49 protein-coding genes (2 of these 49 running past the window's edge) are annotated in these 57,671 nt (G+C 64.3%); 26 read left to right on the top strand and 23 right to left on the bottom strand.

Annotated elements, in window-relative coordinates:
- On the top strand, positions 1 to 19 hold the 3' end of the coding sequence (locus tag IVA91_RS07675) for a DEAD/DEAH box helicase (protein WP_247277213.1). It extends 1,511 nt beyond the left edge of the window; the window shows 19 of its 1,530 coding nt (coding positions 1,512-1,530); the start codon falls outside the window, past its left edge; its stop codon occupies positions 17 to 19.
- 168 nt (positions 20 to 187) lie between these two features.
- Positions 188 to 1,255, top strand: a complete 1,068-nt coding sequence (locus tag IVA91_RS07670) for a GGDEF domain-containing protein (RefSeq protein WP_247458516.1) — start codon at positions 188 to 190, stop codon at positions 1,253 to 1,255.
- Between the two features lie 53 nt (positions 1,256 to 1,308).
- On the opposite strand, the gene IVA91_RS07665 is transcribed toward IVA91_RS07670, so the two are convergent.
- The 8 genes from IVA91_RS07665 to IVA91_RS07630 form a co-directional block, all read right to left on the bottom strand.
- Positions 1,309 to 1,758, bottom strand: coding sequence for a TfoX/Sxy family protein (locus tag IVA91_RS07665; RefSeq protein ID WP_247277215.1), 450 nt, complete (start codon positions 1,756 to 1,758; stop codon positions 1,309 to 1,311).
- 200 nt (positions 1,759 to 1,958) lie between these two features.
- A complete protein-coding gene (locus IVA91_RS07660; protein ID WP_247417614.1) occupies positions 1,959 to 2,369 on the bottom strand; it encodes an iron-sulfur cluster assembly accessory protein in 411 nt (136 codons plus the stop codon).
- 49 nt (positions 2,370 to 2,418) lie between these two features.
- The gene (locus IVA91_RS07655) at positions 2,419 to 2,790 is read right to left on the bottom strand and encodes an SUF system Fe-S cluster assembly protein (protein WP_063683732.1); all 372 of its coding nucleotides are present in this window, start codon (positions 2,788 to 2,790) and stop codon (positions 2,419 to 2,421) included.
- A complete protein-coding gene (locus tag IVA91_RS07650) occupies positions 2,787 to 4,034 on the bottom strand; it encodes a cysteine desulfurase (RefSeq protein ID WP_247417616.1) in 1,248 nt (415 codons plus the stop codon). The genes IVA91_RS07655 and IVA91_RS07650 overlap by 4 nt, the downstream gene beginning before the upstream one ends.
- Positions 4,031 to 5,335, bottom strand: coding sequence for a Fe-S cluster assembly protein SufD (gene sufD / locus IVA91_RS07645; protein ID WP_247458515.1), 1,305 nt, complete (start codon positions 5,333 to 5,335; stop codon positions 4,031 to 4,033). Before sufD ends, IVA91_RS07650 begins: the two co-directional genes overlap by 4 nt.
- Before the next feature lie 11 nt (positions 5,336 to 5,346).
- Positions 5,347 to 6,099, bottom strand: a complete 753-nt coding sequence (gene sufC / locus IVA91_RS07640) for a Fe-S cluster assembly ATPase SufC (RefSeq protein WP_247417623.1) — start codon at positions 6,097 to 6,099, stop codon at positions 5,347 to 5,349.
- 62 nt (positions 6,100 to 6,161) lie between these two features.
- Positions 6,162 to 7,658, bottom strand: coding sequence for a Fe-S cluster assembly protein SufB (sufB, locus tag IVA91_RS07635; RefSeq protein ID WP_247277219.1), 1,497 nt, complete (start codon positions 7,656 to 7,658; stop codon positions 6,162 to 6,164).
- Positions 7,659 to 7,780: 122 nt separating this feature from the next.
- Complete coding sequence (locus tag IVA91_RS07630) at positions 7,781 to 8,920, bottom strand: cysteine desulfurase family protein (RefSeq protein WP_247417781.1); 1,140 nt, start codon at positions 8,918 to 8,920, stop codon at positions 7,781 to 7,783.
- A 338-nt stretch (positions 8,921 to 9,258) separates the two neighbouring features.
- Here IVA91_RS07630 and IVA91_RS07625 point away from each other — a divergent pair, with 338 nt between their 5' ends.
- Both IVA91_RS07625 and IVA91_RS07620 read left to right on the top strand, forming a co-directional pair.
- Positions 9,259 to 9,906 carry an alpha/beta hydrolase gene (locus tag IVA91_RS07625; protein ID WP_014495555.1) on the top strand — a complete coding sequence of 216 codons (648 nt, stop codon included), beginning with the start codon at positions 9,259 to 9,261 and terminating at the stop codon, positions 9,904 to 9,906.
- A 64-nt stretch (positions 9,907 to 9,970) separates the two neighbouring features.
- Positions 9,971 to 10,261, top strand: a complete 291-nt coding sequence (locus IVA91_RS07620; RefSeq protein ID WP_247277221.1) for a DUF1330 domain-containing protein — start codon at positions 9,971 to 9,973, stop codon at positions 10,259 to 10,261.
- A gap of 14 nt (positions 10,262 to 10,275) precedes the next feature.
- On the opposite strand, the gene IVA91_RS07615 is transcribed toward IVA91_RS07620, so the two are convergent.
- The 3 genes from IVA91_RS07615 to IVA91_RS07605 all read right to left on the bottom strand — a co-directional run bounded on the left by IVA91_RS07615 (position 10,276) and on the right by IVA91_RS07605 (position 12,488).
- Positions 10,276 to 10,599, bottom strand: a complete 324-nt coding sequence (locus IVA91_RS07615) for a multidrug efflux SMR transporter (RefSeq protein WP_247277222.1) — start codon at positions 10,597 to 10,599, stop codon at positions 10,276 to 10,278.
- 10 nt (positions 10,600 to 10,609) lie between these two features.
- Positions 10,610 to 11,287: a glutathione S-transferase family protein gene (locus IVA91_RS07610; protein WP_247417627.1), complete on the bottom strand. Its 678-nt coding sequence runs from the start codon at positions 11,285 to 11,287 to the stop codon at positions 10,610 to 10,612.
- 97 nt (positions 11,288 to 11,384) lie between these two features.
- Entirely contained in the window at positions 11,385 to 12,488 is a 1,104-nt protein-coding gene (locus tag IVA91_RS07605; RefSeq protein WP_247417630.1) for an anhydro-N-acetylmuramic acid kinase, read from the bottom strand.
- Between the two features lie 164 nt (positions 12,489 to 12,652).
- On the opposite strand from IVA91_RS07605, the gene tyrS reads away from it, so the two are divergent.
- The 4 genes from tyrS (at position 12,653) to IVA91_RS07585 (ending at position 17,915) form a co-directional block, all read left to right on the top strand.
- Positions 12,653 to 13,906, top strand: coding sequence for a tyrosine--tRNA ligase (tyrS, locus tag IVA91_RS07600; protein ID WP_247417633.1), 1,254 nt, complete (start codon positions 12,653 to 12,655; stop codon positions 13,904 to 13,906).
- A gap of 57 nt (positions 13,907 to 13,963) precedes the next feature.
- A complete protein-coding gene (locus IVA91_RS07595) occupies positions 13,964 to 15,220 on the top strand; it encodes an MFS transporter (RefSeq protein ID WP_247417636.1) in 1,257 nt (418 codons plus the stop codon).
- Between the two features lie 218 nt (positions 15,221 to 15,438).
- The gene (locus tag IVA91_RS07590) at positions 15,439 to 15,876 is read left to right on the top strand and encodes a DoxX family protein (RefSeq protein ID WP_247277227.1); all 438 of its coding nucleotides are present in this window, start codon (positions 15,439 to 15,441) and stop codon (positions 15,874 to 15,876) included.
- 344 nt (positions 15,877 to 16,220) lie between these two features.
- A complete protein-coding gene (locus IVA91_RS07585) occupies positions 16,221 to 17,915 on the top strand; it encodes a methyl-accepting chemotaxis protein (RefSeq protein WP_247417638.1) in 1,695 nt (564 codons plus the stop codon).
- 67 nt (positions 17,916 to 17,982) lie between these two features.
- On the opposite strand, the gene IVA91_RS07580 is transcribed toward IVA91_RS07585, so the two are convergent.
- Positions 17,983 to 21,819, bottom strand: coding sequence for a DUF3971 domain-containing protein (locus IVA91_RS07580; protein ID WP_247417640.1), 3,837 nt, complete (start codon positions 21,817 to 21,819; stop codon positions 17,983 to 17,985).
- A gap of 168 nt (positions 21,820 to 21,987) precedes the next feature.
- Here IVA91_RS07580 and IVA91_RS07575 point away from each other — a divergent pair, with 168 nt between their 5' ends.
- Entirely contained in the window at positions 21,988 to 22,668 is a 681-nt protein-coding gene (locus IVA91_RS07575; RefSeq protein WP_247277230.1) for a peroxiredoxin, read from the top strand.
- Between the two features lie 110 nt (positions 22,669 to 22,778).
- A complete protein-coding gene (locus tag IVA91_RS07570; protein WP_247417643.1) occupies positions 22,779 to 24,146 on the top strand; it encodes a M23 family metallopeptidase in 1,368 nt (455 codons plus the stop codon).
- Positions 24,147 to 24,164: 18 nt separating this feature from the next.
- Here IVA91_RS07570 and IVA91_RS07565 read toward each other — a convergent pair whose 3' ends face one another.
- The 6 genes from IVA91_RS07565 to IVA91_RS07540 form a co-directional block, all read right to left on the bottom strand.
- A complete protein-coding gene (locus tag IVA91_RS07565; protein ID WP_247417646.1) occupies positions 24,165 to 25,400 on the bottom strand; it encodes an ABC transporter substrate-binding protein in 1,236 nt (411 codons plus the stop codon).
- 110 nt (positions 25,401 to 25,510) lie between these two features.
- Positions 25,511 to 26,422: a DMT family transporter gene (locus IVA91_RS07560; protein WP_247458513.1), complete on the bottom strand. Its 912-nt coding sequence runs from the start codon at positions 26,420 to 26,422 to the stop codon at positions 25,511 to 25,513.
- A gap of 144 nt (positions 26,423 to 26,566) precedes the next feature.
- Entirely contained in the window at positions 26,567 to 27,448 is an 882-nt protein-coding gene (locus tag IVA91_RS07555) for an NAD(P)-dependent oxidoreductase (RefSeq protein WP_247417651.1), read from the bottom strand.
- Positions 27,449 to 27,450: 2 nt separating this feature from the next.
- Positions 27,451 to 28,582 (bottom strand): peptide chain release factor 2 gene (prfB, locus tag IVA91_RS07550; protein WP_247417653.1). Its coding sequence is split into 2 segments (ribosomal slippage): positions 27,451 to 28,512 and positions 28,514 to 28,582, totalling 1,131 coding nucleotides; the frame shifts between segments, so codons are not numbered across the junction.
- Positions 28,583 to 28,687: 105 nt separating this feature from the next.
- On the bottom strand, positions 28,688 to 31,189 hold the full coding sequence (locus IVA91_RS07545; RefSeq protein ID WP_247277234.1) for a penicillin-binding protein 1A: 2,502 nt from the start codon (positions 31,187 to 31,189) through the stop codon (positions 28,688 to 28,690).
- Positions 31,190 to 31,420: 231 nt separating this feature from the next.
- Positions 31,421 to 32,716: an N-acetylmuramoyl-L-alanine amidase gene (locus tag IVA91_RS07540; protein WP_247417655.1), complete on the bottom strand. Its 1,296-nt coding sequence runs from the start codon at positions 32,714 to 32,716 to the stop codon at positions 31,421 to 31,423.
- 704 nt (positions 32,717 to 33,420) lie between these two features.
- Between IVA91_RS07540 and IVA91_RS07535 the strand changes: the two genes are divergently transcribed.
- From IVA91_RS07535 to IVA91_RS07530, 3 genes are all read left to right on the top strand, one after another.
- Positions 33,421 to 36,519: a ribonuclease E/G gene (locus tag IVA91_RS07535; protein ID WP_247458511.1), complete on the top strand. Its 3,099-nt coding sequence runs from the start codon at positions 33,421 to 33,423 to the stop codon at positions 36,517 to 36,519.
- A 126-nt stretch (positions 36,520 to 36,645) separates the two neighbouring features.
- Positions 36,646 to 36,777, top strand: coding sequence for a hypothetical protein (locus IVA91_RS36760; RefSeq protein WP_256464844.1), 132 nt, complete (start codon positions 36,646 to 36,648; stop codon positions 36,775 to 36,777).
- Positions 36,778 to 36,819: 42 nt separating this feature from the next.
- Entirely contained in the window at positions 36,820 to 38,052 is a 1,233-nt protein-coding gene (locus IVA91_RS07530) for an FAD-binding oxidoreductase (RefSeq protein ID WP_247417659.1), read from the top strand.
- Positions 38,053 to 38,154: 102 nt separating this feature from the next.
- On the opposite strand, the gene IVA91_RS07525 is transcribed toward IVA91_RS07530, so the two are convergent.
- From IVA91_RS07525 to IVA91_RS07515, 3 genes are all read right to left on the bottom strand, one after another.
- Positions 38,155 to 39,489 carry a dicarboxylate/amino acid:cation symporter gene (locus IVA91_RS07525; RefSeq protein ID WP_247277239.1) on the bottom strand — a complete coding sequence of 445 codons (1,335 nt, stop codon included), beginning with the start codon at positions 39,487 to 39,489 and terminating at the stop codon, positions 38,155 to 38,157.
- 84 nt (positions 39,490 to 39,573) lie between these two features.
- A complete protein-coding gene (locus IVA91_RS07520; protein ID WP_247417783.1) occupies positions 39,574 to 40,131 on the bottom strand; it encodes a biotin transporter BioY in 558 nt (185 codons plus the stop codon).
- A 90-nt stretch (positions 40,132 to 40,221) separates the two neighbouring features.
- Complete coding sequence (locus IVA91_RS07515; protein WP_247417662.1) at positions 40,222 to 41,409, bottom strand: aminotransferase class I/II-fold pyridoxal phosphate-dependent enzyme; 1,188 nt, start codon at positions 41,407 to 41,409, stop codon at positions 40,222 to 40,224.
- 193 nt (positions 41,410 to 41,602) lie between these two features.
- On the opposite strand from IVA91_RS07515, the gene IVA91_RS07510 reads away from it, so the two are divergent.
- From IVA91_RS07510 to aat, 10 genes are all read left to right on the top strand, one after another.
- Positions 41,603 to 43,003: a M48 family metalloprotease gene (locus tag IVA91_RS07510; RefSeq protein ID WP_247417785.1), complete on the top strand. Its 1,401-nt coding sequence runs from the start codon at positions 41,603 to 41,605 to the stop codon at positions 43,001 to 43,003.
- 99 nt (positions 43,004 to 43,102) lie between these two features.
- Positions 43,103 to 43,870, top strand: coding sequence for a DsbA family protein (locus tag IVA91_RS07505; RefSeq protein ID WP_247417664.1), 768 nt, complete (start codon positions 43,103 to 43,105; stop codon positions 43,868 to 43,870).
- Positions 43,871 to 44,093: 223 nt separating this feature from the next.
- Entirely contained in the window at positions 44,094 to 45,011 is a 918-nt protein-coding gene (locus IVA91_RS07500; protein ID WP_247277242.1) for a DUF1236 domain-containing protein, read from the top strand.
- A 226-nt stretch (positions 45,012 to 45,237) separates the two neighbouring features.
- Entirely contained in the window at positions 45,238 to 45,705 is a 468-nt protein-coding gene (gene aroQ / locus IVA91_RS07495; RefSeq protein ID WP_247417666.1) for a type II 3-dehydroquinate dehydratase, read from the top strand.
- Positions 45,706 to 45,741: 36 nt separating this feature from the next.
- Positions 45,742 to 46,230, top strand: a complete 489-nt coding sequence (gene accB / locus IVA91_RS07490) for an acetyl-CoA carboxylase biotin carboxyl carrier protein (protein ID WP_247277243.1) — start codon at positions 45,742 to 45,744, stop codon at positions 46,228 to 46,230.
- Positions 46,231 to 46,279: 49 nt separating this feature from the next.
- Positions 46,280 to 47,638: an acetyl-CoA carboxylase biotin carboxylase subunit gene (gene accC / locus IVA91_RS07485; RefSeq protein WP_247417669.1), complete on the top strand. Its 1,359-nt coding sequence runs from the start codon at positions 46,280 to 46,282 to the stop codon at positions 47,636 to 47,638.
- Positions 47,639 to 47,735: 97 nt separating this feature from the next.
- Positions 47,736 to 49,253, top strand: a complete 1,518-nt coding sequence (locus IVA91_RS07480) for an ATP-binding protein (protein ID WP_247417788.1) — start codon at positions 47,736 to 47,738, stop codon at positions 49,251 to 49,253.
- Positions 49,250 to 49,690 (top strand): response regulator, encoded by a 441-nt coding sequence (locus IVA91_RS07475; RefSeq protein WP_247277245.1) that lies wholly within the window; start codon positions 49,250 to 49,252, stop codon positions 49,688 to 49,690. The genes IVA91_RS07480 and IVA91_RS07475 overlap by 4 nt, the downstream gene beginning before the upstream one ends.
- Positions 49,687 to 50,790 (top strand): histidine kinase dimerization/phosphoacceptor domain -containing protein, encoded by a 1,104-nt coding sequence (locus IVA91_RS07470; RefSeq protein WP_247417672.1) that lies wholly within the window; start codon positions 49,687 to 49,689, stop codon positions 50,788 to 50,790. Before IVA91_RS07475 ends, IVA91_RS07470 begins: the two co-directional genes overlap by 4 nt.
- Before the next feature lie 62 nt (positions 50,791 to 50,852).
- Positions 50,853 to 51,533 (top strand): leucyl/phenylalanyl-tRNA--protein transferase, encoded by a 681-nt coding sequence (aat, locus tag IVA91_RS07465; protein ID WP_247417675.1) that lies wholly within the window; start codon positions 50,853 to 50,855, stop codon positions 51,531 to 51,533.
- Between the two features lie 9 nt (positions 51,534 to 51,542).
- On the opposite strand, the gene IVA91_RS07460 is transcribed toward aat, so the two are convergent.
- A complete protein-coding gene (locus tag IVA91_RS07460; protein ID WP_247417676.1) occupies positions 51,543 to 52,565 on the bottom strand; it encodes a DUF2155 domain-containing protein in 1,023 nt (340 codons plus the stop codon).
- Positions 52,566 to 52,772: 207 nt separating this feature from the next.
- On the opposite strand from IVA91_RS07460, the gene IVA91_RS07455 reads away from it, so the two are divergent.
- Both IVA91_RS07455 and IVA91_RS07450 read left to right on the top strand, forming a co-directional pair.
- Positions 52,773 to 53,720 (top strand): alpha/beta hydrolase, encoded by a 948-nt coding sequence (locus tag IVA91_RS07455; protein WP_247417679.1) that lies wholly within the window; start codon positions 52,773 to 52,775, stop codon positions 53,718 to 53,720.
- A gap of 11 nt (positions 53,721 to 53,731) precedes the next feature.
- The gene (locus tag IVA91_RS07450) at positions 53,732 to 54,739 is read left to right on the top strand and encodes a Na+-dependent transporter (RefSeq protein ID WP_247417682.1); all 1,008 of its coding nucleotides are present in this window, start codon (positions 53,732 to 53,734) and stop codon (positions 54,737 to 54,739) included.
- Positions 54,740 to 55,846: 1,107 nt separating this feature from the next.
- Here the strand turns inward: IVA91_RS07450 and IVA91_RS07445 are convergent.
- Positions 55,847 to 56,470 carry an NYN domain-containing protein gene (locus IVA91_RS07445; RefSeq protein WP_247277251.1) on the bottom strand — a complete coding sequence of 208 codons (624 nt, stop codon included), beginning with the start codon at positions 56,468 to 56,470 and terminating at the stop codon, positions 55,847 to 55,849.
- Between the two features lie 502 nt (positions 56,471 to 56,972).
- Between IVA91_RS07445 and IVA91_RS07440 the strand changes: the two genes are divergently transcribed.
- On the top strand, positions 56,973 to 57,671 hold the 5' portion of the coding sequence (locus IVA91_RS07440) for a hypothetical protein (protein ID WP_247417684.1). 39 nt of this gene lie beyond the right edge of the window; the window shows 699 of its 738 coding nt (coding positions 1-699); it begins with the start codon at positions 56,973 to 56,975; the stop codon falls past the right edge of the window.

Below are 57,671 nucleotides of genomic sequence, written 5' to 3'. Positions count from 1 at the left end.
CTCCCCCGCCGGAGCCTGAAGCGCGACACGCGCTTTTGGTTTCGGTTGAGGAAAAACGCCCCACACTTTTTTCGGATGCATTGGCGAACGTATATTTACGGGGCGTTCACGATCGTCCGTTAGCCTAGGAACATAATTTAAGCATTGCTGCGGTCGGGGGCGCACCGACCGCTGCGGGGTATGTTCCGTGGTCAAGGTTCTCGACGAACACGAACGCACGATGGCGTTCGCCGAAGTGGCGCTCGGCCAGATTCGATCGCTCCGGCAGACGGCAATTCCGCGCAATTACGAGATCTGGTACGTCTACGCCACCGGCTACAACGCACCGCTCAACAAGATCATCAACGAGACGCTGGCGCGCAACGGCAAGCTGACCGAAGCCGATCTCGAGCAGATCTACGAGACCTATCTCTCCCATATCAAGACCACCGACCGCATCGATAAGGTGGGCGCGCGCGTCATCGGCGAGATCGACGACGTGATGAAGGTTCTCGGCGATGCGCTCGGGATGAGCGGCGCCTACGACGCCAGCCTGTCGGGTGCGACCGAGAAACTGTCGTCGGCCAAGGGCCGCGACCAGATCAAGGCGATCGTCGAGACGCTGCTGCGTTCGACCAGCGAGATGCGCGAGGCCAACAAGGCGCTGGAAGGCCGCCTGATACTATCGAGGAACGAGATCAGCAATCTCCAGCAGAGCCTGGAGGCGATCCGCGCCGAGAGCCTCACCGATCCGCTCACCGGCCTCGGCAATCGCAAATATTTCGATCGCATGATCGGCATGGCGGTGCAGAGCGCGCTCGCCTCCGGGGAGCCGCTGTCGCTGCTGCTGTTCGATATCGATCATTTCAAGTCATTCAACGATTCCTACGGCCACCTCACCGGCGACCAGGTGCTGCGCCTTGTCGGCTTGTCCCTGAAGCAGACCATCAAGGGCCAGGACATCACCGCGCGTTATGGCGGCGAAGAATTCGCGGTCGTGCTGCCCAACACGGCGCTGCGCCAGGCACTCACGGTGGCCGATCACATCCGCCGCGCGGTGATGGCGAAGGAACTGAAGAAGAAATCGACCGGCGAGATTCTCGGCCGCGTCACCATCTCCGTCGGCGTCTCCATGCTCAGGCAGGGCGACGACACCGACGCCCTGATCGAACGCGCGGATGCCTGCCTCTACGCCGCCAAGCGCAACGGCCGCAACCGCGTGATCTGTGAAGTCGATCCGGAATACGCGATCGAGACGCACAACCGGGTGGCGTAGGCCCGACCCTCGCTGTCATTCCGGAGCGCACCTCTTGGCGCGAGCCCCGAGAGTTACGCCTTTCGCTTTGCACGCTTGCGCACCGCAAACTTGTTGAGCGATCTTTTTGACGAAGTTTTCTGGCTGGGCTTTCCGGCGGGCGCCTTGGCAGCTTTGCTGACCTTCTTCGTCTTCGGCCGCTTCTTGACCTTGGCGCGCTGGGCGGCAGCGAGCGCTGCCCTCGCCCATTGTGCCAGCTCCTCGGAATCGTCGAACAAGCGCGCGGGCAACTGCCAGTAGGAGTTCACTGTGACTGTCTTGGCGCGGGTCGAGTATTGGAACGGCCTTGAGCCTTCCGCCTCGAAATTCGGGATCGTCATCTCGTCGGCGCGGAAGAACAGCCCGGCGCGCAAGGACAGCGCGAAGTTGATGCCCTCGGCGGAGATGCCGTAGCCGGAAAACATTTTGCGGATCGTGACGGGACCGAAATCGGCGAACAGGTCGATCAGGAATTCGCGGTCCATGGGTATCCCGGAGCGAGCAGGCCGGCCACTATACCACTGCCGTCATTGCGAGCCAACGGGTCCGCGCGAAGCGCGGCCCGATGACAGGCTCCGCGAAGCAATCCAGACTGCCGAGGCAGAGACAGTCTGGATTGCTCCGTCGCATCAGCGCAAAATTGCTACGCAATTTTGTCGCGAGCTCCTCGCAAGGGCGGGGAAAACTACCCGTCGACCTTCGCCGGCCGCAGCTCGACCGACTCGCCGCAGCCGCAGGCGGAGACCTGGTTGGGGTTGTTGAAGACGAACTGGGCCTGCATCTTGTCGGCCTTGTAGTCCATCTCGGTGCCGAGCAGGAACAGCACGGCCTTGGGATCGACCAGTATCTTGACGCCCTTGTCCTCGACGACCTCGTCAGTCGGCCGGATCTCGTGGGCGTATTCGACCGTGTAGGACTGGCCGGCGCAGCCGCCGTTCTTCACGCCGACGCGCAGGCCGACGATCTCGGAGTCCGCGCGCTGGGTCAGCTCCGTGATCCGCTGCGCGGCGGCATCCGTCAGCCGCATCACCTGCGGGCGCGGCCGCCGGGGCTTTGGTGTCGAAGCTGGTGTCGAGCCTGACGAGATCTGGGTCATGTTATCTATGTGGTCCGTTGCGAGGCGAATTCAATGCGAGCTGAGACCGTCACCACATATTGAGCACGAGGCGCGCCTCGTCGCTCATGCGCTCGGGCGACCACGGCGGCTCCCAGACGACCTTGACGTCGACCACGCCGACGCCGGGGACGCTGGCGACCGCGTTCTCGACCATGGTCGGCAGCTCGCCCGCAGCCGGGCAGTTCGGTGTCGTCAGCGTCATCTGCACGTCGACCGAACGGTCGTCCTTGATCTCGACCTTGTAGATCAGGCCGAGCTCGTAGATGTCGGCCGGGATTTCCGGATCAAATACGGTCTTGAGGCCCGCGATGATCTCGGTGGTCAGACGCTCGGTCTCCTCCGGCGGCAGCGCCGAATGGGTCTCCATCGGATTGGCTTTGATTTCGGCCGTGTCACTCATGCGAACAAATCCCGCGCCTTCAGAAGCGCTTGTGCCAGATGATCGACTTCTTCCCGCGTATTATACATGCCGAACGACGCCCGGCAGGTGGCGGTGACGTTGAACCGCTCTAAAAGCGGCATCACGCAATGGGTGCCGGCGCGCACTGCGATGCCCTGACGGTCGATCACGGTGGCGACGTCGTGGGCATGCGCGCCCTTGAGCTCGAAGGAGATCACCGGCCCCTTGCCGCGCGCAGTACCGATCAGCCGCAGCGAGTTGATCTCGCGGAGCCGGTCCTGGGCGTAGGTGACGAGATCGCGCTCGTGCGCGGCGATACGCTCCTTGCCGATCGAATTGACGTAATCGATGGCGGCACCGAGGCCGATCGCTTCGACGATGGGCGGGGTGCCAGCTTCGAACTTGTGCGGCGGGTCGCCATAGGTGACCCAGTCCTTCGCAACCTCGCGGATCATCTCGCCGCCACCGTTGAAGGGACGCATCGCGACAAGGTGCTCATGCTTGGCATAGAGCGCGCCGATACCGGTCGGGCCATAAATCTTGTGGCCGGTGAACGCGTAGAAATCGCAGTCGAGATCCTGCACGTCGACGGGCAGATGCACCGCGCCCTGCGCACCGTCGACCAGCACGGGGATGCCGCGATCGTGGGCCAGTCGCACCACCTCCTTTATAGGAACGAAGGTTCCGAGGGCGTTCGACATCTGGGTGATGGCGACAAGCTTGGTCTTCGGCGTCAGCAGCTTCTCGAACTCGTCGATCAGGAAGTTGCCTTCGTCATCGACGGGCGCCCATTTGATCACCGCGCCATGGCGCTCCCTGAGAAAATGCCAGGGCACAATGTTGGAATGGTGCTCCATGATCGAGAGGACGATTTCGTCGCCCTGCTCGATGTTCGGCTCGCCCCAGGACGACGCCACGAGGTTGATCGCTTCGGTGACGTTGCGGGTGAAGATGATCTCTTCTGTGCGGCGAGCATTGACGAATTGCGCGACTTTTGCCCGCGCGCCCTCATAGGCCTCCGTCGCCGCATTTGCGAGGTAATGCAGGCCGCGATGCACGTTAGCGTATTCGCTCGTATAGGCCTGCGTCATGCGGTCGAGCACGACGCCGGGCTTCTGCGCCGAGGCGGCGTTGTCGAGATAGACCAGCGGCTTGCCGTAGATCTGCATGGCGAGCGCGGGAAAATCCTGGCGCACGCGCGCAACGTCGTAGGCGCCGTTCTTGACCGCCGGATGCGTGCTCATGACCGGCGCTCCAGCCAGCGCTCGGCGATGCCGATCACGTGCTCGCGCAAGCCGTCGTCGGCGATTTGCTCGATCGCCTCGCCCACGAAGGCCTGGATCAGCAGCGCCTGGGCCTGCTTCTCCGGCAGGCCGCGCGCCTTCAGATAGAACAAGAGGCTGTCGTCCAGCGCACCGGCAGTGGCGCCGTGGCCGCAGGAGACGTCATCGGCAAAGATTTCCAGCTCGGGCTTGTTGTCGGCTTCCGCCTCGTCCGAGAGCAGCAGCGCGCGAGTCATCATCTTGCCGTCGGTCTTCTGCGCATCGGGGCGAACGATGATGCGCCCCTGGAATACCGAATGAGCGCGATCGTCGATCACGGCGCGAAAAGTCTCGCGGCTGACGCAGTTCGGCACGGCGTGGTCGACGACCAGTGTGGTGTCACCATGCTCGGTCTGCTTCAAAAGGTTGACACCGTTGACGGAGAGCTCGCTGCCCTCGCCCGCCAGTGTGATGAAGCCCTGCAAGCGGCTGACCGCCGCGCCACTGGTCATGTTGAAGAAGTTCAACTTCACATTGGCGCCGACCGTCACGAACTGCGAGGTGACGTTCACCGCGTCAGGCGCATCGTCCATCAGGCGAATGTGTGCAACATCGGCGTCGTCGCCAACCTTCACCAGCACGGCATCGTTGACCTGGTAGGCCTTGCTACCTGCCGCAACGAAGGTTTCGACGATGGTGGCGCGAGCGCCCTTCCCGATCGCAACCTGCGAACGGGTGAAGCTCGAGGCGGAAGCCGCGGTTGCGATGTGGATGATCTGGATCGGCGCGGACAGCTGCGCGCCGTCAGCGATCGACAGCACGACGCCGTCGGTTGCCATGGCGGCGTTCAGCGCGATCACGGCATCGGTGGGCGCCGTGTTGAGGAGACCGGCATCGGTCTCCAGCGTCTCGCGCAGGGTCTTGAGGCTCGTCTCGGAGCCGAGCGCCTTCACGTCGGACAGATCGGCCGCGAACACGCCGTCGACCAGCACCAGCTTGCGGGCGCCCGCGATGGCATGCGCCTTCACCGCGTCCGCGGCGCGCGCCAGCGCGGCCGCGTCGGGGCTGGCCGCCAGCGGCAGGACCTCGCCGACCAGCGCGCGCAGATCCGTGTATTTCCATTCCTCGAGCCGGCGGTGCGGCAGGCCGAGCCGCTCATAATTCTCGAAGGCTTCGCGACGCGCCGCGATCACAGCAGGCGGACCCGGCAAGCGGCCTTCGACGCTGGCGAAGAGATCGCTCACCGCGCGGCCCTTTCCGGTCTTTGCCACAGCAACGTTCATTGCAAAATTCCTTACGCGGCGTCCTCGAACTGGGCATAGCCGGACGCTTCCAGCTCCAGTGCCAGCTCCTTGCCGCCGCTCTTCACGACGCGGCCCTTCGACATCACGTGCACGACGTCGGGCACGATGTAGTTCAGCAGCCGCTGATAGTGGGTGATGACGACCATGGCGCGCTTCGGCGAGCGCAGCGCGTTGACGCCGTCGGCCGCGATGCGCAGCGCGTCGATGTCGAGGCCGGAATCCATCTCGTCGAGGATGCACAGGCTGGGCTCGAACAGCGCCATCTGGAGCACCTCGTTGCGCTTCTTCTCGCCGCCGGAGAAGCCGACATTGACGCCGCGCTTGAGCATGTCCTGCGGGATGTTCAGCGACTTCGAGACCTCGCGGACCTTCTTCAAAAAGTCCGGCACCATCAGTTCGCTCTCGCCGCGAGCCTTGCGCTGGGCATTGAGTGCGGTACGGAGGAAATTCATGGTGGTAACACCGGGAATCTCGACCGGATACTGGAACGCCAGGAACACGCCTTTGGCGGCGCGCTCTTCGGGATCCATCTCCAGGAGATCCTCGCCCCTGAACAGGATCTGGCCGTCGGTGACCTCATAGCCGGGTTTGCCGGCGATGACATGGGAGAGCGTCGACTTGCCGGAGCCGTTCGGTCCCATGATGGCGTGCACCTCGCCCTCATTCACGGTCAGCGTCAGCCCGTGGAGGATCTCACGCTCCTCGACACGAACCTTCAGGTCTTTCACTTCAAGCAAAGGCATTGTTGGTGTCCAGTCTATTCAAATGAGGCATGGAGCGCCTAAGCGCACCGCGAGGGTCGGTGTTAACCGACCGACCCTTCAAGCGAGATCGAGATCAGCTTCTGCGCTTCCACCGCGAACTCCATCGGCAGCTGCTGAAGCACATCCTTGACGAAGCCGTTGACCACGAGGCCAACCGCCTCTTCCTGCGAGAGACCGCGCTGGATGCAGTAGAACAGCACGTCCTCGGAGATCTTCGACGTCGTCGCCTCGTGCTCGAACGTCGCCGAGGAGTTCTTCGCCTCGATGTACGGCACGGTGTGCGCGCCGCATTTGTCGCCGATCAGCAGGGAATCGCAGGCGGTGAAGTTGCGCGCGCCGGTGGCTTTCCGATGCGCGGTGACGAGCCCACGATAGGTGTTCTGCGACTTGCCGGCGGCGATGCCCTTGGAGATGATGCGGCTCGACGTGTTCTTGCCGAGGTGGATCATCTTGGTGCCCGAATCGACCTGCTGGAAGCCGTTCGAGATCGCGATCGAGTAGAACTCGCCCCGCGAATTGTCGCCGCGCAGGATGCAGCTCGGATATTTCCAGGTGATCGCCGAGCCCGTCTCGACCTGGGTCCAGGAGATCTTTGAATTGGCACCGCGACAGTCGCCACGCTTGGTGACGAAATTGTAGATGCCGCCCTTGCCTTCCGAATTGCCCGGATACCAGTTCTGCACCGTCGAGTATTTGATCTCGGCGTCGTCGAGCGCGACGAGCTCGACCACGGCCGCGTGCAGCTGGTTCTCGTCGCGCTGCGGCGCAGTGCAGCCCTCGAGATAGGAGACGTAGGAGCCCTTGTCCGCGATGATCAGCGTGCGCTCGAACTGACCCGTGTTGCGCTCGTTGATGCGGAAATAGGTCGACAGCTCCATCGGGCAGCGCACGCCGGGCGGCACGTAGACGAACGAGCCGTCCGAGAACACCGCCGAGTTCAGCGTCGCGTAGAAATTGTCCGAGGTGGGCACCACGGTGCCGAGATACTTCTGCACCAGCTCGGGATGCTCGCGGATCGCCTCCGAGATCGGCATGAAAATCACGCCGGCCTTCTTCAGCTCCGCCTTGAACGTGGTCGCAACCGACACCGAATCGAAGACCGCGTCGACCGCGATCTTACGGCGGGCCGGATCTTCCTCGCCAACCTTCGGCTCGACGCCTTCGAGCATGGCGACTTCCCGCAGGGGAATGCCGAGCTTTTCGTAGGTCTTCAGGATCTCCGGATCGATCTCATCGAGGGAGCTGACCGTCTTCTTCGGCTTCGGCGCCGCGTAGTAATAGAGGTCCTGGAAGTCGATCTTGGGATAATCGACCCGCGCCCAGGTCGGCTCGGTCATGGTCAGCCAGCGCCGATAGGCTTCCAGCCGCCACTGGAGCATCCAGGCGGGTTCATTCTTTTTTTGCGAGATGAACTCTACGGTCTCTTCCGATAGCCCCTTGGGGGCTTTCTCGGAGTCGATCAGGGTTTCAAACCCATAACGATATTGGTCGACGTCGATGCGCTTCACGCGCTCGACCGTCTCTTGTACGGCTGGCATTCCATCCTCCGCTCGCGGTTTCAAGGACCGCGGTGGATCAAACTCGGACGAGTATTACGTTTATTACGATGTTCTCTGGCGGAAAGCACGCGCCTAGAATCGTTCAAGCTGTGTTTCGTCGCCTAGCTCTTAAGTAGGTTATTACCGAGCTTTCGCCAAGCCTCCAACGCCCTATTGATCTCTTCCAGTTCCGTGGACCAGCCAAGACTGAGGCGCACCGCTCCTTGGGCCACCATGGGATCGTACCCCATGGCGGAGAGCACGTGGGAGGGCTGGACCTTTCCCGATGAGCAGGCCGAACCTGACGACACGGCGACGCCTGCAAGGTCGAAGCCGATCACAGCAGTCTCGGCCTTCAGCCCTGGTGCGGTGAAAAGTACGGTATTTGGCAACCGCTCCACATCGTCGGCGAGGATTGTCGCCCCGGCCGTGGCGCGAAGCCCATTTTCCAAATGATCTCTGAGGGTTGCCATTCGTTTCAGATCCTCCGGCAGAGTCTGAAGCGCCCGTCTGACCGCCGCGCCAAAGCCGGCGATCCCCGCGACATTCTCGGTGCCCGCCCGGCGGTTGAGCTCCTGCCCGCCCCCCCGCAGGACCGGCGCCAGACCGGCGAGCCCTTCTGCCATGACCAGCGCGCCAACTCCCTTGGGGCCACCGATCTTGTGCGCAGAAAAGGTCGCAAGGTCTGCACCCACAGCCTTGATATCGAACCGAATTTTGCCAAGCGCCTGGATCCCATCGACATGCAGGAGACCGCCGGCCTCATGAACGATCCGCGCAGCCTCAGCGACAGGCTGAAGCGCGCCCGTCTCGTTGTTCGCGGCCATGATGGAGACTAGCGCCGGCGGGCCAGCGTTGAGCTGGGCCCGCAGATCGTCGAGATTGACGACACCGGAGCGCGTTACCCGTATCCGTCGGATCTTATCCGCCGGGAACCGGCCGCCCGCCAGCACCGAGGCATGCTCGACCGCGGAGACCAGCAGTCGCTCGACGGGTCCGCCGGACGGCCCCCGCAGGCCGGGCGACAGCGCCAGCGCATTGGCCTCGGTTCCAGAGGATGTGAAGACGACGTTGCGTGGCTGAGCGCCGGCCGCCAGCCCCAGCGCGGCACGCGCCTCCTCGATCAGCCGTCGTGCCTCCCGCCCCTCGGCATGGAGGGAGGATGGATTACCGATCAGGTCGTATGCAGCCAGCATCGCTGCCCGCGCCTCAGCGCGGAGCGGCGTGGTCGCGTTCCAATCGAGATAGACGCGGGTCGGCATTGAGTAATATATTACCTCACATCGCAGACGGCGTTGCGCCATCTCGACATGGGCCGCGGGCACGCCCTTGGCAACCATGATTTGCGAATGTGCGGCCACAGCTGGCGCGGCCGTGACGCGCTAACGTCTTGAACCCGTTGGCTGATGTTCAAGATGCTTGCTTTTTGACCCTCAGCCTATGTTAGAACGCGCAGCGTCAAGTCACCGCGCGCCGTCAGCGCATCACCGCTGCGCGCGCCTCCTCGCCCTTCATTCGCGCTTTCGTCGGCATCTGCCGATGAGGCCACAATCGGTTGATTGCCGAGGTCGTCTCCAGGAAATCAATCAAGAGATCATCGATGCCCGAAGTTATATTTACCGGCCCCGCTGGCCGTCTCGAAGGCCGCTACCACCCGGCCAAGCAGAAGAACGCGCCGATCGCGATGATCCTGCATCCTCATCCGCAGTTCCACGGCACGATGAACCATCAGATCGTGTACCAGTGCTACTACGCCTTCGCGCATCGCGGCTTCTCCGTGCTGCGCTTCAATTTCCGCGGCGTCGGCCGCAGTCAGGGCTCGTTCGACCATGGCACCGGCGAATTGTCGGATGCGGCGGCAGCGCTCGATTGGGCGCAGACCATCAATCCCGAGGCGCGCGCCTGCTGGGTCGCCGGCTTCTCCTTCGGCGCCTGGATCGGCATGCAGCTGCTGATGCGCCGCCCGGAGGTCGAAGGCTTCATCTCGATCGCGCCGCCGGCCAACCTCTACGACTTCTCGTTCCTTGCGCCCTGCCCGTCCTCGGGCCTGATCGTGCATGGCGAAAAGGATGCCGTGGTGCCCCCTAAGGATGTCAACACCCTGGTCGAGAAGCTGAAGACGCAGAAGGGCATCGTGATCGACCAGCAGGTCATTCCCGGCGCCAATCACTTCTTCGACGCCAAGCTCGAGCCGCTGATGGAAACCATCACCGCCTATCTCGACATGCGCCTCGCCAACGTGCGCTGAGGCCTTCCGGCGTAGACGTGTTCGTGGCATGGCTGCGGACCGTCAACGCTGGGGATTGCGAGCGATGAAGGCGTATCTGGTTCTTGACCTGTCGGTGAACGACCACGTCGGCTTCAAGACTTACATCGCTGAAATCCCGGCATTTATTGCTAAGCATTCAGGGCGGTACATCGTGCGCGGCGTCGAGCCGACCACGATCGAAGGCGACTGGGCGCCCGAGCGCCTCGTCATCATCGAATTTGCGGAGCGCGAGAAGGCGCAAGCGTTCCTCGACGATCCCGACATTCAGGATCTCTTCAGGGTGCGGCACGCAACGACGACAAGCAGGCTGCTGCTTGCCGACGGTTGCACCTGATCAGTATGGGCTGACTACGCCAGCTTGAGCGCGACGATCCCCGTCAGCACGAGTGCGATGCCCGCAAGCTTCACCGCGCTCAAGGTCTCGCCGAACAGCACGACGCCCATCAGGAACGTGCCGGCCGCGCCAATGCCGGTCCACACCGAATAGGCAACGCCGACCTCGAGCACCTTCAAGGCACGCCCGAGCAGGAAGACGAAGGCAGCGAGCAGCACGAGCGAGGCGATGCTCCAGCCTGCGCGCGTATATCCTTCCGCATATTTCATTGCGATCGCCCAGCCGACATCAAGCGCGCCGGCGATCACCAGCATGAGCCAGGCCGTGGACTGCGACATCGGCGTAGCCTCAGGCCGCGAGCTTCAAGAGATGCGCGTCGTGGCGCACCAGGAAGGCCCGCAGCAATTGCGGATAGTCCGCGCCGACCGCAGAGCGCACGCTCGGACGCTTCGCAAGCTCGGCCCGCCACGCGCGGACCTTGGGCAGATCGTTGAAGATTCCGAGCTCAATCAATTCATCGAACACGTCGAAATAGCGAAAGATCGGGGCAAACACTGCATCCACGAGGCTGAATGCGTCGCCCGCGAAGTACGGCCCTGCGCCAAGCGCGGCTTCCACGCGTGCGAATTTGGCCGCGAGCGCCTCGCGCTTGCTCTCGAATGTCGCCGGATCGGTCGTCGTCTCCAGCCCCCAGAGGTCGCCAAGGATCGCCGAGCCGAACTCCATCCAAGCGCGATGCTCGGCACGTTTCAGCGCATCCGCCGGATGCAGCTTCGCACCGCCTTGCGTGTCTTCGATGTACTCGCAGATCACGTTGCTCTCAAACAACGCCACCTCGCCCTTGTCTGTCGCAACCACCAGCACCGGCACCTTGCCGAGCGGCGACAATTTCAAGAACCAGTCCGGCTTGTCAGCGAGATCGATATCGATCCGCTCGAACGGCACGCCCTTCTCCTTGAGCGCGATCACGGCGCGCTGCACATAGGGGCACAGTTTGTGGCTGATCAGTTTGAGCGGAGCGGTCATAACGGCGATCCCGACAGTTAGATGCAATTGCATCTATGTAGATGCACTTGCATGCACATGTCAAGATCAATGCACCTCCGTCAACTGCCTGTGATCTTCAAGGCCGCGCAATCACCCCACCCGTCATCGGTATCGGCACGCCCGTCGTTGCCGGATAGGATAGCGGCAAGCCCTTGAGGCCGCGCGCGGCAAGGAAACCGAAGGCCTGCGCCTCGATAGCGTCGGCGGCCCAGCCGAGCGTCTCCGCGGCCTCGACCGTGGCCGAGCCCACCCGCTCGCGGAGCATCCGCAGCATGGTGAGGTTGCGGGCCCCGCCCCCGCAGACGATCCAGCTGCGCGGCCGTCGCGGCAGCAGCGGGATGATGCGGGCGATCGCCGCCGCAGTGAACGCGGTCAGCGTCGCGGCGCCGTCGGCCGGTGGCATGTCGCCGAGCTTCAGCGCGGCAAAGTCGTTGCGGTCGAGCGACTTTGGCGGCGGCGCTGCGAAGAACGGCTGCGCCAGTGCCCGCGCGATCCAGGCCTCATCAGCCTTGCCGAGCGCGGCGAACTTTCCCTCCGCGTCGAACGCCTGGTTCATAGCGCGGTACATGAAGTCGTCGAGCAGCGCATTGCCGGGCCCGGTGTCGCAGGCGATCAGCGTGTCGCCGCCGTCGATATAGGTGATGTTGGAGACGCCGCCGATGTTGATCACCGCGATCGGGCCCTCGCGCTCCAGCGAATTGGCGAGCGCCCGATGATAGACCGGCACGAGCGGCGCGCCCTGCCCGCCGGCATCGACGTCGGCGGCGCGGAAATCATACATGACCGGGATATGAATCGCCTTGGCCAGCGCCGGCCCATCGCCGATCTGCACCGTCAGCCGCTGTTCGGGCCGGTGCAGCACGGTCTGGCCGTGGAAGCCGACGATGTCGATGTCCTCCGGCCTCATCCGGTTCTGCGCGACGAAAGCGGCGACCGCCTCGGCATGGGCCTGCGTCACTGCGCGCTCAGCCTCGGCCAGGATCCCAGGCCGGGCATCACGTTGCCGTAGGTGCACGGCCTCGGAGAGCGCCTGGCGCAGCAGGTAGCGCTCGACCGGACCATAGGGCCGGTAGCCGGTCGGTCCGAACGCCTTGACGTGCTTTCCGTCGGTTTCGATCAGCGCGACATCCACCCCGTCCAGCGAGGTGCCGCTCATCAGACCGAGTGCCGTCAACATCATGGACCAGCGTCCTCAAAGGCCCACCCTGGCATGCCGATCTTGTGCCAGAGGGACACATCTTATAATGCCACTGCGCCAAGTGGCGGGTGGCAATCGAGTTCCCACGCAAGACCCTTAAATTGCTCCCAAAACAGTAAACCAAGAATTGTCAGGCACGCCGACAAATGACTGCATTCAAATCGGATTTCCTCAACACCCTGCAGGAACGTGGGTTCATCCACCAGTGCTCCGATTTCGAGGGGCTGGACGCGCTCGCCGCTAGGGGCGAGGCGACCGCCTATGTCGGCTACGATTGCACCGCCCCCTCGCTACATATCGGCAACTATCTGACCATGATGATGCTGCACTGGCTGCAGCAATCCGGCAACAAGCCGATCACGCTGATGGGCGGCGGCACCACCATGGTCGGCGATCCCTCCGGCAAGGACGAGACGCGCGCGATGCGCACGGTCGCCGAGATCGAGGCGAACAAGGCCTCGATCCGCGGCGTGTTCGCCAAGGTGCTGCGCTATGGCGAAGGCAAGAGCGACGCTGTCATGCTCGACAACGCCGAGTGGTTGACCAAGCTGAACTGGATCGAGATGCTGCGCGACGTCGGCCGGCATTTCTCGGTCAACCGTATGCTGACCATGGACTCCGTGCGGCTGCGCCTTGAGCGCGAGCAGGAGATGAGCTTCATCGAGTTCAACTACATGGTCTGCCAGGCCTACGACTTCGTCGAGCTCGCCAAGCGCACCGGTTGCCGCCTCCAGATGGGCGGCTCGGACCAGTGGGGCAACATCATCATGGGCGTCGATCTCGGCCGCCGCATGGGCACGCACCAGCTGTTCGCGCTGACGACGCCGCTGCTGACGACCGCGTCCGGCGCCAAGATGGGCAAGACCGCGCAAGGCGCGGTCTGGCTCAACGCCGACCAGTTCTCGCCGTATGATTTCTGGCAGTACTGGCGCAACACCGAGGATGCCGACGTCGGCAAATTCCTGAAATTGTTCACGACGCTGCCGATAAGCGAGATCAAGAAGCTCGAGGCGCTCGGCGGCGCGGAGATCAACGAGGCCAAGAAGGTGCTCGCCACCGAAGCGACCGCGCTGCTGCACGGCCGCGATGCCGCGAACGAGGCGGCAGAGACCGCGCGCCGCACCTTTGAGGAAGGTGCGCTCGCCGAAAGCCTGCCGACGGTGGAAATTCCGCGTGGCGAGCTCGACGATGGTCTCGGCGTGCTCAACGCCTTCGTTCGGGCGGGCTTGGTTGCCTCAAACGGCGAAGCCCGCCGCCAGATCAAGGGGGGCGGCCTGCGCATCAACGACGCCCCCGTCACCGACGAGAAGATGGCACTCTCGGTGGCCAATCTGACACCGGAAGGCGTGATCAAGCTGTCGTTCGGCAAGAAGAAGCACGTCCTCATCAAGCCTGCATAGGCGTATGAGCTTTTCGCTGCTTGTCAGGGCGCGGCGAAGCGCGCTCCTTGACCGGCAATGGACCAGAACACGCCCAGGCAGGCCGAGGACCGCGCAGCGGCTGCGCCGGGAGGTGCCGTGCGGACCGCGCTCGTCGTGCTCGCGCTGTGTTTCGCGCTGGCTGTCCTTGGCCGCGGCCTCAGCGAGAGCTTCACCGTCTTCCTCAAGCCCATCTCCGAAAGCTTTGGCTGGGATCGCGCGCAGGTCGTCTCGATCTATTCGCTGACCTGGCTCGTCAGCGGACTGACCGCGCCTCTGGTCGGGCGGCTATTCGACCATTCCGGTCCCCGCGTCGTCTACGCGCTCGGACTGTTCCTGCTCGGCTCGGCCTTCCTGATTGCGGGCCATGCGCAAGCGCTCTGGCAATTCCAGCTCTCGATCGGACTGTGTGTCGGGATCGGGGTCGCCTTCATCGGCAACGTGCCGAATTCGATTCTGCTCGGCCGCTGGTTCGGGCCGCGGCTGCCGACCGCGATGGCCGTGGTTTATTCGGCAATGGGCGGCGGCGTGCTGGCGCTGCTGCCGGCCTCGCAGCTCCTGATCGATCACATCGGCTGGCGCGAGACCTATCAGCTGTTCGGCTTCGCTGCGCTGGGCCTGCTGGTGCCGCTCATGCTGCTGCCATGGCCGCTGTTCGCTGCCGGGTCGCCGCACGTGACCAAGAAGACCGATCCAGATTTCGTGGACAACGGCTGGACGCTTGTTGGCGCCATGCGCCATCACGCCTTCTGGGCGCTGTTCTCGACCTTCTTCTTCACCGCGGTCGGCATGTACGCGATCGCGGCGCAGATCGTGGCCTATCTGATCGATGCCGGTTTCCCGCCGCTTCAGGCCGCGACTGCCTGGGGCTTCTCCGGCGTCGTGCTGGTGTTCGGGATGTTGGGGATCTCCGCGCTCGACGGGCTGATCGGGCGCCGGCCGTCGGTGCTGCTGAGCTACGCGATCTCGATGCTCGGCATCTTCCTGCTCTGGCTCTTGCAGTATTATCCGAACATCATCCTGCTCACCGGTTTCGTCGTCTGCTTCGGCAGCATGATGGGCTCGCGCGGGCCGCTGATCACCGCAACCGCGATGAAAATCTTCCAGGGAAAACGGGTGGGCACCATCTATGGCACCATCTCGATCGGCAGTGGCCTCGGCTCAGCATTCGGCTCCTGGAGCGGCGGCCTGATCCATGACGCGACCCATGGCTACAACGCGCTGCTCGCCTTCGCACTTGCGAGTGTGGTGCTCGGGATGATTCCATTCCTGGTCGTGCCTGCCTTGCGACGGTAGGTTTCCCAGGGGTAACTTGAGTTCGTTTGCGTCACCGGAAAATTACGGATGGGCACGACGCCAACACAGGAAAAAATGCGGATCGCGCGCGACTGAGGGCGGAGCCTGCGGTGTTTTGTCCGACATGACGAAAATGTCAGCGCGGAATTGATCCTGATGGCTTGCGAGGCGGAATCGAATACGGTCCAAGTCGCGCATTGGATGGAGGGCACAAACCAATGAACTTTCCCTATCTCACTCGCTTTCAACCGGTTCTCCTGAGCCTGTTTCGCTTCATCACCGGCCTCTTGCTGTTCCAGTACGGCGTTGCGAAGATCTTCAAGTTTCCGGTGCTTCCTTACTTCGCCAACATCCCGCCGCTGATCTGGACGGCAGGCGCGATCGAGCTGGTGCTCGGTGCGCTCCTGATGCTCGGTCTGTTCACCCGCCTCGCGGCTTTCATTCTCTCGGGTGAGATGGCCTTCGCCTACTTCATGGGCCACATGTTCAAGGGCGAAACGCCGGTGTTCCTGCCGCTGCTCAACGGCGGCACCGCCGCCATCCTGTTCTGCTTCGCCTGCCTCTACCTCTCGGCAGCCGGCGGCGGGTCGGTCAGCGTCGATGCGGCGATGGGCAAGGAAAGCGATTCGACCGGCGGCGCCTACGCGCGGCGCTGACGCGCTCGCGGATTCGAAGGAAAAACAGGGCACCGGCGCATTTGCCGGTGCCGGCTCAACGCGCGCCCAGCACGTTCCAGATGACAACGAGAGCCGCCACGAGCAGCACCGACATGATGATGCGGTGAACGAATCGACTCATCGCTGTCCCGGCAAGGCTCGGCCACACCAAAATCCAGCATCAATTCTTCCCGCGATTGGATGCGCCATGCGCAGGCGCGGCGCGTTTGCGCATGCGACTGCGAACGCCGCATGCATGGCAGCGCGTTGCCCGCGTCCGTTCATGATTGGTAAGAACTTCATGCTACCGACGCGAGCAATAACCACCATTCGTTGAGACCGTGATGCAACTGCTCAGTCATCTGAAGATCCGCACCAAGCTTGCCAGCATGGTCTGCCTCGCGGCGCTCACGGTCACGGCCATCATCGGGGTATCGGCCGTGCTGAGCAAGGGCCGCATGATGGAGGACCGCGTCCAGCAGATGCGGACGGCGGTGGAGCTCCTCTATAATTACGCGCAATCGCTCCAGGACGAGGTGACAGCCGGCAAGCTTACGCAAGCCGAGGCCAAGAGCTTGTTCCACCAACGCGGCCGCCGCATGAGCTTTAACGGCGGCCAGGGCTACCCGGTGGTCTATAATCAGGACACCTCCCTGGTCGTGAACGGCGCCAATCAGCAGCTCGAAGGCAAGATCACCGGCGCCAAGGATTCCAACGGCGTGTTGATTGCCGACGCCATCATCAGGGCCGGCACCGACACCGCGCAGGGTGGCGTGACCTCCTATCTCTATCCCCGCCCCGGCCAGACCGAGCCGGTCCGCAAGACCGTGTTCGCGCGCAGATTCGAGCCCTGGAACGTGACCATCAGCTACGGACTCTACGTCGACGACATCGACGCCGACGTGCGCGCGCTGACGCTGGAGCTCGCCGCCATCGGCGTCGGCCTGATGCTGCTGATGGCGATGCTGTCCTGGCTGATCGCCCGCGACGTGCTCGCCGCGCTGGACCGCCAGAAGAACCGCATGCAGCAGATTTCGGAAGGCGCCATCGACAAGGCGGTCGAAGAGACCGACCGCGGCGACGAGATCGGCCGCATGGCCGAGACGCTCGAAGTGCTCCGGCAAACCGCGCTGACCGCGCGTAACCTGGAGGCCGAGCAGGTCGCCACCAAGACCCGTAGCGAGCAGGAGAAACGCGATGCCTTGATCGCGCTTGCCGACCGCTTCGATGCGTCCGTCGGCCGGCTGGTCGGGCTGATGGCTTCGGGCTCCGGCGAGCTCGAGGCGACCGCCAAGTCGATGTCCTCCACCGCCGAAGGCACCAACCGCCGCGCCGCCGTGGTCGGCTCGGCCGCTACGGAGGCCAGCCAGCGCGTCCAGACCGTCGCGGCCGCCGCCGAAGAGCTCTCCTCTTCCATCACCGAGATCAGCCGTCAGGTCGCGCAGTCCGCCGAAGTCACCGGACGCGCGGTGGACAGTGCGCGCCGCACCGACACGATCGTGCGCGCGTTGTCCGATGGTGCCCAGCAGATCGAGCACGTCGCCGAGCTGATCTCCAGCATCGCGGCACAGACCAATTTGCTCGCGCTCAACGCCACTATCGAGGCTGCACGCGCAGGCGAAGCCGGCCGTGGCTTTGCCGTGGTCGCCTCCGAGGTGAAGTCGCTCGCGAGCCAGACCGCGGAAGCCACCCGCGAGATCGGGGACAAGATCGCCCAGATCCAGGGCGCGACCAAAGAAGCGGTGGACGCAATCGGCGGCATCACCGCCACCATCGAGGAGGTCAGTCGCATCGCGACCTCGATCGGCGCGGCCATCGAGGAGCAAGGTGCCGCCACCGCCGAGATCGCCCGCAGCGTGTCGCAGACCGCAGAAGCGACCCAGGAGGTCACGACCAATATCAGCGCCGTTAGCACGGCTGCGAACGAGACCGGCAACGCTGCCGGCATGGTGCTCGCGGCCGCCTCGAGCCTCTCCAAGCAGGCAGAACAGCTCTCGGGCGAGGTCGGCACGTTCCTGGCCGGCGTGCGCGCGGCGTAAGTTTCCGACCACCACATGCGTCATGCCCGGGACAAGCCCGGGCATGACGGACTCTTGAGTCCCGCTTCTATCGCCGCGCCAGGCTGCAACCGCTCGACAGCTGCCGCGTCGATCCGGTCGACCCGTCGTTCGATTGCGACTGGAATTCCTCGAATGGCGAGTTCTGCTTGCCAGTGTTGAACTCGAAGATCTTGCGGAACAGGCCCGGCGCCATCGCCGAGATCGGATTGACGCGCATCACGGGCGCGGCCGGGGTGCCGACGACCTCGTAGGTCACGCCGATCAGCCCCTCGTTGTTGCCGCCGCCGAGGAAGATGCCGAACAACGGGATCTGGCCGAAGATGTTGTTGACGCCATACATCGGCACGAAGGTGCCGCTCATGCACACCTGGTTGCCGGGATAGTCAATCGAGCCCTCGATGGTGGCGCCGATCATCGGTCCCTTGACGACGCCGTCACGGATCGTGAGCGCGCCATTCTGACGGGTGAACTCGGCGCGGAGCGCGCTGAAGGAGACGCCGTTGCCGGTGCCGTTGGGCGCGCCGGCAGCAACGCGCTCGAGCTGCGCCTCGCCCTTGACTGTGAAGTCGCGCACGTTGATGAGACCCTCGCGCGACGTGTTCGGCTCGGATGTCGGCGGCTCCATCGCCACCACCATCTGGCCGCCGACCGCCTTGGTATAGGTATCGGTGAAGCGCAGCAGCGCGCCGGCATCGTTGGTCTGGAGATAGATCACTTCACGGCTGCCCTGCGCCCGCCCACCGCGCAAATCGGCCGCCACCGGCGTATCACGGCCGATCTTGCCACTCAGCGTGAAGGCTTTGACGGCGCCGTTGCGTTTCGACATCTTGGCATCGACGCTGCGCATCGCCTCGCCGTTGAAGCCGGCGACGGCGCCGAGCTTCACGTCGATGTCGAAATCGATGTTCTTCAGCTTGTTCTTGGCATCGTCCTTGGAATTGCCTGAGATCGCCGACTTCAGGAAACCGCGGCCATCGAACACGTCGCCGCGCATGGTGCCGCGCACCACGCCGTCCTGGCTGCGCTCCACCTTCAACGAGGCCTTGTCGCCGTCGGAGGGCGAATAGGTCGGGAAGTTTGCGTTGATGAGGTCGCCATTCGCATCGATCTCGAGCGAGCCCTTGATCGAGGCGCCACCGCCCTCGATGACGATGTCCTCGAAACGCGTCGATTGCGCCGCCGGCACCACTTTGAAGCTGGCCTTGCCGGACTTGCCCGGCAGCTTGACCCAGCCGGGCAAGATGTTGTCGAGCTTCACCGAGGTCAGGTCGGCCTCGACGCCGAGCTTCGTCGTCTGATCCGCGCCGCTCGCGATCTTGCCCGACAGCTTGATCGGCAACGATCCACTCACGGCAGGGCTGAGATCGAACCCCAGGCGCGCGCGGCTGGCATCGTCCAGCGTCGCCTGCAATCTGACCTCCGCGTCGCCCTCGGCCGGCTTGCGATAGTCGAGCGAGGCGGCCTGCCCGTTGATCTTGACGTCTCCCTTGACTTGATAGCCCTGGTTGCTCGCGATGATCTTGAGGTTGTTGGCCTCCAGCTTCTGGTTCATCACCAGCTTGTCGGCGGCAAAGCCGTTGAGTTCGGCTGTCACGGCATAGGTGGTGTCGGCCCTGGTCAGCTCGCCCTTGACCGGCATGCCGAGCTGGATGTTCGCCGAGAACGTCCCCTTGCTGGTATTGGGATCGACGACGGTCGAAGACAGATCGCTCAGGCGATCATTGGAGAGCATTTCGGCCGCCGCGGGCACCGGTCCGTCGACGCGAAATCTCGTGCGCGACGGCGACGGCTTGGGCGCCATGTCCGGCACCTCGAAAGTGAAGTCGGAGATCGTGATCTTGCGGCCGGCGGGCGTATCGGCAATGCCCTGCCCGATGTTCACGGTCGCAGTGCGGCCGGTCACGCGCGCCTTCAGATCGGCATCGTGCACCACCGGCATGCCGTCCACCGGACGCACCGCGACACCGCTTGCCACGATGTTGACCGACAGGCCGTCATCGGGGATGGGAGGCCCCTTGCGCGGAAGGTTCTTCACCGGCGAGTTGACGCCGATCTCGATCCGCTGGAGCGTGCCGCGCTCGATCCGCTCGATCACCCATTCACGCAGCTCGGGAACAATCAATGTGGGCCACATCCGCTTCAGCGCGGAGGCCGACATCGGCGTTCCCGCAAAGCCGAGCGTCAGCCGCGGCTCGCCCGAATAGTCGATGGCACCGGTGCCGGCGACACCGATCTCGCCATTGCTGATATCGGCCTGCGTCAGCAAGAGGCGCTTGTGGTCAGTGTCGAAACGGAAACCGATCGCAATACGGTTGAAGACGAGCGGCGGCTCGTTGTCGATGCCACCAAGCAGGATTGAGCCGCCACTGAAGCCGAGCTGCCAGTCATTGGTGGCGCCATTCGGTGGCTCGAGATGCCCCAGCAGGGTCAGGCGGTTGGCGCCGGAGAGAATTTTGAACGGAGCGACCAGCACCCGCCGGTTCGCGTCCCACTCGACGTTGATCTCGGCCGAGTCGATCGCCATCGGATAATCGGGCGTGTCGGTGTCAATGATGTTGCCCGCGCCGACCGCAATCTTGCCGCGGAAGTAGGTCGGCACCCCGTCGCGGCCGAGTTCGCCCTTCAGCTCGCCCGTCAGCGGCAGGTCCGCGGTATAGGTGAGATCCTTGACCCGCAGCGCCAAGAGGATGTTGGAGGTCGAGACCTTGTCGGCGCGGATGTCGACCGAGCGCACGCCGTTCTCGGCCGGCCCGATCGTGGCGCGCAGCATCCACGGGCGCGCGCCCTCCTCGCCGAGGCTGAGCGCGACGCCGCCACTGCTCGGGCGGCGCAGGCTGAGCGTGATGTTCTCGAACGACCATCTGCTGCCGCGCTGCTGGTCGTCGACGATCAGATTGCCGTTCTTCAGACCGATCTCGTTGAGGTTCTGGCCGTCAAGGCCGGTCATGCTCAGACTATCGAGCCAATCGAGGCCCTGAAGAATTCCGCTCTGTGCGGTCGCCTGGGGAGCAGCCTGGGATGGGTCCGGGCCCGCAGGCGCTGTGGCGAATGGCGGCGGCGGGACGCCATTGCGTGGGAATGTCGGCGGCAAGCCTGCCTCTTTCTTGGAGGCCACGCCGGTTGCCAGCGGCTTTGCGGTATCGCCGGCCGAGACCGTGACGGTGCCGTCAGGTGCGATGCGGATCGCGAGCTCGGCATCGACGAGATTGAGGCTTTCTGCGCGCAGGCGCCCCATGAGGAGACCCGTACCCGACAGCTTGACCTCGGCCTTCGGCGCACTGGCGACGATGGCGTGATCGCGGTCGCGGACGACGATGTCACGGATGCGGACGGCGATCCGGACCCGCCCCGCCCGCTCGATCTGGGTGCCGCCCACCTCTACGGTGTTGCCGTGGCCGATATTGTCCTCGATGGCGGCTGCCAGCCACGGCGTTGCAATGTCGAGATTGATGGGACCGGCGCCGAGCCGCCACCACAGCGTGCCGAAACAGCCGACGAAAATGACGACGAGGACGCCAACGACGACGGCCAGCCGCTTCAGCCAGCGGCCGCCGCCCAGCCAGCGACGCAAAGATCCAAACCCGTCACCGAGGCGATGGAAACCCGAATTGGAACGCGATAACAGCCGGCGCGCGCGATGGCCCGCCGCCTCCTCCTGATCCGGATCCCAATCGGCGTCATCCCATTCCTGCGGCTGTGATTGACCGCCGCGCCGATCGAAGTCCCGCGTGTAATCCTGGGGCGACTTATTCCTTGCCATTGCCTCTCGATACAGGCGTCCATCGTCGGATTGAGCGCCGCCGGGACCGCAGCCGTCGATGGGGAGCGAAGGCCCCTGCGCCGGCAATGCCGCCGTACTTCGAATATTCCTGCTGTTCGTCATTTCGCCCCGGCAGCGCGTTCAACGAGCAGTGGGGTGGTGCGTGGAATTCCTTGTAACCATACTCCGGCGTCGTCAGACTTGCCCAGCCGAGGGCGCGATTCCGGCACACCGGACGAGAGCTGCAATACCGCTTTGGTTGACCTGCCGAAAGCGACGAAAGGAAGGCGTATGTCCAAGAAATCCCAAAAGAAATCGTCCAAAACGCCCTCCGGCAGTCCGACGGCTAAAAAGAAGACCCTGAAAACGCGGGCAGCGACTCAAACAAGGTCCGCGAAAACACAGCGGACGCCGGCGAGCAAATCAACCAAGACCGTAGCAAAAGCAGGATCGCATAAGGCCGCCTCGAAACAGTTAAATTCTTCCAAGTCGCCCGCGGCGGCGAAGGTCGCCTTGACCGAGGGCCAGAAGGCTCCGGCCTTCCGTCTGCCCCGCGACGGCGGCGATGTGGTCACGCTGGCGGACTATGCCGGGCAAAAGCTGGTGCTGTTCTTCTACCCCCGCGCCGACACGCCCGGTTGTACCAGGGAGGCCATCGACTTCACCCGGCTGGCGGACGCCTTCACGGCTGCCGGCACGGCCGTGCTCGGCATCTCCGCGGATCCGTTAAAGGCCCAGGAAAAGTTCCGCGACAAGCACAAGCTCACCATTCCACTCGTCTCGGACGAGACGCACGAGATGCTGGAGGCCTACGGCGCCTGGGGCGAAAAGTCCATGTATGGCAAGAGTTTCCTCGGAATTCTTCGCACCACGGTGCTGGTCGGGAGCGATGGCAAGGTGGCCCGGATCTGGCGCAAGGTCCGGGTCGACGGCCATGCCGATGAGGTCCTGGAAGCGGCAAGAAGTCTTTAACCAGTCCTTTAAATTCGAATGTTCCCGTTTCCGGAAAATTAACCATGACCGGCCCAGATTGCTGCGGCAATTAGGCCGTACGGACTCATCCGACCGGCGCGGGAGTGCCGATGTCGAAAAGTTCTGCCCAATACTCGCAGTACCCCCAACATCATCCTCACCACCACGGACGGGCCTTCCATCGCCATCCAGCCGCCCCAGCGGCGGCGGTTGCGATTCCCCTTCCCGCGACCGACGACGCCTACACCATCGTCCATGCCGGCAAGCAAGTCCGCTTCGGACCCGTGGTGTTCTGGATCGTGGTCGGCACGGTCGTGCTGCTCGGACTGTGGTCGGCCGCCACCGCCACCTACTTCGCCTTCCGCGACGACGTCCTGACCCGGCTGATCGCCCGCCAGGCCGAGATGCAGTACGCCTATGAAGACCGTATCGCCGAGCTGCGCGCCAAGGTTGACCGCACCACCAGCCGGCAGCTGCTCGACCAGGAGCAGTTCGATCAGAAGCTCGACCAGATCATGAAGCGCCAGACGGCGCTGGAATCCCGGGCGACGGCGCTCGGCGCCATGCCCGACGTGACCGGGTCGATCCCGCGCTCGACACCGCAGCGTGGTGACGCCGGCCAGAACGCAACCCAGGGCACGCCGAAGCCGTCGCCGATCAGCGACACCGTGATCTTCGTGGCGCCGCCGGATCGCGAAGCGCGGCTCGAGTCGCGCGCGCCGACCGTCGCGGCGCCGCCGACCAGCCAATTCGCCAAGAACCAGGGCTTCGACAACGTCCTGGTCCGGCTCACGGCTTCGCTTGATCAGGTCGAGCGTCGCCAGATGGCGGCGCTCAACGCCGTTGAGGAAAGCATGGATTCACGCATGCGCCGGATGCGCGGCGTCGTCAGCGATCTCGGCCTCAGCCTCGCCACTCTCGAAGCCGCCGTACCGCGCACCGCAATGGGTGGGCCTTACGTACCCGTCAAATTGACGCCGAACGCCGGGCCGTTCGAGAAGCAGCTCTATCGCATCAACACCACGCGCTCCGAGTTGGACCGGCTCAATCGCACGCTGGCGCTGGTGCCTTATCGCAAGCCCGTCATTGGCGAGGTCGAGTTCACCTCCGGCTTCGGCGTGCGCAGCGATCCTTTCCTCGGCCGGCCCGCAATGCATACCGGGCTCGACTTCCGCGCCGCCACCGGCGATCCCGTTCGCGTCACCGCCAACGGCAAGGTGATTTCCGCCGGCTGGTCCGGCGGCTACGGCCGCATGGTCGAGGTCGATCACGGCAACGGGCTTTCGACCCGCTATGGCCATCTCTCCGAGATCAACGTCAGGATCGGCGAGGTCGTCAAGATCGGCCAGGTGATCGGTCTCGTCGGATCGACCGGCCGTTCCACCGGTCCGCATTTGCACTATGAGACCCGCAACGAGGGCGAAGCGGTCGATCCGCAGAAATTTTTGCGCGCCGGCGTGCGGCTCAGCGCGGGCTAACGCTGATACAGCGGCGGATTAATGGCTGCGCTCGTGGCCGACCTCACCTGTGATGACGTCACCGAACAGCTCCCACGCTTGCCCGTTGAAGCGCATCAGCTGCATCTGCTCGATCGGGAAATAATCGTCGGGCGAGGTGTTGACCATGATGCCCGGCAGCATCAGGTCAGTGTGGAAATCCTTCAGGTTCGCAGCCTGCTTCATCACGTTCTCGCGGGTGAGATGGTCGCCGCACTGCTTTAGGACCTGGACCATCGCTTCGGCCTGGACATAGCCATAGACATTGTTGGCGTTAGTCTTGTCGCCATCGGGATAATATTTGTCCATGAACGCGCGCCATTTCACCACAGCCGGATCCTTGTCCCAGGTCGGATCGGTCGGGTCTTTCAGATAGACCGTCGAGATGATGTCCTTGGAATAGTCCAGCCCGGCCGGCTTGAGCACCGAGGCAACCGAGGTCGCGGTGTTGGCCAGGAAGAACTTTGGCTTCCAGCCGAGTTCACCCACCTTCCGGATTGCCTGCGCCGACCCTTTTGGCGCGGCCCATGAGAAGAATATGTCCGCACCGGAATCGTGAAGAGCAACGATCTGCGAGTCGATCGAGGGATCGCTGACTTCATAGGATTTGTCCGCGATGATCATGCTGGCCTTGTCGCCAAGCCCGTCCTTCAGTCCCTTGAACTGGTCCTTGCCGGCATCGTCGTTCTGCCAGAACACCGCGATCTTACTGTCGGGGAAATGATCGCGGATGTACTTTGCATAGATCCGCCCCTCGCTCTGATAGTTGGGCTGGAAGCCCATGGTCCAGGGGAAATTTTTGGGATCGCCGAACTTGGTGCCACCGGAGGCCACGAAGAGCTGCGGCACTTTCTTGGCGTTCATGTATTTCATGATCGCGGAGTTCGAGGGCGTGCCGAGCGACTGGAAGATCAAGAGAACCTCGTCGCTCTCGACGAGCTTGCGCGCCTGTTCGATCGCCTTCGGGGGCGAATAGGCGTCATCATAGCTGATGAAGTTGATCCTTCGCCCGTTGATGCCGCCTTGATCGTTGATCATCCTGAAAAAGGCGGCCTCGGTCTTGCCGATCACGCCATAGGAGGACGCCGGCCCGCTATAGGGCATAATGTTGCCGATCTTGATTTCGGTGTCGCTGGCGCCGGGGTCGTATTTTTTCTGCGCCGAGGCCGGTGTCGTGGCGAGCACTCCGGCAGCAAGCATGGCGAGGGCAGCAAGGTTGGTGCGACGACCCGGCATCGTTCTCTCCCCTGTATTTTTGTAGTCTTGTTATGCAGGGAGTGTCGCAAGGCGCCCTGCCGCTGGCAAGCACCGGGATTTTCCGCAAGATGAAACGATAGAGCGGGAACTTACGCGCCGCGGCGCAGCAGGCCGGGCACGCGTCCGTCGATCACGAGCAATGCGCTGCCGATGACGATGGCGCCGGCGATCTCGCGCATGGAGATCGGCTCACCCAGCACCAGCCATCCCAGAAGGATCGCGGTGACGGGAATGAGCAGCGTCACCAGCATGACATTGCTCGCGCCCGAGCGCCGCACGATCTGGAAGAAGACGATGTAGGCGAGCGCCGTTGAAAGCGCGGCAAGACCAAGCACGGCGAGGCAGGTCGTCGGGCTCGGTAGCGGTAGCTGCCAGGACCGCTCCACCGCGCCGGCGACGACCGCCATCATCACGGTGGATGCCATCAGTTGAAATGTCGCCGCTCCAAGCGGGTGCGTGTCCTTCAGCAACCGCCGCGCCGCGAGCGCCGCAAGACCATAGCTGAAGGCGCCGCCGAGGCAGAGCAGGATGCCGAGCCCCTGTCCCGGCCTTGTCTCGAAACCCCAACCGCGCAGGATGATCACGCCGGCAAGCCCCAGCGCCACCCCGGCCATACGACGCATCTGCAAGGCCTCGTCGCCGGCCGCCGCCATTACCACCACGGTGAACAGCGGCGCGGTCGCGTTCAGGATCGACGCCAGCCCGCTCGGATTGAAAGTCTGGCCGATTACAATGAGCGAGAACGGAATCACGTTGTTGAGCAGCCCGATCGCGACGAACGGCCTCCATCCCATCGTGCCCGAGGGGAAGCCGATCCCCTGCATACGGAGCAACGGTAGGAGAGTGGCCGCGCCAAGCGCGACGCGCAGGAACACCAGCGTCAGCGGCGGCAATTCCCGTAAGCCCGCGCTGTTGAAGAAGAACGAGCCACCCCAGAGCACCGAGAGCACGGCGAGCAGCGACCAGTCGCGCGCATCAATCTGGTTATCGTTGGCGGGCACGGTGTCTCACTTCGGCGGCCGAGCCCATCACCTAGAACGCTGCGCCCCGATAGTGCCACCCGATTTCCGATGAAGCACCGGTTTGCAAAACCGGCGCTCGGAATGAATGGAGCGGCCAAGGCGGCCCCATATTGGTGCACTTGGCTAGGAGGATTTCTTCGGCCGCGACACCAGTTCGATGATCCTGCCTTCATCATCGTCGGGCATCGTCGCTTTCGCCTGCGCGTAGGCCTCGACGGCGGCGCGCGCGACCAGCGGCTTGCTGGCCAGCAGGCTCTCCGCCAAATTCACGGCATAAGCGGCATCCTTGTGCCGCAGCGCCGACGTGAAGGTCGCACCGCTGAAATCGCGGGCAACCATGCGCTTGGAGTGGCGCTGCACCTGCGGGCTTGCCGCGACGCCTGACAGAATCGACTCCAGCACCAGATTCATGTCGAGTCCGGCCTGCTCGGCGATGGCAAGGCCCTCGGCGAGGCCGGCGATCTGGATCGCGCCCATCAGATTGTTGATGAGCTTGTAGACCGTCCCGGTGCCGACCGCACCGAAATGGCGGATGGTTGAGCCGATTGGGTCGAGATAAGGCCGCGCGCGAGCGAGATCGGCCGGATCGGCGCCAGCCAAGAGTGTCAGCTTCCCGGCTGCGGCCGCATCGGGCAATCCGGTCACGGGGCAGTCGATGTAGATGAGGCCGCGCGCATTCAGCTCGCGGCCCATCTCGCGGGCATGGTCATAGGAGACGGTCGAGCATTCGATCGCGATGGTGCCTGCCTTCGCGGTCTTGGCAGCGCCCTTGGGCCCAAGCCAGACCGCACGCGAGGCCTCGTCATCGGCGACCATGGTCACGACGGCGTCGGCATCGATCGCGGCGTCCTCAGGGGACGTTGCCCAATGGGCGCCACGCGCGATCAGGTCTTCGGCCTTGGGCTTGGTACGATTCCACAACGTCACCGTGAAGCCGGCATCGAGATAGCGCCCGGCCATGCCATGGCCCATCCGTCCAAGCCCGATGAAGGCGACGCGGGGCATGATCAGTCCACGTCCTCGATCTCGCCGGTGGTGGTGCCGAAGGCGCGCTGCGCCAGGGTCGCCGCCATGAACTCGTCGAGCTCGCCGTTCAGCACGCCCGAGGTGTCGGAGGTCTGCACACCCGTGCGCAGATCCTTCACCATCTGATAGGGCTGCAGCACGTAGGAGCGGATCTGGTGGCCCCAGCCAATGTCAGTCTTGGCAGCCTGGTCGGCGGCGGCCTTCTCCTCGCGCTTCTTCAGCTCGATCTCGTAGAGGCGCGCACGCAGCATGTCCCAGGCCTGCGCCCGGTTCTTGTGCTGGGAGCGACCGGCCTGACAGACCACCGCGACACCGGTCGGAATATGCGTCAGGCGCACCGCGGATTCGGTCTTGTTGACGTGCTGACCGCCGGCGCCCCCCGAACGCATCGTGTCGGTGCGGACGTCCGATTCCTTGATGTCGATCTTGATGCTGTCGTCGATGACGGGGAACACCTGCACGCTCGAGAACGAGGTGTGCCGCCGCGCGTTGGAATCGAACGGCGAGATGCGCACCAGGCGATGCACGCCAGCCTCGGTCTTCAGCCAGCCATAGGCGTTGTGGCCGGAGACCTGAATGGTCGCGGATTTGATGCCGGCCTCTTCACCCGCGGATTCTTCCAGCACCTCGACCTTGAAGCCGTGGGTTTCGGCCCAGCGCGTGTACATGCGCAAGAGCATCTGCGCCCAGTCCTGGCTCTCGGTGCCGCCGGCGCCGGCATGGACTTCGAGATAGGAATCGAAGCGGTCGGCCTCGCCCGACAGCAGCGCCTCGAGCTCGCGCCGCGCCACTTCCTTCTTCAGGTTCTTCAGCGCGGCTTCGGCCTCGGCGACCACGCCGTCATCGCCCTCGGCCTCGCCGAGCTCGATCATGCCGATATCGTCTTCGAGCTCCTGCTCGACCTTGCCGATGCCCGACAACGCATCCTCGAGCGAGGTGCGCTCCTGCATCAGCTTCTGGGCTTTCTGGGGATCGTTCCAGAGGTTGGGATCTTCTGCGAGCTTGTTCAGCTCAGCGAGGCGCGCCGTCGATTTCTCGACGTCAAAGATGCCTCCTCAGCAGCCCGACTGACTGCTTTATCTCTTCTACCAACCGCTCGATTTCGGCGCGCATATCGCTCTCTGATGTCGCGGAATTGTTCCGCTTACGATTGCAACGGGATGTAGCGGCGGCGGCGCCAAAGCGCAACCGCCCACCATCAAACGTCGGCGTTATCAGCTAATACAGCCCACCGGTCCCCGGCCGCATGAAGAAGCCGGAATCCGGCTGCTGCTGCTGCGACGCCGGCATGCGCCCATCGGCATCAGCAACGCCGATGACTGCGTAGTTGTCCGGCGGCGCCGTGCCCGGCTTGAAGGCTTCGAGGATGGTTCCGCCAGTCTCGCCGGGGCCGGCGCGCATGCCGGTCTTGGCCGCGACGCGCACGAGCTTGATGCCGGCCGGCACCTTGAACGGAACGGCGGGCTTGTCGGCGAGCGCGAGCTTGAGGAAATCGCGTGCTATGGGAGCTGCCAGATGGCCGCCCGTTGCGGCATTGCCCTTACCCAGCGGACGCGGCTTGTCGTAGCCCATGTAGATGGCGACGGCGACGTCGGGCGAGAAGCCGACGAACCAAGCGTCCTTGGCCTCGTTGGTGGTGCCGGTCTTGCCTGCGATCGGCTTGCCGACTTCCTTGACCACGGTCGCGGTACCGGCCTGAACCACGCCTTCCATCAGCTCGGTGATCTGATAGGCGGTCATGGAGTCCAGCACCTGCTCGCGGCGGTCGATCAGCTGCGGCTCGGGCTGGTTCTTCCAGCCGCCCGGCGCGTCGCAACCGCGGCATTCGCGCTGGTCGTGCTTGAAGATGGTGTGGCCGTAGCGGTCCTGGATGCGGTCGATCAAAGTCGGCTTCACCCGGCGGCCGCCATTGGCGAGCATCGAGTACGCCGTGACCATGCGCATCGCCGTCGTTTCGCCGGCGCCGAGCGCGTAGGACAGATAGTTCGGCAGCTCGTCATAGACGCCGAAGCGGCGGGCATATTCACCGATCAGGGGCATGCCGATGTCCTGCGCGAGGCGCACCGTCACGGTGTTCAGCGACTGCCGCAGCGCGTTGCGCAGCGTCACCGGCCCCTGGAACTTGCCCGAGGAGAAGTTTTCAGGCCGCCACACGCCGGCGCCCTGGCCCTGGTCGATTTCGATCGGCGCATCGAGCACCACGGTCGACGGCGTATAGCCGTTGTCGAGGGCGGCCGAATAGACGATCGGTTTGAACGACGAACCCGGCTGTCGATAGGCCTGCGTGGCGCGATTGAACTGGCTCTGATCGAACGAGAAGCCGCCGACCATCGCGAGCACACGGCCGGTCCAGGGGTCCATCACCACCATCGCGCCCGACACTTCTGGGATCTGACGCAGCCGGTACTGGCCTTCGACGGGCTGGCCGTCCTTGTAGAGCGGATCGGCATAAATGACGTCGCCGGGCTGGAGCACATGCGACACCGCCGTCGGCGTCTTGCCCTTTGTGCCGCCCTGCACGGCCCGCGCCCAGCGAACGCCGTCGAGTGTGACGAGGCCGGTCTCGCGCTGCTTGCTCACGGCGCCGCCGAGTTCACGGCTCGGCTGGAAGCCGATGCGCGCCGACTGGTCGCTGGTCTCCAGCACCACCGCCATACGCCATGGCGAGATGTCGGAGAGCGACTTGATCTCGGCAAGCTTCACGCCCCAGTCGCCCGAAATATCCAGCTTGCTCATGGCGCCGCGATAGCCCTGCTGCTCGTCATAGTTCACGAGGCCGGCGACCATGGTCTTGCGCGCCATGACCTGAATCTTGGGATCGAGGGTGGTGCGGACAGAGAGACCGCCCTCATACAGCTTCTTCTCGCCATAGCGTTCGAAGATATCGCGGCGGACTTCCTCGGCGAAATATTCGCCGGCGAACGTGTGGGCGCCATTGGACCGGCTGGTGACGGCCAGCGGCTCCTTGCGCGCCTTCTCGGCGTCGGCCTGCTTGATCCAGCCGTTCTCCAGCAGACGGTCGACCACGTAGTTGCGGCGCTCGACGGCACGGTCGCGGTTCCGCACCGGATGCAGGGTCGCGGGCATCTTCGGCAGTGCCGCCAGATAGGAGGCTTCCGCAACGGTGAGCTCGTTCACCGATTTGTCGAAATAGACGAGCGACGCCGCCGCGATGCCGTAGGCGCCAAGGCCGAGATAAATTTCGTTCAGATACAGTTCGAGGATCTTGTCCTTCGAGTAGGTCTTCTCGATGCGCATCGCCAGCAAGGCTTCCTTGATCTTGCGGGCGAAGGAGACCTCATTGGTCAGAAGGAAGTTCTTGGCGACCTGCTGGGTGATGGTGGAGGCGCCCTGCGGACGCCGGTTCGAGCCGTAGTTCTGGATGTAGACCAGACCTGCGCGCGCCATGCCGGTGTAGTCGATGCCGCCATGCTCGTAGAAATTCTTGTCCTCGGCTGCCAGGAACGCGTTGATCACGAGCTTCGGCACCGCCTGGATCGGCAGATACAGCCGTCGCTCCTTGGCGTATTCGCCGAGCAGCGAACCGTCGACCGCGTGCACGCGTGTCATCACCGGCGGTTCGTAATCCTGAAGCTGAGAATAGTCCGGCAAGTCCTTGGAGAAATGCCAGATCAGGCCTGCCACGGCCCCTACACCGACAAGGAACACCACTGTTCCCGCGGCGAACAGGAAGCCCATGAACCGCACCAGCAAGCGCATTATGTGTTTATCCGTTCAAATTCTGGATCAGCCCAGTATCAGTGCCCTTGGCACCCCAAACAGGGGCCAACCTTACGTCGCGCATTCACCGGCTTACGCAATCACATCAGTGCCGGATTTTAGACGCTTGCCGAGCGGGATTCTCTCCGATTCCGGACCCCCCTGCGGCATTTTTATAAAGCGCCCGCTGTGGCCAAACTAGGGCTTTTGCGGCGAGACGGAAAAACCCTTTCAATTCGAAGATCCGGCCGTGGCCATCCGCTTTGTCAAAAACCCGTCGATCGCCTGCGCCATGGAGCCCACGGCGCGGGACCGCCAACCCTCGGAGACCAGGTGCTCAAGGTCCCCCTTATTGGAGACATACCCGATCTCGACCAGCACCGAGGGCACGTCGGGCGCCTTCAGCACCCGGAAGCCCGCGGATTTCAGGGGATGCTTGTGCATCCGCACCGTCGACTTCATTTCCCCCATCAGGAGACGGGCAAAACGGTTTGAAAAGGTGCGAGTTTCGCGCTGGGTGAGGTCGATCAGGATGTCGGCGACGTCGGTCGGCTCCTCCGCGAGGTTGAAGCCGGCGATCGCGTCGGCCCGGTTCTCGGCGTCCGCGAGCCGCTGGGCCTCGGCGTCGGACGCCTTGTCTGAGAGCGTGTAGATGGTCGCGCCTTGCGCGTCACCCTCGGCACGAGGCAGCGCATCGGCATGAATGGAGACGAACAAGGCGGCCTTGAGATTGCGGGCGATCTTGGTCCGGTCATTGAGGGGAATGAAAGTATCGTCGTCCCGCGTCATGACCACGCGATATTTGCCGGCCTTTTCCAGCCGGTCGCGTAGTGCAAGGCCGAACGCGAGCACCAGGTTCTTTTCGCTCTCGCCACTCGACTGCGTGCCATTGTCGATGCCGCCATGGCCGGGATCGATCACGACCACCGGACGGCCATCGGCCTTCTGCTGTGCGGCATCCGGAGTTGCCGTAGCGGGAACCGCGGCAGGCGGCGCTTCGGCGATCGCGGGCCGCAGCTCGGGTCGGTGTTCGGGCGCGGGTGACGGCACGAAGGCGGCCCGGTCAACCTCCTCCAGTTCGACCACGAGCCGGGCCGGCTGGCCGTTGGCTGCGTCGACCACGTACGAATTGGTGATCTTCGCCGGTCCGGTCAGGTCGAACACGATTCGCGAGCCGCCCGGCATGACGAGCCCATAGCGGAAGGCCTTGACCAGCCCCCGGCCCCCGCTGCCGGTACCGGCGGGCAGCTGAAAATTGACTTGCGGCACGTCCACCACGACGCGGTAGGGGTCGGCGAGCGTCACGGCACGGAAGGTAACGGTCTGGTCGATGTCGAGGATGAAGCGGGTCTGCTTCCCGTCGCCGGCCAGACGGGCGGCCGAGGCGATTGGAAAATTCGCCACCGCAACAGAGGGTTGCGGCTGGCTTTCCGCTGCGCTCAGGCGGGAGGAATCAGCACATGGCAATGCCGCGGCGCACAGCAGCACGCATCCCAGCAAAACCCTTTGATTTGTGCGGCTCGCCACCGATTCCGTGCCTCCGAGCAGCCCTTTTAACGCAATAGAACCACAGGGTTAAACGATCCTTAATGACGGATGCGCGAAACTCGCTGACTGTGACCGCCGTGCGACGCTCCCTTGCACGGATGGCTCATTCCTCGTATGTACGGACTGCTGACGGCCGATATTTCCGGTTGTGTCGCATTCAGCCTCCCGGTGCAGCGCCGGAACTCTCAACGTTTGGGAATTCCAGCGTTTTCCGTTCCCCTCCAAGACCAGCGCGGTGCGCGGCAACGAGAGGGAGCGGGTCAAGCTCCGGCGGCGGACGGTCCTGGGTTACCACTCACGTCACCCGGGCGGTTCTGACAGCGACGTGACCCATTACCCGAGCCCTTGATCCCAAGGGAGCGGTTCGTGATCCCAAGGCGAGCGCGCTCGCGCCATGCCTGGCCAGCAGCAACTGATTGAGGGGCGGCCTCGCCGCCCAATGTTTCATACGGGCCGACGCTTGATGCGCCAGACTGTGCCGACGAACTCTGAAGGACCATTCGCGACGCTGCGGATTGAAAATCCCGCGCGCCGCATTGGTCCTGAAGCTTCCGGTTCGGCAAGGCGAAAGAGACGGCGTTTCGGCCTTCCCCTCACCCCCGAATCAGGTGGACCGTCGCGTCACCCGGCGGCGCGATACGCGCCCACGGTGAATCGCGCCCGCCGCCGCCAAGAGTTAAGACATGCCCAACAAGATGTTGATCGATGCCACCCACCCGGAAGAGACCCGGGTCGTCGTGGTCCGCGGCAATCGCGTCGAAGAGTTTGACTTCGAGACCGCACAACGCAAGCAACTGCGCGGGAATATCTACCTCGCCAAGGTCACCCGGGTCGAACCCTCGCTTCAGGCCGCTTTCGTCGAATATGGCGGCAACCGCCACGGCTTCCTCGCCTTCAGCGAAATCCATCCTGATTACTACCAGATCCCGGTCGCCGACCGGCAGGCGCTGATCGAGGCCGAGGAACAGGCCCATCGCGAGGCCGAGGAAGAGAGCGAGAACCGCTCCCATGGCCGCCGCCGTTCGCGCCACCGCAACGCCCGCCGCCGCGGTCATGGCGAACGCGTCCGCAGCGACATCGTCGAAGGCCTCGATGCCGGCGGCGATCCCGCGGCCCAGCCGGTCGAGGGCGAGCTCCAGCCGGCGCTGAGCGAGGGCGCCTCGCACGAAGGCGAGCACCTGCACACCGATGCCGAGTATCACGAGCACGACCGCCACGATCATCACGAACACGGTCATGGCGATCATGATCACGCCGATCATCATGCCCATGATGACGATCACCATCACGCCCACGATCATGACGATCATGGTCATCACGGTGAGCACGATCATCACGACCATGATCATACCGAGGCGACGCCCGCGCCTGTCGCGGCCGTCGGCGTCGAGCCCGTAGTTGCGGCCGAGACCGGTGCCGAGCCGCAGGAGGCCGTCGCCTTCGAGGTGCACGCGGAGGCTCTGGCCGAGACCGTGACCTCTACTGCCGAGCCGGCCGATGCCGTTTACGCCGCCGGCGAGAGCGTCGAGGCGCCGCACGCCGAGGCCCCAGAAGCAGCCGGCGAAGACGACGAGGACGACGACGAGGACGAAGAAGCCGAAGAGGAAGTCGTCGAATCCGTCGGCGGCGACGACGTGCTGGAGGAAGTGCCGGAGCGCACCTTCCGTCCGCGCCGCCAGTACAAGATCCAGGAAGTCATCAAGCGCCGCCAGGTGATGCTGGTGCAGGTCGTCAAGGAAGAGCGCGGCAACAAGGGGGCGGCGCTGACGACCTATCTGTCGCTCGCCGGCCGCTATGCCGTCTTGATGCCCAACACCGCGCGCGGCGGCGGCATCAGCCGCAAGATCACCAGCGCGCAGGATCGCTCCCGTCTGAAGGAAGTGGTGCAGGATCTCGACGTGCCCGAGGGCATGGGCATCATCCTGCGCACCGCCGGCGCCGCCCGCACCAAGCCCGAGATCAAGCGCGACTTCGAATATCTGATCCGGATGTGGGAGACCGTGCGCGACCTGACGCTGAAGTCGCAGGCCCCGACCCTCGTCTACGAGGAAGGCTCGCTGATCAAGCGCTCGCTGCGCGACCTCTACAACAAGGAGATCGACGAGATCCAGGTGGCCGGTGAGGCCGGCTACCGGGAAGCGCGCGACTTCATGAAGATGTTGATGCCCGCCAATGTCAGCGCGGTGAAGCAGTATCGCGACGGCCAGCCGCTGTTCTCGCGGATGGGGGTCGAAAGCCAGCTGGATGCGATGTTCTCGCCGACCGTGCAGCTTCGCTCCGGCGGTTACATCGTCATCAACCAGACCGAAGCGCTGGTCTCGATCGACGTCAACTCGGGCCGTTCGACCCGCGAGCACCATATCGAGGACACCGCGCTCAAGACCAATCTGGAAGCGGCCGAAGAGGTCGCACGCCAGCTCCGCCTGCGCGACCTCGCCGGCCTGATCGTCATCGACTTCATCGACATGGACGAGAAGCGCAACAACCGCGCGGTCGAACGCAAGCTGTCCGATTGCCTGCGGCAGGATCGCGCGCGCATCCAGGTCGGCCGCATCTCGCATTTCGGCCTGCTGGAAATGTCGCGCCAGCGCATTCGCGCCAGCGTGCTGGAGAGTTCGACCGATCCGTGCCCGCATTGCGGCGGCACCGGCCATGTCCGCTCGGTCTCCTCGGTGGCGCTCCAGTTGCTGCGCGGCCTCGAAGAGATCCTGATGAAGGGCGCGACCCACAATCTCGTGGTCCGCACCCGCACCGACGTGGCGCTCTACGTGCTGAACCACAAGCGCGGTCATCTGCGCGACCTCGAGAACGGCTTCAAGGTCACGCTGTCGGTCATCGCCGATCCCAGCGTCAGCGGACCTCACGCTTATGTGATCGACCGCGGCGAGCAGGTGCATACGCTGGAAGCTGCCAAGGCGCTGCTCGCGGCGCAGGCGGCTGCAAGCCCGCCGCCCATGGTCGAAGAGGCCTATGAGGACGAGGAGTTCGATCCGGAGCTGGAATCCGAGATCGAGACCGAGGAGACCGAAGGTCTCAGCGAGGAACAAGCTGCCGGCGAGGCAGCCGTCGAGCAGGACGGTCAGCGCCGCAAGCGCCGCCGCCAGCGCCGCGGCCGCGGTGGCCAGCGCGACGGCGATTTGCGCGAGGATAGCGCACACACGCTTCCTGAGGCCGCCACGGCAGCCGGCGAAGGCGAAGAGGACTCCGAGTCCGAGCAGGACGGCGAGGAAGGCGAGGAACTGGTGGCCCGCGGCGAGCAGCAGGGTAGCGGCGATCGCCGCCGCCGGCGTGGTCGCCGTGGCGGACGCCGTCGTCGCGGTGGCAATGAGGAAGGTCTCGCCGGCTCCATCGGCGACGAGCTCGCAGCCAACGCGCCGCCGGAAGCAACCGACGCCGTCGCCGATTTCGATGGCTTCAGCAACGAGGCCGCGCCTTCGATCGCAGAGCCCGAACACAGGGCCGAACCGCGGGCGGCGGAGCCTGCATCGCGCGCCGACGCGCAGAGCGAGGTACCAGCCGAGCCCGCTCCCGCAGCGACGACTGCAGCGCCGGTCGAAGAGCCCGCCGACGACAAGGCCGCGCGACGCCGCTCCACCGTCCGGGAAAAGGTCAGCTTCCTGCTGAACAGCCAGCCCGAGCCCGTAACACCGGTTGCGCAGGCGACCGAACCGGTTGCTGCGCCCGCCCCAGCAGCTGAGCCCGCACCGCAAGCCGCAAACGAAACTCGGGCCGCCCCGCGCCGTGCCGGCTGGTGGTCGCGCCGCTTCGGTGGCGGCGAATAAAGCCGAGCATCCAATGCAAAACGCCCGGCACAGCCGGGCGTTTTTGTTTCGATGCGCTCCTATGCGCGCTGATCACCTGCCCGGCCGTTTCCGATATGCTAGATCGCTTTTTGAATGGGAATGGCGTTGTCAAAGCTTTGCGATTCCAGTGCTCGCGCCAATCAGAGCTTCTTCGAAACGACCGACGTGACCGATCCGGCGCGGCTCGCCGCGGCGCCGCCGCTGTCGGCCGCACCAGGCTTCCTCGCCTGGGACTGACCCGACCTCGCCCACAACCAGCCTGACAGGAGAAATCTGCCAATGCAAAGCGCGATCGTTCTCGGCGGCGGCATGATCGGCGTCAGCGCGGCGCTGCACCTGCGGCAGCGCGGCTGGTCCGTCACGCTGGTCGACCGCAGGGAGCCGGGCCGCGAGACCAGCTACGGCAATGCGGGGATGATCCAGGCGGAAGCGGTCCGCCCCTATCCGATGCCGCGCGACTTCGCCACGCTGCTGAAGATTGCGACCGGCCGCACCAATGACGTGCGCTACAGCCTATCGTCGCTTCATCTCCATATCGAGCCCCTGCTCCGCTATTGGTGGCATTCGGCGCCGAAGCGGCATCGCGAGGCAATCGAGGCCTGGGCCCGGCTGATCGCCTATGCGACGGCTGAGCACGACATCCTCATTCGCGAGGCCCACGCCGACAATCTCATCCGCCGCGCCGGCTATCGCATGCTGCATCGCGACCCTGCGTCATTCGATCTCGCGATCAAGACCGCAGAGGAAGACCAGCGCGAATTCGGCGTGAATTTCCGCGTGCTCTCCGGCAGCGAGCTTGCCAAGGCCGAGCCGATCCTGCGCGACGATCTCCCCGGCGCGATCCATTGGCTCGACACCTGGACCGTGTCCGATCCAGGTGCCCTCGTCACGGCCTATGCCGAGCTGTTCGAGCGCCTCGGCGGCACCGTTGTGCTCGGTGACGCCCAGAGCCTGCGGCAGACCGCAACCGGCTGGTCCGTCGATACGGACCAGGGACGTCTCGACGCGGCCCACGCCGTCGTGACGCTCGGCCCGTGGTCACCCGATCTGTTGCACAAGTTCGGCTATCGCATTCCGCTGGTCCGCAAGCGCGGCTACCACATGCACTACAGCGGCGGCGCCTCGCTCGACCTGCCCCTCGTCGACAAGGGCGGCGGCTACGCCATGGGCCCGATGGCCAAGGGCATCCGCATCACCACCGGCGCGGAATTGACCGGCATGGACGCGCTGGCAACCCCGGTGCAGCTCGCCAGCGCCGAAGCCTCCGCGCGCGAGCTGATCGATCTCGGCAAGCGGGTCGAGCCGGATCCGTGGTTCGGCACGCGCCCCTGCACGCCCGACATGCTCCCGGTGCTTGGGCAAGCTCCGCGACATCCGGGCCTCTGGATGAATTTCGGCCACGGCCACCAGGGCTTTACGCTGGGTCCCGCGACAGGACGCCTGCTCGCCGAAATCATGAGCGGCGAGACGCCGGCGATCGATCCGGCGCCCTACCGGCCAGAGCGGTTCTAGCTGTCGACGGGCGCCTTACTCGGATGCGCCGAAAGGAAAAGGGCTGACCGAGGAGTCTCGACCAGCCCTACGACTTCGAAGCCCGGCGGCGCATCGCGCAGATCAGTCCGTCGTGATCGCCGTCTCCATGTCGGTCGGATCGATCTGCTTGGAGAGGTTGGCGTTGAGCTTGTCGCGATCGAGCTCACCCTCCCACCAGGCGACGACCACGCAGGCAACGCCGTTGCCGCACAGATTGGTCAGCGCGCGGCACTCGCTCATGAACTTGTCGATGCCGAGCACGATCGCCATGCCCGGGACGAGCCGCGGATCGACCACGGCGAGCGTCGCCGCGAGCGTGATGAAGCCCGCGCCGGTGATGCCGGAGGCGCCCTTCGAGGTCAGCATGGCCACGACGAGGATCGTGAGCTGCTGACTGAAGGAGAGATCGTAACCGAGCGCCTGCGCAATGAAGAGCGTTGCCAGCGTCATGTAGATGTTGGTGCCGTCGAGATTGAACGAGTAGCCGGTGGGCACCACGAGGCCGACAACCGACTTGGAGCAGCCGAGCCGCTCCAGCTTCTCCATCAGGGACGGCAACGCGCTTTCCGAGGACGAGGTGCCGAGCACGATCAGCAGTTCGTCCTTGATGTAGGCCAGGAACTTGAAGATCGAGAACCCCGCCATGCGCGCGATGATGCCGAGCACGACGAACACGAACAACGCCGCGGTGAGGTAGAACGTGGCGATCAGCCCGACCAGGTTGAGGATGGCGCCGGTGCCGAACTTGCCGATCGTATAGGCCATCGCGCCGAACGCGCCGATCGGTGCTGCACGCATGACGATGGAGATGACGCCGAACACGGCATGCGCGGCATCGTCGATGAAGCTGCGCATGGTATGGCCGCGCTCGCCAAGGCTCATCAAAGCAAAGCCGAACAGCACCGAGAACAGCAGCACCTGGAGGATCTCGCCTTGCGCGAAGGCGCCGACCACGGTGTCGGGAATGATGTGCAGCACGAAGTCGACCGACTTCTGACCGGCGGCCTGCTTAGCGTAATTTGCGACAGCCGCCTCGTTTGCTGCACCACTGCCGAAGCCCGCGCCGGGCTTCACCAAGTTGCCGATGACGAGTCCGATCACCAGCGCGAAGGTCGAGACGATTTCGAAATAGACCAGCGCCTTGACGCCGATGCGCCCGACCTTCTTGGCATCCTGGATGTGGGCGATGCCCGAGACGACGGTACAGAAGATGATCGGAGCGATCACCATCTTGATCAGCTTGATGAAGCCGTCGCCGAGCGCTTTGATCCACTCGTTGGTGGCGAGCGATGGCCACAACCAGCCGACGATGGCGCCGAGCACGATCGCGATCAGCACCTGAACATAGAGAACTTTGTACCACGGCTTGGCCGCAGGCGGCGCGACCGGCGCCTCCGCGATCGTTGTCGTCGTCATCGTTTCACTCCCCCTCAAACTATCGGACCAGCCAAGATCAACTTGGCCGGCCCTGTCAATTGGAACTGGTCATTGCTGCGCGTATTACCCGCGGCGATCGACGATCCGGCGCGCAGCCGGCATCAACGCCGCGCCGAGCGCGTTCTTCACCAGCGAAGCCGCAATGAACGGCACAATTCCGACCTGCCAGGCCTTCGCGGCACCGAGGCCGAGGCCGAAGGCCAACCAGCCAAACCCGGCGGCGAGAATGACGATATGGCCAACGGCCATTGCCGCAAATAGCGGCACCACGCTGCGATCCCAGCCGCGCTCGGCGAGCCAGCCGGTCACGAAAGCTGCCAGAACAAAACCGAACAGATAGCCCGCGGTCGGCCCGACCAGCGGAGCGATTCCGGCTACCGGGCCGGCAAATACGGGAAGCCCCAGCGCGCCCTCGGCGAGGTAGGCAATCATGGTTGCGCTGCCAAGGCGCCAGCCATAGGCAGCGCCGATCATCAACACCACCAGCGTCTGCAATGTCATGGGCACGTAAGGCAGCGGCAGGCTGACCTTGGCTGATAGCGCCATCAATGCGGTGCCGAGCGCAATCAGCACGAAGGCGCGCAAAGCGCCGACGGTTTCACCCGGCCGGATCGGCCACATCAATGCGGCGAGAGGAGAATGCGACGTGGCAGCGGGCGCGGCAGATCGTTCAGACAAGATGAACTCCGGAAGGCTGGTCAAAACTCGCGGCTATTTAAGCCAGTGGGCGATCCGGTCAACTGCCTCCTGCATCTCTTCGGGCGAACGCGCGTAGGAAAAGCGAACGAACGAGCGTCCGTGAATGGGATCGAAATCGAGGCCGGGCGTCGCCGCAACATGGGCCTGCTCCAGCATCTGCTTGGCAAACTCGAAACTGTCGGCGGTGAAGTCGGAGACGTCGGCATAGAGATAAAAGGCGCCGTCGGCCGGCAGGAATCTCGTCAGTCCAGCCTTCGGCAATCCATCGATCAGGATACGCCGGTTTTCCTGATAGCCGTGCTTGATCTCCTCCATCTCGGCCGCGCCGTCGAAGGCGGCCTCCGCCGCGATCTGCGACAGCGACGGCACCGAGATCGAGAGGTTCTGCTGGAGCCGCTCGATCGGCCGCACCAGGATCTCAGGCACGACCATCCAGCCGACGCGCCAGCCCGTCATGCAAAAATACTTCGAGAACGAGTTGATCACGAGCGTGTGCTCCGACAGCGCCGCCGCCGTCACGGCCGGAAACGCATAATCGAGCCCGTGATAGATCTCGTCGGAAATGAAGCGGATACCTGCATCCTGCGCGGCTGCGATCAGGCTAGCGAGCGCCTCGCGGTGCATCATGGTCCCGGTCGGATTGGCGGGACTGCCGACCAGCACGCCCTTCAGCGGCGCCTTGCGATGGGCGGCAAGCAGCGCCTCGCCGGTGAGCGCGTGGCGCGTCTCGTTCGTGGTCTCGATCAGCACCGGCTCGCAGCCGAGCGCGGTAAGGATGTGGCGGTAGGGTGGATAGCCCGGCACGGTCACCGCGACGCGATCGCCGGGCTCGAACATCGACAGGAAGGCAAGGATAAATCCGCCCGAGGAGCCGGTCGTCACCACGATCCGCTCGGGGCTGACGTCACAGCCATGGACATCGCGATAATGCCGCGCGATGCGCTCGCGCAGTGAGGGGATGCCGAGTGCGGAGGTGTAGTCGATCCGTCCCGCTTCGAGCGCGGCATGGGCGGCCGCGATCGCGGTCCTGGGCGCGCCGGCCGCGGGCTGACCGACCTCCATGTGGATGACCTGGCCACCTGCGGCCTCGATTCGGGCCGCCGCGGCCATGACGTCCATCACCATGAACGGGGGAACATCGCTGCGGCGGGAGGGCTCGAGCCACTGCGCCAACCGGTTCCTCAATGTCGCATCGTGCATCGATTTCCGCTATTTCGCTGGCAGACCGGCCCGTCCGGTCAGGAAAACGGAGCGCTTGCGCCCCAGACTAGCCGCATTGTACGGCTCATAAGGGGTACGGTTCACAAGGGCATATCGCGTATCCGGTCCGCCGCCAATCGCCAAAAACCAATCACGAAACTGCTTGACCAAGACCGTTGACCCAGACCGCTTGATGTTGCTCCAGATCGCATCGCGCAAGAAGGCTTCCGCCCTCACTGCCCTCACCACGGCCGCGGCGATCGCGCTGACGCCGTTCTCGGCTGCGCGTGCGCAGGTCAAGGGGCCGCCGGTCCTACGCGACACCGAAACCGAGCAGCTCCTGCGCGAATATACCCGCCCGATCCTGCGCGTCGCCGGTTTAGAGAAGCACAACATCCAGATGGTGATCATCAACGACGGCTCGTTCAACGCGTTCGTCGCGGACGGCCGCCGCATCTTCGTCAATTGGGGCGCGATCCTCCAGTCGGAGACACCGAACCAGATCATCGGCGTGCTCGCGCACGAGACCGGGCATCTGGCGGGCGGCCATCTGTCCAAGCTGCGCGAGCAGCTCGCCACGGCCCAGACCCAGATGATCATCGCGATGCTGCTCGGCGCCGGCGCGATCGCAGCCGGCAGCACCCGCAGCTCGAGCGCCGGCAACAACGGCCTTGCCAATGCCGGCGCGGCCGCGATCGCCGGCCCGCAGGAGATGATCCGCCGCACGCTGCTGTCCTATCAGCGCCAGCAGGAGGAGAACGCCGACCGTGCCGGCGTGAAATTCCTCACCGCGACGGGGCAGTCGCCGAAGGGCATGTACGAGACCTTCAAGCGCTTCACCAGCGAGAGCCTGTTCGCCGCGCGCGGCGCCGATCCCTATCTGCAGTCGCATCCGATGCCGGCCGAGCGCGTCGCCTCGCTCCAGGAGTTCGCAAGCTCAAGCCCCTATTGGGACAAGAAGGACGATCCCGCGCTCCAGCTCCGCCATGACATGGTGCGCGCCAAGATCTCGGCGTTCATGGAGCGGCCAGAGACGGTGTACCGCCGCTATCCCCAGACCAACGACAGCATGCCGGCGCGCTATGCCCGTGCCATCAGCACCTATCTGCATGGGGACTTGCGCAGCGCGCTCACCCAGATCGACGCGCTGATCCAGGTCCAGCCGAACAATCCGTATTTCTACGAGGTGCGCGGGCAGGCCTTGCTGGAGAGCGGCAAGCCCGCCGAGGCGATAGCTCCCCTGCGCAAGGCGGTGCAGCTTTCGAACAATGCACCCCTCATCGAGATGTTACTTGGGCAGGCTCTGGTTGGAACCGATAATAAGGCCTACACCGACGACGCCGTTCGGATTCTCCGCGCCGCGGTGGCACGAGAGCCCGAGGCCGCGCTCGGCTATACCCAGCTCGCGATGGCCTATGGGCGAAAGGGAGATTATGCCGAGGCGGATCTCGCGTCGGCGCAGGCCGCCTACTTGCGCGGTGACAACAAGACCGCCCGCGAGCTCGCCACGCGCGCGAAAACCCGTTTCGCTGTCGGCACACCCGGCTGGGTCAAGGCCGACGACATCTTGGCGGCCAAGCCGCCCCGCAACTGACGCAACGCAATCGACGCCCGACACCACGACGTCACGACATCGAGCTTTAGTCCGCCGCGACGTTTTACCGAAACCTGCCTTGGATAAGAGGATTTGCCCATGCCTTCGCTGCGCCTGCTAGCTCCCGCGCTGTTTGCGCTCGCCTTGTTCGGCGCAGCCGCGCCCGCGTCGGCCGACAGCTTCTCCGATGCCCAGCGCACCGACATCGAGGCAATCATCAAGAATTATCTCGTCAGCCATCCCGAGGTGCTCGAGGAGGCCATGGCCGAGCTCGGCAAGCGCCAGGCCGCGGCCGAAACCCAGAAGCACGAGGCCAGCATCGCGCAGAATGCCGACGCGATCTTCAACTCGCCGCGCCAAGTCGTGCTCGGCAACAAGGACGGCGACGTCGCCTTCGTCGAATTCTTCGACTACAATTGCGGCTATTGCAAACGCGCCATGGGCGACATGCTTGACCTCATGAAGAGCGATCCGAAGCTGAAGGTCGTGCTGAAGGAATTTCCCGTGCTGAGCCAAGGCTCGGTCGAGGCGGCCCAGGTCGCCGTCGCCGTGCGCATGCAAGATCCCTCCGGCAAGAAATATCTCGACTTCCACCAGAGACTGCTCAGCGGTCGCGGCGCGGCGGACAAGGCGCGCGCGATTCAGGCCGCCAAGGAGGCTGGTCTCGACACGGCCAGAATCGAGAAGGACATCGCCAGCCCCGAAGTGCGCGCCACCATCGAGGAGAATTTCAAGCTCGCCGAAGCGATGGGCATGAACGGCACGCCGAGCTACGTGATCGGCAAGCAGATCGTGATCGGCGCCGTCGGGGTCGAAAGCCTCAGGGAAAAGATCGGCATTGCCCGCTGCGGCAAGGCGACTTGTTGAAGAGGCGACTTGCCAATCGCGCCCTTCACAACTCGCACACGGAATAAGGCCGGCTGAAAAGCCGGCCTTTTCCGTGCGCCGAACAGTGGCGCCTTCGTGCAAGGTCATTCATCTGGTATTCAAGAAACAAATGCTGCGGAACAGGCGAAGTTCCGGAACAACTCAAATCTCCTTTCGTTGTCGGCGCGGGCAATGACGCAAAGAACACGTGAGGAGAATTTCGATGTTGAACCGCTTTATGATCTCGGTTGCCGCAGTCGCACTCGTCGCGGGCACCGGTCTGGCGAACGCACAAAACACCACGGGCCGCGATAGCGGCGCTGGTGGCTCGCAGCAGATGCAGCACTCGCAGCCCTCGGGCGGCGCCGCTGAGCGCGGCTCCATGGGCAAGGAGTCCTCTGGCGCCGAGAAGGGAACTGTCGGCCAGGCCGGCGGCTCCAGCATGAAGTCCGATCGAAGCTCTGAGGACAAGTCTTCCGGCGCGATGAAGGACGAGCACTCCGGCGGCGCAATGAACAAGAACGCGGCCGAGGATAAGTCTGGCGCGACCAAGGGCCAGCGCACCGACGAACGCGCGCAGGGCCAGATGGACAAGTCCCAGCAGGACAAGTCCAAGAGCATGAGCCAGGACACGAGCAAGGACTCGACGAAATCCGGCAGCAAGGACCAGAAGGACATGAAGGCTGAGGGCAGCAAGAGCGGCACCTCGACCAACAATGCCGAGAACCGTCCGGGCACCGGCACGAGCACCAACCAGAATGCTCAGGGTCAGACCGGCACCAGCAGCACCCAGAACGCGCAGGGTCAGGCCGGCACCAGCTCGACCCAGAACGCGCAGGGCCAGAGCTCGACCTCGACCACGGTCGGCCAGGCAGGCGCCGCTGCGAAACTCTCGACCGAGCAGCGGACTCAGATCACGTCCGTGATCCGCGAGGAGCGTGTCGCCCCCGTGACGAATGTGAACTTCCAGGTGTCGGTCGGCACCCGCATTCCGCGCGAGGGCATTACGCTGCACGCCCTGCCGTCGCGGGTCGTGACGATCTATCCGGAGTGGCGGACCTATAAGTACGTCCTGGTTCGCGATGAGATCGTGATCATCAATCCGGACACCTACGAGATCGTGGCTGTCCTGAACGTCTAAGACCGGATCACGGCAACCTCAGGGGCGGGCAGCGAGGCCCGCCCCTTTGCGTTCGGCCGGCAGCCATGCTTTGGACTGGTTAACAAGCAATTTCCGCAGCTTCCGCACAGCTTTTTGCGCACTGGATGAGGTCCTTGAAGCCAGCGGGGAGGCCCTTCAACTCTTCCCCTCGCCCGCTTTGTTACCTATAACCCCGCCACGCCGAAGCACCTCTCCCGGGATTGGAATGGCTGAACCTGCAACCGACACGATCCTCGTCCTCAACGGGCCGAACCTCAACATGCTGGGGACGCGCGAGCCCGAAAAGTATGGCCATGCGACGCTGGCTGACGTCGAGGCACTGTGCCGACAGACGGCGGCGAGCTTCGGCCTCAAGGCCGACTGCCGGCAGTCCAACCGCGAAGGCGAGTTGATCGATTTCATCCACGAGGCGCATGCGCGCAAGATGAAGGGCATCATCATCAATGCCGGCGGCTACTCCCACACCTCGATCGCGCTCCATGACGCACTGCTCGCGGTGCAGATTCCCACGGTCGAAGTGCACGTGACCAACATCCACGCCCGCGAGAGCTTCCGTCATCACTCCTACACCGCGCGCGCGGCCTTCGCCTCGCTCTGCGGCTTCGGCATCGAGGGCTACCGCCTCGCCATCCAGGGTCTTGCCGCCAAGCTCGGCATCAAACCCAAAGCCTGACGCCCCCTTTCCAACAGAACATTCGGATCAAACAACATGGCGCGCCAGCCAGACGACAAAGCAGCCGCAAAGTTTTCCAGCGAGGATTCCGCGCTCATTCGCGAGCTTGCCCTGCTGCTCGATGAGACCAGCCTGACCGAAATCGAGATCGAACGTGCCGGCCTGCGCCTGCGCGTCGCCCGCAATGTCAGCGTTGCTGCAACCATGCCGATGCCAGTGGCAGCCACTCCCGCCACGCTGCAGCCGGCCGCCGCCGCGCCCGCAACGGCCGCGACCGACCTGTCGAAACATCCCGGCGCCGTGACCTCGCCGATGGTCGGTACCGCCTATTGGGCGCCGGAGCCCGGCGCCAAGCCGTTCATCGAAGTCGGCACCAAGGTCTCGGTCGGCCAGACGCTGCTGATCATCGAAGCCATGAAGACGATGAACCAGATCCCGTCACCGCGCGCCGGCACGGTGACACAGATCCTGGTCGAGGACGGCCAGCCGGTCGAATACGGCGAGCCGCTCGTCATCATCGAATAACGTTGAGGGCGGTTGCCGCCCTGTCGCTTTCCGTCCCCATAAGGACATCATGTTCGACAAGATCCTCATAGCCAATCGCGGCGAGATCGCTCTTCGCATCCTCAGGGCTTGCAAGGAGCTCGGGATTGCGACCGTGGCGGTGCACTCCACCGCCGACGCCGACGCCATGCATGTGCGCCTGTCGGATGAGAGCGTTTGCATCGGGCCGCCACCCTCGAAGGACAGCTATCTCAACGTGCCCGCACTGCTCGCGGCCTGCGAGATCACCGGCGCGGATGCGGTGCATCCCGGCTACGGTTTCCTGTCCGAGAACGCGCGCTTTGCGGAAATCCTCGCAGAGCACAACCTGCATTTCATCGGCCCAAAAGCCGAGCACATCCGCTTGATGGGCGACAAGATCGAGGCCAAGAAGACCGCCAAGCGCCTCGGCATCCCCGTGGTGCCCGGCTCCGACGGCGCCGTCGGTCCCGATGACGATGCGCTTTCGATCGCGAAGAAGATCGGCTTCCCCGTGCTGGTGAAGGCTGCGGCCGGTGGTGGCGGCCGTGGCATGAAGGTCGCCCACAGCGAGACCGACCTCCAGGTGGCGCTGTCGACAGCGGCCAACGAAGCCAAGTCCGCCTTTGGTGACGCCTCCGTCTACCTCGAAAAATACCTCCAGAAGCCGCGTCACATCGAGATCCAGATCCTCGGCGACGGCCGCGGCGGCGCCATTCATCTCGGCGAACGCGACTGCTCGCTGCAACGCCGCCACCAGAAGGTCTGGGAAGAGGGCCCCTCGCCGGTACTTGCCGCGGCTGCGCGCGCCAAGATCGGTGAGACCTGCGCGAAAGCGATGCGCGAGATGAAATATCTCGGCGTCGGGACCATCGAATTCCTGTTCGAGGACGGCGAGTTCTACTTCATCGAGATGAACACCCGCATCCAGGTCGAGCATCCCGTCACCGAGAGCATCACCGACATCGACCTCGTGCTGGAGCAGATTCGCATCGCCGCGGGCGGGGATCTGCCGGCGCGGCAGGACGAGGTCCAGGTCATCGGCCACGCGATCGAGTGCCGCATCAACGCCGAGAATCCGCAAACCTTCCGCCCCTCGCCCGGCCGGATCCTGCAATACCATCCGCCCGGCGGCCTCGGCGTCCGCATCGATTCCGCCGTCTACCAGGGTTACACGATCCCGCCCTATTACGATTCCCTGGTCGGCAAGTTGATCGTGCACGGCAAGACGCGCGCCGAATGCCTGATGCGACTGCGCCGGGCGCTGGACGAGATGGTAGTCGAGGGCATCGAGACCACGCTGCCGTTGTTCCGCGCGCTGGTGCGCGAGGACGACATCATCAACGGCGACTATCACATCCACTGGCTGGAACAGTACCTGGCCGGCAAGGCGGAACCTATCCCCAGATAATCTTCCTGCCTCTGGAACCGTTTGGCCCTGATTGCGTTCTGGACCGCGGGGACAGTTCCAAGGGGGCGATTTGATTTCTGCTGAACCTAAGACCGTCGTGAAGGCTTGGGCGCAGCGACGGCGCGCATTTTGGCAGATCCTGCTGTTCTCGGCGGGCCTTTTGGTGCTGACCGTGATCAGCGCCGGCTCCGTTTACCTCGTCAACAAGGCCAGGGATGACAGCAAATGGGTCATCCACACCATCGAGGCGGAGAACCAGATTAACGCCCTCCTGCTGGAAATCCGGCGTGCCGAAAGCGCCGCCCGGGCCTACCTGCTGACGCGAGGGGCGGATTTCAAAGCCGACCATGACAAAGCCGTAGCGGCCATCGTACCTGCCCTCGACAGGCTTACGCACCTGATCGGCGATAATCCGGAACAACGCAAAAGCATCGACAAGCTGAGCTCGGCGATCGAGACGCGGCTCGGCCAATTGGCGCAGGAGATCGATTTCATCCGCCAGGATCAGCCGGAGAAGGCCACAGCGCTGGTTCGCGAGTTCGCCTCTACCGACGCCACGGCCGCGATCGCCGAAATCGCGACCGGAATGCTTCAGGAAGAGGAACGGCTGTTCCGCCTCCGCACGGTCAATTCCGACCGCAGCCAGACCCTCGCCGCATCGATGACCGGCATTGGCTCCGGCCTCGTCGTGCTGCTGGCGATGATCTCAATCTGGCTGGTGCGGCGTTCGGCGCGGGCCCGCGACGAGGCCGAGAACCGCCTGCGCGATGCCTATGCCAACCTCGAGACTGTCGTCGATGAGCGCACCGCGGACCTGCGCGAAGCCAATGACGAGATTCAGCGCTTTGCCTACATCGTCAGCCATGATCTGCGCTCGCCACTCGTCAACATCATGGGCTTTACCAGCGAGCTCGAAGAGCTCGGCGGCGACATTTTCCGTCGTATCGGCGGTCTCACCCATGTCCCCGCCGACGGGCCGCCGCCCGCTTCCGGCGAGATCGTGCTCGAAGGCGCCGACAAGCAGCTTTCGGAGGACTTCTCCGAGGCGCTCGGCTTCATCAAGACGTCGATCGCCAAGATGGATCGGCTGATCTCCGCCATCCTCAACCTCACCCGCGAAGGCCGCCGCGAATTCGAGCCGGTGAAAATCGATACAAGCGAACTGATCGGAGCCATCGTGTCGACGCTGGCGCACCAGGCCGCCGAGGCACAGGCTGAGATTCACGTCGAGCCCTTGCCAAACCTCGTCAGCGACCGCCTCGCGCTCGAGCAGATCTTCTCCAACCTGATCGACAACGCCATCAAATACCTGAAGAGCGGCGTGCCCGGCGAGATCAGAATCCGCGGGCGCACCAAACTCGGCTACGCGATCTTCGAGATCAGCGACAACGGCCGTGGCATCGATCCGAAGGATCACCAGCGGATATTCGACCTGTTCCGCCGCGCGGGAACCCAGGACAAGCCCGGCCAGGGCATCGGTCTTGCACATGTGCGTGCACTTGTGCGTCGCCTCGGCGGCACCATGTCGGTATCATCGGAACTGAACGCTGGCAGCACCTTCACGATCACGCTGCCGATCGCCTGGAACGTGAGCAACCGGAACGCAGATCGATGACTCAGCCAGTTACCATCATCATGATCGAGGACGACGAGGGCCACGCCCGCCTGATCGAGCGCAATATCCGAAGGTCCGGCGTCAACAACGAGATCGTCTCCTTTGCCAACGGCACGGACGCGATGAGGCACCTGTTCGGTGCCGACGGCTCCGGGCTCGTGCAGAAGGGCAATGCGCTGCTGATCCTGCTCGACCTCAACCTCCCCGACATGACCGGGATCGACATCCTGAAGCAGATCAAGGAGAATAAATATCTGAAGGCTTCGCCCGTGGTGGTGCTGACCACCACCGATGATACCCAGGAGATCAAGCGCTGCTACGAGCTCGGCTGCAACGTCTACGTCACTAAGCCGGTCAACTACGAGAACTTCGCCAATGCTATCCGGCAGCTCGGCCTGTTCTTCTCGGTCATCCAGGTCCCGCCCGCCGCCACATGAATCAGCACACGCCAACACTGCTCTACATCGACGACGACGACGCGCTGGCGCGCCTGGTCGATCGCGGCCTGACGCGGCGCGGCTACAGGGTCGTTCATGCCGCGAGCGGCGAGGAAGGCCTTGAGCGCATCCGCCGCGCGGGCGCCGAGGGCGGCATCGATGTCGTGGCACTCGATCAGTACATGCCGGGCCTCGACGGGCTGGAGACGCTCGAGCAGATCATGGCGATCCCGGACGCGCCCCCGGTGGTGTTCGTCACCGCGTCGCAGGATTCCAGCATCGCGGTCACCGCGCTGAAGGCCGGGGCGGCCGATTACCTGGTCAAGGACGTCCAGGGCGATTTCATCCCGCTCCTCCACGTCGCCGCCGAAGGCGCGCTGCGCCAGGCCGAATTGCAGAGGGCACGCGAGGAAGCCGAAGCCGAGATCCACGCCTCGCGCGACCGCTACGCGGCGCTCGCCGCCGAACGCGAGCTGCTGCTGCGCGAGGTCAATCACCGCGTCGGCAACTCTCTCCAGATCATCGCCTCGCTGCTGCACCTTCAGGCGAGCTCCGCCGCGCAGGACGAGGTCAAGGCGGCGCTGACCAATGCCATGGGTCGCGTCGCCGCGGTTGCGCAGGTGCACCGCCGCCTCTACACCTCGCAGGACCTGAAGAGCGTGGTTCTGAACCAGTATCTGGACTCGCTGCTCGAGGATCTCAGGCGCTCGGCCGAAGGCAACCGGATGTCGCGCCTGACGCTGAAGGCCGAGCCGATCGAGATCGATCCGGACCGCGCCGTCGCCGTCGGCATCATCGTCAACGAGCTGGTGATGAATGCGGTGAAATATGCCTATCCCGATGGCGCCGGCCCGATCCATGTCGAGCTGACCTCGCACAACGACGATCTCCTGCTGTCGATCACCGACGATGGTGTCGGCGACAACGGCAAGGCGGATCCGCGCTCCACCGGCATGGGGCAGCGCATCGTCGCGGCCATGGCCGCCAAGCTCGACGCCTCCATCGAGCGTGATCCCGCCCATTCCGGGACCCGCATCGTACTCAGGTTCCGCCGCGTACCCACGGCCCCGGGTAAGACCAACCACGCCGCCGCGGGCTGACGGGCGCGAGGCTTTGCGTCACCCATCGCAACCGCATTGCGATCCTGCTATTGTCGCGCGCCATGACGTCTCGCGACTCTGCCTCGTCTGAAATCACGCCGGCCGTGCTGTTGCGTGCCTATGCCTGCGGCATCTTTCCGATGGCGGAAAGCGCCGACGATCCGACCCTGTTCTGGGTCGAGCCGGAGCTGCGCGGCGTGATCCCGCTCGAGGGATTTCGCGTCGCCTCGCGCCTCGCCCGCACGGTGCGCTCGGATACGTTTCGCGTGACCGTCAACACCGCGTTCAAGGCGACCATCGCCGGCTGCGCGGCGCCGCAGGCCGGGCGCGAGGACACCTGGATCAACAAGCGCATCCGCGACCTCTATGGCGGCCTGTACGAGCTCGGCCATTGCCACAGCGTCGAGGCTTGGCAAGGCGACGACCTCGTCGGCGGGCTCTACGGCGTCAGCTTGGGCCGCGCCTTCTTCGGCGAGAGCATGTTCCACACCGCGCGCGACGCCTCGAAGGTCGCGCTGGTGCATCTGGTCGCGCGGCTCATCCATGGCGGCTTCGAGCTGCTCGACACGCAATATGTCACCGAGCACTTGAAGAGCTTCGGCGCGATCGAGATTTCGCGGCGGCGCTACACCGCGCTGCTCGACAAGGCGCTCGCAGGCGAGCCCGGCGATTTCCTGAGGCTCTCTGCGGGCGAACCGATCCCGGGCGCACGCGCGCTCGATATCATCGCCTCGCGGCAATAATCACTGAGTTTACCGGCTGAAGCCCGGGAAATTGAACAGGCCCGGCTGCTGCTGTGGCGGCGGCGGCGGCGCGGGCTGCTGTTGCGGAGGTGGCGGCAAGGGCTGCGGCGGACGCTGCTGCACGGCCTGCTTCGGCGCAGCCTTCTTCTGCGCAGGCGGTGGCGCGGCCGGCTTGGCCGCGGGATCCGGCGCTGCGGTCGCAATGGTCTGCTGCGGTTCTTTGCAGTCGGTGAGCCAGATGTCGTAGATCGGGTGCTCGACGCCGTGCAGACCGGGGCTTGCGGCATACATCCAGCCCGAGAAGATGCGCTTCACCTCGCCCTGCAAGGTGATCTCGTCGACCTCGACGAACGCGTCGGTGTTGGTGGCCTCCGTTGCCGGCCGCGTATAGCACGCGTCGGTCTTGACCCGCAGCGCGCCGAACTGGACGGTCTCGCCGATCTCCTCGTCGAAATTGATAATGCGTCCGGTGATCTTGTCGAGACCGGAGAAGGTCGCCTTCTTGTTCACGATCTTCTGGGCCGGCGGCTCGGTGACGACCTCGTCGCCCGGCTGGAGGCTCGCCGGCGCCTGCGGGACTGCGCCCTTCTGCTGCGGCTGGCGCTGACCGGGCCCAGCTGGGGCACCTTGCGGACCGGGCGGAGCGATCGCCGCGGATGGCGGCTGGTTCGGCGGAGCCACGGTCGAGCCCGGCGGCGGCGCCAGAGGCTGGGTCTCGACCGGCCCCGGCATCACGTTCCCCTGCCGGCCCGGAGGCGGCGGCATCGGGCGCGACGGGAGCACGCGACCCTGCGGCGGCAGCTCCGGCACCTCTTCGTCGTCGTCGGGGATCTGCTGCGGCTGCGGCTGGCCGCGCGGAATGTTGCCGGGCGGCCGCAGCGGCGGCGGATCGGAGAAGATCGTGCCGATCTGCGCCTGCGCAGGCGTCGCAACTGTCAACACGGTGGCGGCCAGCAGTGCCGCAAGGCCTGTCAGGGAAAAGGTTTTGAACATCTCGCGCGGCTTCAACAGCGAATCGGGCTCGTTGGACATTTTATAGGGGATACCGCCGCTCGCAGGCCCTCCGGTTAACACGGCGAATACGGCGGGGGAAGGGCGGCATCCCTGCCCCGCCCCGGCGCCGACTGGCCAGATCGGTTTCTGGATGGGATAGTCTGAAGACACCCCCTTCCCGGCAGGCGGGCATCGCCGTGCGAAAACGACGTCCAACCAGAACTGGAAACCCAGAAGGCCGCTACCATGCCCGTTGTGCTCGATCCCGATGCTGCTGCCGTCTACAAGGCCTTCCAGGAGGCCGGCCGCCCGGCCTACGAGACCCTGACCGCACCGGAGGCGCGCGCCTATTATTCGCAGGCGCGCTTTGCCACCAACCCCGAGCCGCCGGAGCTCGCCCGCGTCGCAGAACTCGCGATCCCGGCGCCGCATGGGGTGATCCCTGCGCGCCTCTACGTGCCGAACGAGCCGCGCCGGCACGACGGCCTGTCGCCGGCGCTCGTGTTCTTCCATGGCGGCGGCTGGGTGATCGGCGATCTCGATTCCCACGACGTTGTCTGCCGCCAGCTCGCGGTCGACGGCGCGCTGATCGTGATCTCGGTCGACTACCGCCTTGCGCCTGAGCACAAGTTTCCCGCCGCACCCGAGGACGCTATCGCCGCGACCGGATGGGTCGCCGCCAATGCGCGCGAGCTCGGTATCGACGCCTCGCGCCTCTCGATCGGCGGCGACAGCGCCGGCGGCAATCTCGCCGCGGTCGTGGCGCTCGCCGCGCGCCACGGCAACGGTCCCGCCCTCGCAGGACAGGTGCTGATCTATCCGGCGACCGATTTCGCCATGACGCACGGCTCCCACAGCGAGCCCGAGACCAGCGTGCTGTTGACCCATTCGGTGATCCGCTGGTTTCGCGACCACTATCTCAATGGCGCCGCCGACATCCATGACTGGCGCGCCTCGCCGGCGCGCGCGACGAGCCTTGCCGGCCTGCCGCCGGCCTACGTACTCACCGCCGGCGCCGACCCCCTGCGCGACGAAGGCGCCGAGTACGCCGCGCGCCTCAAGCAGGCCGGCGTGCCCGTCACTTACAAGCATTATCCCGGCCAATTCCATGGCTTCTTCACCATGGGAAAATTGCTGCGAGAGGCCAATGTCGCCGCGCGCGAGATCGGCGCGTGGTTGAAGGGATTGGGCTGAACGCCGCTTGCATGGCCTCTCATCTTCGATCCCTCTTCGCCCTCCCCCTGCGCGGGCTGACATGGCTCGGCGGCCAGGGCACCCGCGCGGTGGCGGCCATCGTGTTCATCGCCGTCGCCGTGCCGCCGCTCGGCGCGCTCCTGCGCCCCTATGTTACCGAGGCGATCTTCCTTCTGCTCTGCATCTCCTTCATGCGCGTCGATCTCGTGGCGCTGTACGGACATCTGCGCCGGCCGGCGCTGGTCGCGGCTGCCACCGCCTGGACCACGATCGGCGTGCCGCTGATCGTCGCCCTCGCCGCTTACGTGACCGGGCTCACCACTAGCTCGCCCGGCCTTGCGCTTGCACTGATGCTCCAGGGCACGGCCTCGCCGATGATGGCCTCGCCGGCGCTCGCCGCGCTGATGGGCCTTGATGCCACCTTGGTGCTGGTCACGCTGGTGACCTCGACCGCGCTCGTGCCCTTCACGGCGTCCCTGTTCGCGAGCCTCTTTCTCGGCGGCATGCTCAGCATCTCGCCGCTGACGCTCGGCCTCAAGCTGCTCGGCATCCTCGCTGCCTCGCTGCTTGCCGCGACGATCATCCGTCGCCTGTTCGGCACCGAGACGATCCAGCGCCACAAGCGGCCGATCGACGGCCTCAACATCGTTATCCTGCTGGTGTTCGCCTCTGCGGTGATGGGCGACGTCGCCACCGACCTCATCGCCGATCCCCTGTTCACGATCGCCGTCGCGCTGCTCGCGTTTATGGTCTACTTCACGCTGCTCGCCGTGACGACGCTGATCTTCCGTCGCATCGGCACCGAGCGCGCCTTCGCGATCGGCCTAATGGTCTCCCAGCGCAATCTGGGCCTGATGCTGGCAGCAACCGCCGGCGCGCTGCCGGCGACGACCTGGCTCTATTTCGCGCTGACGCAGTTTCCGATTCATCTTGCGCCGTACATGCTGATGCCGATCGCGCGGCGATTGACCGCGCGCGCAAATACTTCCGACGGGGCGACGGCAAGTAGCGCTACTTAAGCAACGCATAATTCCGGATGTCTGCTTTCGCGCGTAATTGGACGGAGGTCCTAGCTGCGAATGACCCCCTCTACCTGAAGCAGACGTTCAGTGCGGCATTCAGTACAATGCCGGTTAACGCGCATCACTGTTTAAGTGTTTAAATCGCACACAACCTGCTTAGATGTTTAATTCGCAGGCCGCCGGCGGAGCGTATCCCGCGGCCCTCAACGTTGCGGTGACTGAGCGTCCTCAAACGGCTCTTGATCTGCGGCCCACTTTGGCACGCCGTCTTCGGCTGATTGTTCTCGCTTCTACGTTTCGGAGCCTTCTTCGAAGCGTCTCCACTTCTCTAAGCTCCGCCACGATCGCTTGCAGACGTTCGCGCAGGACAGCGCAAGTATAAACCTGACCAGTGCTGGACATTGCTGCCTCAGAATATGATTTGAACTCAGAAGTCGACGAAAACACCAACACCAACGAAGTGAATATTCGCGAGGCCGAAACTCAGTGAGCTAAAGCTGCAGTCGCCAGATGCTCCCAGTACTCTGCCTCTGCGAGCAATTTCCAGCTTCTCTCAGGGTAAAGCGCGGCAGTTTGCCGGCAAAGTGACGCCATTGCGCGAAAGCGGCGGGCAGCTTCCATTCCAACCTCCCGTGTTTTCCCCAACATATTTTTTTATTTTATGGTGGAGTCATCACGATTATCGAACATAACTAAATTTGTTATTTTGTCGCAGTTAATTAGGTTCCGACAGCGTGCCACGCGTGAACTATTTTCGCTTTTGGCTTCACATCAATTTCGAATGCTTCAGTACTAGGTCGTGTTGCGCGCCGATTGCGCATCTCCGCCCAATCGCGCCTCCCCGCCGGAGCGTGCCGGGCGGCAACACAGCTATGCAAGCTCGTGAGCGAGCATCCCAGTGTCAGAAACCGAACCGACTGCCACCCGCGAACTCCTTTCTAATTGATCCGTTGCTGAGAACCTGAATCTTATTGGCGATTTAGCCCGGCGCAAATGCCGGGCTTATTCGCCATGCTCATCTCTGCGCCCAGCTCGAAGAACGACCACGTGCGTCGGCACCCGAGCCTTACCGGCGGCCATTCCACCAGCGGTTTCGTTCGGGGCTCACTCCTCGAGCAAGCTATCATTTCCCTTGGGTCCCGCGATGGTCTGACCTGGTGCCGGGCGATAGCGCAACTCGCGCTCGCGAGGTGCCGGGCGGTCAGACGGGTCGCGGCCGAGCTTGGATTGCAGCTCGAGGAGGTCGGTAAAGACGTCGGCCTGGCGGCGCAGCTCGTCGGCGATCATCGGCGGCTGGCTGGCAATGGTGGAGACCACGGTGACCCGCACGCCGCGGCGCTGGACGGCCTCGACCAGGGAGCGGAAATTGCCGTCACCCGAGAACAGCACCATCTGGTCGATATGCTCGGCGAGCTCCATGGCATCCACGGCGAGCTCGATGTCCATGTTGCCCTTGACCTTGCGGCGGCCGGAGGCGTCGATGAATTCCTTGGTTGCCTTGGTCACGACAGTGTAGCCGTTGTAGTCGAGCCAGTCGGTCAGGGGACGGATCGAGGAGTATTCCTGGTCCTCGATGATGGCGGTGTAATAGAACGCCCGCAGCAACGTCCCCTGGCTCTGAAACTCCTTCAGCAGGCGCTTGTAATCGATGTCGAAGCCGAGCGTCTTGGCCGTGGCATAGAGATTGGCTCCGTCGATGAAGAGCGCAATCCGGTTGGAAGATGACATGATGCCTTGACTTCTGGGACGAGGTGGCATGCCGCGGGCTGAGTGCACATTAACGAAGGCGGCACGTTCAAACCCCTTTAAAAGCTCATGCTATACCGGCGATCATTAGCCTTCAAACGATTTGCTGTGAGCCGAAGATTAATTCGCAATATCCAAAGCACGGACAAACGTCTCGGATGAGACAGCGCATCTCCGTGGATTGGGTGAGCCCGGGGCATTCTCGACCTGTCCGCAAGCGCTGCAATCAAATCCTGATGCGCTTCAGTGCGCCATTTCCGCTGACCTATTTAGCCCACCCGCCTGGCGGCAAGAGGGGCTCAACCACATGAACTAGCCACTGCATTTTGCAAGCGTGAGCTGCTGGGAGCGCGTTCGGATTCGGCTCAGGATCTCGCAGCGGGCACACAATGAATCCATGGCGCTGCCAGATTTGAGCCGCATCGCGGCCCATCTTGCCGCGAAGGGTCGAACTGGTAGGGGGGCGCAACACCGGGAGTTTTCGATGTCCGGTTATTTGCGGCTTTGCTTGACGAGTTTAGTTCTTGTTGGAGCTCTTGCAGCGACACCTGCGTTTTCCAACCCTTTTGCCGACTTTTTCGGTAACGCTTCGCGCGAGCCCGCAGCAAGCCCTCCCGTGCAAGCGGAATGCTTGCCGCGGCCCGGCGACTCGCCCGGCGCGGGCCAACACTGGGTCTATCGGCGGGACGGCCATCGCAAATGTTGGTTCCTGGCCGAGGGTGTCACGAGGGTGCAAAAGCCGGCACATCGTCGCGCGGCCAACCGCGGCGCCAATCCCGACCAGAACGATGCCGCGCGGCTCAGGCGGAGCCCGGTGGTTGATGCACGCGCGGAGTTGCAACGCTCCGCACCGGCAGAGGGGGTCCAGCCGCCGCCGCCTGCACGCGAAGTCAAGGTAGCTGATGCCGCTCTCGTTGTCGGCACGGGCACGACGGCCGTGATGCCAGCCGCACCTTTCACCGCTCTTCCCACCGGCCAGTTCACGTCCGAACATGCCGTGCCGTTCCAAATTGACGTGGAGAAGCCCCTCGCGGCGGTACGCGACGCGGCCGCCGCCTCGGTGCCACCGGCTATTCCGGTGGGCATGCCCCCTGCGGAGGCGGGCGATGGAGGAAAGGGCTGGACAGCAACCTGGCTGGGCTTGCTGCTGATGGTCCTGGGAATCGGCTCTGTCTTAAGCTCG

It is taken from the genome of Bradyrhizobium sp. 153, from assembly GCF_023073835.1.
Classification (GTDB): Bacteria; Pseudomonadota; Alphaproteobacteria; order Rhizobiales; family Xanthobacteraceae; genus Bradyrhizobium.
This window is presented reverse-complemented; position numbering and strand designations above follow the sequence as displayed.

Excerpts from the sequence above, each read along its gene's own strand:
- sufB (WP_247277219.1), bottom strand. The coding sequence starts at position 7,658 with ATGCCAGCCGTACAAGAGACGGTCGAGCGCGTGAAGCGCATCGACGTC.
- IVA91_RS07525 (WP_247277239.1), bottom strand. The coding sequence starts at position 39,489 with ATGACGACGACAACGATCGCGGAGGCGCCGGTCGCGCCGCCTGCGGCC.
- IVA91_RS07470 (WP_247417672.1), top strand. The coding sequence starts at position 49,687 with ATGAATCAGCACACGCCAACACTGCTCTACATCGACGACGACGACGCG.
- IVA91_RS07505 (WP_247417664.1), top strand. The coding sequence starts at position 43,103 with ATGCCTTCGCTGCGCCTGCTAGCTCCCGCGCTGTTTGCGCTCGCCTTG.
- IVA91_RS07660 (WP_247417614.1), bottom strand. The coding sequence starts at position 2,369 with ATGACCCAGATCTCGTCAGGCTCGACACCAGCTTCGACACCAAAGCCC.
- IVA91_RS07510 (WP_247417785.1), top strand. The coding sequence starts at position 41,603 with ATGTTGCTCCAGATCGCATCGCGCAAGAAGGCTTCCGCCCTCACTGCC.
- IVA91_RS07665 (WP_247277215.1), bottom strand. The coding sequence starts at position 1,758 with ATGGACCGCGAATTCCTGATCGACCTGTTCGCCGATTTCGGTCCCGTC.
- aroQ (WP_247417666.1), top strand. The coding sequence starts at position 45,238 with ATGGCTGAACCTGCAACCGACACGATCCTCGTCCTCAACGGGCCGAAC.
- IVA91_RS07585 (WP_247417638.1), top strand. The coding sequence starts at position 16,221 with ATGCAACTGCTCAGTCATCTGAAGATCCGCACCAAGCTTGCCAGCATG.
- sufC (WP_247417623.1), bottom strand. The coding sequence starts at position 6,099 with ATGCCTTTGCTTGAAGTGAAAGACCTGAAGGTTCGTGTCGAGGAGCGT.
- accB (WP_247277243.1), top strand. The coding sequence starts at position 45,742 with ATGGCGCGCCAGCCAGACGACAAAGCAGCCGCAAAGTTTTCCAGCGAG.
- IVA91_RS07610 (WP_247417627.1), bottom strand. The coding sequence starts at position 11,287 with ATGACCGCTCCGCTCAAACTGATCAGCCACAAACTGTGCCCCTATGTG.
- IVA91_RS07445 (WP_247277251.1), bottom strand. The coding sequence starts at position 56,470 with ATGTCATCTTCCAACCGGATTGCGCTCTTCATCGACGGAGCCAATCTC.
- IVA91_RS07575 (WP_247277230.1), top strand. The coding sequence starts at position 21,988 with ATGTCCAAGAAATCCCAAAAGAAATCGTCCAAAACGCCCTCCGGCAGT.
- IVA91_RS07620 (WP_247277221.1), top strand. The coding sequence starts at position 9,971 with ATGAAGGCGTATCTGGTTCTTGACCTGTCGGTGAACGACCACGTCGGC.
- IVA91_RS07650 (WP_247417616.1), bottom strand. The coding sequence starts at position 4,034 with ATGAGCACGCATCCGGCGGTCAAGAACGGCGCCTACGACGTTGCGCGC.
- IVA91_RS07455 (WP_247417679.1), top strand. The coding sequence starts at position 52,773 with ATGCCCGTTGTGCTCGATCCCGATGCTGCTGCCGTCTACAAGGCCTTC.
- IVA91_RS07595 (WP_247417636.1), top strand. The coding sequence starts at position 13,964 with ATGGACCAGAACACGCCCAGGCAGGCCGAGGACCGCGCAGCGGCTGCG.
- accC (WP_247417669.1), top strand. The coding sequence starts at position 46,280 with ATGTTCGACAAGATCCTCATAGCCAATCGCGGCGAGATCGCTCTTCGC.
- IVA91_RS07615 (WP_247277222.1), bottom strand. The coding sequence starts at position 10,599 with ATGTCGCAGTCCACGGCCTGGCTCATGCTGGTGATCGCCGGCGCGCTT.
- sufD (WP_247458515.1), bottom strand. The coding sequence starts at position 5,335 with ATGAACGTTGCTGTGGCAAAGACCGGAAAGGGCCGCGCGGTGAGCGAT.
- IVA91_RS07530 (WP_247417659.1), top strand. The coding sequence starts at position 36,820 with ATGCAAAGCGCGATCGTTCTCGGCGGCGGCATGATCGGCGTCAGCGCG.
- IVA91_RS07605 (WP_247417630.1), bottom strand. The coding sequence starts at position 12,488 with ATGATGTTGACGGCACTCGGTCTGATGAGCGGCACCTCGCTGGACGGG.
- IVA91_RS07515 (WP_247417662.1), bottom strand. The coding sequence starts at position 41,409 with ATGCACGATGCGACATTGAGGAACCGGTTGGCGCAGTGGCTCGAGCCC.
- IVA91_RS07570 (WP_247417643.1), top strand. The coding sequence starts at position 22,779 with ATGTCGAAAAGTTCTGCCCAATACTCGCAGTACCCCCAACATCATCCT.
- IVA91_RS07555 (WP_247417651.1), bottom strand. The coding sequence starts at position 27,448 with ATGCCCCGCGTCGCCTTCATCGGGCTTGGACGGATGGGCCATGGCATG.
- IVA91_RS07535 (WP_247458511.1), top strand. The coding sequence starts at position 33,421 with ATGCCCAACAAGATGTTGATCGATGCCACCCACCCGGAAGAGACCCGG.
- IVA91_RS07545 (WP_247277234.1), bottom strand. The coding sequence starts at position 31,189 with ATGCGCTTGCTGGTGCGGTTCATGGGCTTCCTGTTCGCCGCGGGAACA.
- IVA91_RS07580 (WP_247417640.1), bottom strand. The coding sequence starts at position 21,819 with ATGACGAACAGCAGGAATATTCGAAGTACGGCGGCATTGCCGGCGCAG.
- IVA91_RS07630 (WP_247417781.1), bottom strand. The coding sequence starts at position 8,920 with ATGCCGACCCGCGTCTATCTCGATTGGAACGCGACCACGCCGCTCCGC.
- IVA91_RS07520 (WP_247417783.1), bottom strand. The coding sequence starts at position 40,131 with ATGTGGCCGATCCGGCCGGGTGAAACCGTCGGCGCTTTGCGCGCCTTC.
- IVA91_RS07590 (WP_247277227.1), top strand. The coding sequence starts at position 15,439 with ATGAACTTTCCCTATCTCACTCGCTTTCAACCGGTTCTCCTGAGCCTG.
- IVA91_RS07460 (WP_247417676.1), bottom strand. The coding sequence starts at position 52,565 with ATGTCCAACGAGCCCGATTCGCTGTTGAAGCCGCGCGAGATGTTCAAA.
- IVA91_RS07655 (WP_063683732.1), bottom strand. The coding sequence starts at position 2,790 with ATGAGTGACACGGCCGAAATCAAAGCCAATCCGATGGAGACCCATTCG.
- IVA91_RS07565 (WP_247417646.1), bottom strand. The coding sequence starts at position 25,400 with ATGCCGGGTCGTCGCACCAACCTTGCTGCCCTCGCCATGCTTGCTGCC.
- IVA91_RS07450 (WP_247417682.1), top strand. The coding sequence starts at position 53,732 with ATGGCCTCTCATCTTCGATCCCTCTTCGCCCTCCCCCTGCGCGGGCTG.
- IVA91_RS07625 (WP_014495555.1), top strand. The coding sequence starts at position 9,259 with ATGCCCGAAGTTATATTTACCGGCCCCGCTGGCCGTCTCGAAGGCCGC.
- aat (WP_247417675.1), top strand. The coding sequence starts at position 50,853 with ATGACGTCTCGCGACTCTGCCTCGTCTGAAATCACGCCGGCCGTGCTG.
- IVA91_RS07500 (WP_247277242.1), top strand. The coding sequence starts at position 44,094 with ATGTTGAACCGCTTTATGATCTCGGTTGCCGCAGTCGCACTCGTCGCG.
- IVA91_RS07475 (WP_247277245.1), top strand. The coding sequence starts at position 49,250 with ATGACTCAGCCAGTTACCATCATCATGATCGAGGACGACGAGGGCCAC.
- tyrS (WP_247417633.1), top strand. The coding sequence starts at position 12,653 with ATGACTGCATTCAAATCGGATTTCCTCAACACCCTGCAGGAACGTGGG.